The organism is Pseudomonas sp. LAMO17WK12:I1 (genome assembly GCF_900177315.1).
Classification (GTDB): Bacteria; Pseudomonadota; Gammaproteobacteria; order Pseudomonadales; family Pseudomonadaceae; genus Aquipseudomonas; species Aquipseudomonas marginalis.
This window is the reverse complement of the sequence record NZ_FWZV01000003.1, coordinates 1-55,918: the sequence shown is the minus strand read 5'-3', so window position 1 is coordinate 55,918 and position 55,918 is coordinate 1. Positions and strand designations below refer to the sequence as shown.

The window sequence follows — 55,918 nt, the reverse complement described above, 5'->3', positions numbered from 1 at the left end:
CAGCGCCCGGGTGATTGCCGTCAGCGAACACGGCATCGCCCTGGAACACACCCTGTTCTACCCCACCGGTGGTGGCCAACCCGGCGATACCGGCCACCTGACCCTGGCGGACGGTACCCGGGTCGACGTGACCGGCACGGTGCGCGACCCGGTGCTGCGTTCGATCATCTGGCATCAAGTGGAACACTGCCCCGAGCAACTGATCGCCGGGGTACTGGTGGACGCCGGCCTGGATTGGGAACGGCGCTACCAGCACATGAAAATGCACACCTGCCTGCACCTGCTGTGCTCGCTCATCGACGCACCGGTGACCGGTTGCAGCATCAGTGCAGACAAAGGCCGCCTGGATTTCGACCTGCCGGAAATGACCCTCGACAAGGACAGCATCACCCGTGACCTCAATGCGCTGATCGAACAGGCCCACGAGGTGAAGACCCTGTCGATGCCGGCTTCGGAGTACGCCACCCTGCTGCAGATCACCCGCACCCAGGCGGTTGCGCCGCCGGTGATCCAGGGTTCGGTACGGGTGATTGAAATCGGCGGGATCGATATCCAGCCATGCGGCGGTACCCATGTGCTCAACACCGAGGAAATCGGCCGGGTGTTCTGCGAGAAGATCGAGAAGAAGAGCAAGCACAACCGCCGGGTGATCCTGCGGTTTGAGTGAACGCAACAACTGTGGGAGGGGCTTGCCTCTCCCATATTTTTAGTTTTGCGGCGCCTGCTAGATGACGAACAGGTCCACGAAACGATTGACCGGCGTGGCCTCGAGCTTCGCCTGGTCCGTGCACAACGCAAAGATCTCGGCACTGCGCTGGGCGGTAAAGCGCGTGGCCAGGTTGGCTTTGAACTTGTCTTCCAGCAACGCAATGCCCTCCACTCGACGACGGCGATGGCCGATCGGGTATTCCACCGCCACTGGCTCGGTGCTGGAGCCATCCTTGAAGAACACCTGCACGGCATTGGCGATGGAACGCTTGTCGGCTTCCAGGTATTCACGGCTGTAGCGTGGGTCTTCGACGATGACCATCTTGTCGCGCAACTGATCAATGATCGGGTGAGCGGCGTGGAATGCATCCTCGTAGTGCTCGGCCACCAGGTTGCCGAATGCCAGGGGCACGGCGGTCATGTATTGCAGGCAATGGTCACGGTCGGCCGCATTGGACAGTGGCCCGGCCTTGGAGATGATGCGAATCGCCGACTCATGGGTGGTGATCACGATGCGCTCGATGTCGTGCAGGCGATCCTTGACCAACGGATGCAAGGTCACCGCGGCTTCACAGGCGGTCTGCGCGTGGAACTCGGCGGGGAAGCTGATCTTGAACAACACGTTTTCCATCACGTAGGTGCCATACGGCTGGGACAGGCTGAACGCACGCTTGTCCTCGGGCTTGAGCGCCAGGTCGTTGTTGGTGTGGCTGAACAGCACGTCGTAGAAGCCCCATTGCGGCGCGCTCAGCACACCAGGGATGCCCATTTCGCCGCGCAGGGCTATATCCGCCAGGCGCACGCCGCGACTCGACGCATCCCCCGCCGCCCAGGATTTGCGCGAGCCGGCATTCGGCGCATGGCGATAAGTGCGCAGGGCCTGGCCATCGACGAAGGCGTGAGACAGCGCCGACAGCAACTGTTCGCGGTTGGCGCCCATCAGCTTGGCGGTAACCGCCGTGGAGGCGACTTTCACCAACAGCACATGGTCGAGGCCAACGCGGTTGAACGAGTTTTCCAGGGCAATCACACCCTGGATTTCGTGGGCCATGATCATCGCATCCAGCACCGCGCGCACGGTCAGCGGCGCGTCGCCATTGGCCACGCGCTGTTGCGACAGGTGATCCGCCACGGCAAGGATGCCGCCGAGGTTATCCGAGGGATGCCCCCACTCCGCGGCGAGCCAGGTGTCGTTGTAGTCGAGCCAGCGCACGATGCAGCCAATGTCCCAGGCCGCCTTGACCGGGTCCAGGCGAAACGAGGTGCCCGGCACCCGCGCGCCAAACGGCACCACCGTGCCTTCAACCATCGGCCCCAGGTGCTTGGTGCACTCGGGAAAACGCAGGGCCAGCAGGCCGCAACCGAGGGTGTCCATCAGGCAGTTGCGGGCGGTGTCCAAGGCGGCCTGGGACTCGATCCGGTAGTTGAGGACATAGTCGGCGATGTCCTGCAAAACCTGGTCGTAGTCGGGGCGGTTGTTCTGGTCGACGTTGGTGCTCATGGCAGATCTCCAAAGTGAGTTAGGGTTGTTGCATCCTCAGGGTCAGGGTTGATCGTTTCGCAGGTCTGAATGCCTGCTTATGACTGTGGGAGGGGGGCTTGCCCCTCCCACAGGGGATTGGTGTTGGACTTTAGAAAGAGTCGCCGGGTACGCGGACGAAACCTTCCATCAACACCCGCGCACTGCGGCTCATGATGGCTTTCTTCACCACCCACTCACCGTCCACCTGGGTGGCTTCAGCCCCCACGCGCAAGGTGCCGGAGGGATGCCCGAAGCGCACGGCATTGCGTTCAATACCGCCCGCAGCGAGGTTGACCAAGGTCCCCGAAATCGCCGCCGCCGTGCCGATCGCCACCGCCGCCGTGCCCATCATCGCGTGGTGCAGCTTGCCCATGGACAGGGCGCGCACCAGCAAATCCACATCGCCGGCCTTGATCGCCTTGCCACTGGACGCCACGTAGTCGGCAGGCTTGGCCACGAACGCCACCTTCGGCGTGTGCTGGCGCTGGGCCGCTTCGTCGAGGTGCTTGATCAGCCCCATGCGCAACGCGCCATAGGCCCGTACGGTCTCGAACATCGCCAAGGCCTTGGGGTCGCCGTTGATCGCGCCTTGCAGCTCGGTGCCGGTGTAACCGAGGTCTTCGGCGTTGATGAAAATCGTCGGGATGCCGGCGTTGATCAGCGTGGCCTTGAAGGTTCCGACACCCGGCACTTCCAGGTCGTCAACCAGGTTGCCAGTGGGGAACATCGAACCGCCGCCGCCCTCTTCTTCCGCCGCCGGGTCCATGAATTCCAGCTGCACTTCGGCCGCCGGGAAGGTCACGCCGTCCAGCTCGAAGTCGCCGGTTTCCTGCACCGCCCCGTCGGTGATCGGCACGTGGGCGATGATGGTCTTGCCGATATTGGCCTGCCAGACCCGCACCACGGCCACGCCGTTATGGGGCACGCGGGCCGCATCGACCAGCCCGGCGCTGATGGCGAACGAACCCACCGCCGCCGACAGGTTGCCGCAGTTGCCACTCCAGTCGACAAAGGGCTTGTCGATGGAGACCTGGCCAAACAGATAGTCCACGTCATGATCGGCGCGGGTGCTTTTGGCGAGGATCACGGTTTTGCTGGTGCTCGATGTGGCGCCGCCCATGCCGTCGATTTGCTTGTCGTAGGGATCGGGGCTGCCGATCACCCGTAGCAGCAAGGCATCCCGCGCCGCTCCCGGCACCTGCGCCGACTCGGGCAGGTCCTGGAGGCGGAAAAATACGCCCTTGCTGGTGCCGCCACGCATATAGGTGGCGGGGATCTTGATTTGCGCTGCGTGTGCCATGGTCATCCTCTTCAGGCGGTGGTCGCCGATTCCAGGAAATCCTGGGCAAAACGTTGCAACACGCCGCCCGCCTCGTAGATCGACACTTCTTCGGCGGTGTCCAGGCGGCACGTCACCGGCACCTCGACACGTTCGCCATCCTTGCGATTGATCACCAGCGTCAGCTGCGCACGCGGGGTGCGTTGGCCGATCACGTCGTAGGTTTCGCTGCCATCAATCTGCAAGGTGTGACGGTCGGTGCCCGGCAGGAACTCCAGGGGCAACACGCCCATGCCCACCAGGTTGGTGCGGTGGATGCGCTCGAAACCTTCGGCGGCAATCGCTTCCACACCCGCCAGGCGCACGCCCTTGGCCGCCCAGTCGCGGGACGAGCCCTGGCCGTAGTCGGCGCCGGCAATGATGATCAGCGGCTGCTTGCGCTCCATGTAGGTCTCGATGGCTTCCCACATGCGCGTGACCTGGCCTTCCGGTTCGATCCGCGCCAGGGAGCCCTGCTTGACCTTGCCGTTCTCCCGCACCATTTCGTTGAACAGTTTCGGGTTGGCGAACGTCGCGCGTTGTGCGGTCAGGTGGTCGCCACGGTGAGTGGCGTAGGAGTTGAAGTCGACTTCCGGCAGGCCCATTTTCGCCAGGTATTCGCCGGCGGCACTGTCGAGCATGATCGCGTTGGACGGCGACAGGTGATCGGTAGTGATGTTGTCCGGCAGCACCGCCAGCGGGCGCATGCCCTTGAGCGGCCGCGCACCGGCCAGCGCGCCTTCCCAGTACGGTGGGCGGCGGATATAGGTGCTCTGCGGGCGCCATTCGTACAACGGCGCGACTTTCGGGCCGGTGTCTTCGTGGATCGCGAACATCGGGATATACACCGCGCGGAACTGCTCCGGCTTGACCGAGGCCTTGACCACCGCGTCGATCTCTTCGTCGCTCGGCCAGATGTCCTGCAGGCGGATTTCCTTGCCGTCGGCGTCGAGGCCGAGCACGTCCTTCTCGATGTCGAAACGGATGGTGCCGGCAATCGCATAGGCCACCACCAGCGGCGGCGAAGCCAGGAACGCCTGCTTGGCGTACGGGTGGATACGCCCGTCGAAGTTACGGTTACCCGAGAGCACGGCGGTGGCGTACAGGTCGCGGTCGATGATCTCTTGCTGGATCACCGGGTCGAGCGCGCCGGACATGCCGTTGCAGGTGGTGCAGGCAAACGCCACCACGCCAAAGCCGAGCTTTTCCAGCTCATGGCCCAGGCCGGCTTCTTCCAGGTACATGGCCACGGTTTTCGAACCCGGTGCCAGGGACGACTTGACCCAAGGTTTGCGCGTCAGCCCAAGCCTGTTGGCGTTGCGCGCCAGCAGCCCGGCGGCGATCACGTTGCGCGGGTTACTGGTGTTGGTGCAACTGGTGATGGCGGCAATGATCACCGCGCCGTCGGGCATTTGCCCCGGCACTTCATCCCACTGGCCGGAGATGCCCTTGGCGGCCAGGTCGCGGGTGGCGACTCGGGCGTGCGGGTTGCTCGGGCCTGCCATGTTGCGCACCACACTGGACAGGTCGAAGGTGAGGCCACGCTCGTATTGCGCGCCTTTGAGATCGTCTGCCCACAGGCCGGTGTGGCGGGCGTATTGCTCGACCAGGGCGACTTGCTCGTCTTCGCGGCCGGTGAGTTTCAGGTAGGCGATGGTCTGCTGGTCGATATAAAACATGGCCGCCGTGGCGCCGTATTCCGGGGCCATGTTGGAGATGGTCGCGCGGTCGCCGAGGGTCAGTTTGGACGCGCCTTCACCGAAGAATTCCAGCCAGGCGCCGACCACTTTCTGTTGGCGCAGGAACTCGGTCAGGGCCAGCACCATATCGGTGGCGGTGATGCCCGGCAGCAACTGGCCGGTCAATTCGACACCGACGCTTTCCGGCAGGCGCATCCACGACGCGCGGCCGAGCATGACGCTTTCGGCTTCAAGGCCGCCGACGCCAATGGCGATCACGCCCAACGCATCGACGTGGGGGGTATGGCTGTCGGTGCCGACGCAGGTATCCGGGAAGGCCACACCCTCACGCACCTGGACCACCGGGGACATTTTCTCCAGGTTGATCTGGTGCATGATGCCGTTGCCCGGCGGGATCACGTCGACGTTCTTGAAGGCCTTTTTGGTCCACTCGATAAAGTGGAAGCGGTCTTCGTTGCGACGGTCTTCGATGGCGCGGTTTTTCTCGAACGCGTCCGGGTCGAAACCACCGGCTTCGACAGCCAGGGAGTGATCGACGATCAACTGGGTGGGGACCACCGGGTTGACCTGGGCCGGGTCGCCGCCTTGCAGGGCGATGGCATCACGCAGGCCGGCGAGGTCGACCAGGGCGGTCTGGCCGAGAATGTCGTGGCACACGACGCGGGCCGGGAACCAGGGGAAGTCGAGGTCGCGTTTGCGTTCGATCAACTGGCTCAGGGATGCGTTGAGGGTGGCCGGGTCGCAGCGGCGCACCAGGTTCTCGGCGAGCACACGAGAGGTGTAGGGCAACGTGGCATAGGCGCCGGGGCTGATTGCATCGACCGCCGCGCGGGCGTCGAAGTAATCCAGGCGGCTGCCGGGGAGTGGTTTGCGAAATTCAGTGTTCATCGTCAGGACTCGGTCACGGTGATTGCAAAAGGAAGACCTGGGCCGATCCGGAATTGAAATTCGATTCAAATGTGGGAGGGGCGGTGCGACGATTCGACTTGCCCCCGATAGCGGTGTGTCATTCAACACCTATGGCAACTGATAAACCGCCATCGGGGGCAAGCCCCCTCCCACACTGGGTCCGGTTTCCACTTCGGGATCGTCGGTGTTCCCATTCAGCGACGTTCGATTGGCACGAACTTGCGCTGTTCGACGCCGGTGTACTCGGCGCTTGGACGGATGATGCGGTTGTTGGCGCGCTGCTCAAATACGTGGGCCGCCCATCCTGTAAGCCGCGAGCAGACGAAGATCGGCGTGAACAGCTTGGTCGGGATGCCCATGAAGTGGTACGCCGAGGCATGGTAGAAATCGGCGTTGGGGAACAGTTTCTTCTGCTCCCACATGGTCTTGTCGATGGCTTCGGAGACCGGGAACAGCACGGTGTCGCCCACTTCGTCAGCGAGTTTTTTCGACCAGCCCTTGATCACTTCATTGCGCGGGTCGTTGTCTTTGTAGATCGCGTGGCCGAAGCCCATGATCTTGTCCTTGCGCGCCAGCATGCCGAGGGTGCCTTCGACCGCTTCGTCTGCCGAACCGAAACGCTCGATCATTTCCATCGCCGCTTCGTTGGCACCGCCGTGCAGCGGGCCGCGCAGGGAGCCGATGGCGGCGGTGACGCAGGAATACAGGTCGGACAATGTCGAGGCACACACCCGCGCGGTAAACGTCGAGGCGTTGAACTCGTGCTCGGCGTAGAGGATCAACGACACGTTCATGACTTTTTCATGCAGTTCGCTCGGCTTCTTGCCATGCAGCAGGTGCAGGAAGTGGCCGCCGATGCTCGGCTCGTCGGTCACGCAGTCGATGCGCTTGCCGTCGTGGCTGAAGCGGTACCAGTAGCACATGATCGCCGGGAACGCGGCGAGCAGGCGGTCGGTCACGTCGCGTTGCACGCTGAAGTCTTTTTCCGGCTCGATATTGCCAAGGAAGGAGCAACCGGTGCGCATCACGTCCATCGGGTGGGCGTCGGCGGGGATGCGTTCGAGCACTTCTTTCAGCGCTTGCGGCAGGTCACGCAGCGTGCTCAGCCTGGCGCTGTAGGCGGCCAGTTCGGCCTGGGTCGGCAGTTCGCCGTACAGCAGCAGATAAGCGACCTCTTCAAACTGTGCATCGGCAGCCAGTTCGCGCACGTCGTAGCCACGATAAGTCAAGCCGGCTCCGGCCTGGCCCACGGTGGACAGTGCGGTCTGCCCGGCGACCTGGCCACGCAGGCCGGCGCCACTCAGTACTTTTGCTTCAGCCATGGTTTTTCTCCAATCTTGTCGTTATTCAGGGAGGCGTGTTCGTCACTTTTTCGCGGCGAACAGCGCGTCAAGCTTCTGCTCGAAGGTGTGGTAGTCGATGCGATCGTAAAGCTCCATGCGGGTTTGCATGGTGTCGATCACGTTCTGTTGAGTGCCGTCGCGACGGATCGCGGTGTAGACGTTCTCGGCAGCCTTGTTCATGGCACGGAAGGCGGACAGCGGGTACAGCACGATGGAAACATCGGCAGATTTCAACTGTTCAGTGGTGTACAGCGGCGTGGCGCCGAACTCGGTGATGTTGGCCAGGATCGGCGCCTTCACACGGGCGGCGAACAGTTTGTACATCTCAAGCTCGGTAATGGCTTCCGGGAACACCATGTCGGCGCCGGCTTCGATGCAGGCGGCGGCACGCTCCAGGGCGGACTCCAGGCCTTCCACGGCCAGGGCATCGGTGCGCGCCATGATCACGAAGCTGTCATCGGTGCGCGCGTCCACGGCGGCCTTGATGCGGTCGACCATTTCCTGCTGGGACACGATCTCTTTGTTCGGACGATGGCCGCAGCGCTTGGCGCCGACCTGGTCCTCGATATGAATCGCGGCCGCGCCGAACTTGATCATCGATTTGACCGTGCGCGCGACGTTGAACGCCGAGGAGCCGAAGCCGGTGTCCACGTCCACCAGCAGCGGCAGGTCGCAGACGTCGGTGATACGGCGCACGTCGGTGAGTACGTCATCCAGGCCGGTGATGCCCAGGTCCGGCACGCCGAGGGAACCGGCCGCCACGCCGCCGCCCGACAGGTAGATCGCCTTGAAGCCGGCGCGCTTGGCCAGCAGCGCATGGTTGGCGTTGATCGCACCGACCACCTGCAAGGGATGCTCGCTGGCGACCGCGTCACGGAAACGCTGGCCGGGTGTGCTTTTATTGTTCGAACTCATGACTCACCTCTATCAGGGGCGCCGCCTGGGAAATGACGGGCAATATTGCGTTTGGAAGCACCGATATGCCGGCGCATCAACAACTCGGCCAGTTCACCGTCGCGATCGGCAATCGCATCAAGAATGCGGTGATGCTCGGCAAAGGCCTGGCGTGGACGATTGGGGGTGGCGGAGAACTGGATGCGGTACATGCGCACCAACTGGTACAGCTCGCCGCAGAGCATCTGGGTGAGGGTGCGGTTGCCCGCACCTTGAATGATCCGGTAATGAAAATCGAAGTCGCCTTCCTGCTGGTAATAGCCGACACCCGCCTGGAACGCGGCGTCGCGCTCGTGGGTGTGCAGCACCTGACGCAGCTCTTCGATCTCCGCGTCGGTCATGCGCTCGGCGGCCAGGCGACAGGCCATGCCTTCCAGGGACTCGCGGATTTCATACAGTTCAACCAGCTCGGCGTGGCTCAAGGACACGACCCGGGCGCCCACATGGGGCACGCGCACCAGCAGGCGCTGGCCTTCCAGGCGGTGGATCGCCTCGCGCAGCGGGCCACGGCTGATGCCGTAGGTGCGGGCCAGTTCCGGCTCGGAAATCTTGCTGCCGGGCGCGATCTCACCCTTGACGATGGCGGCCTGGATGCGTCGGAAGACGTTCTCGGACATCGTTTGGGATTCGTCCGACGCCATTATCGGAGCTTCTGATTGACCCAGCATATTGTTGACACCTTTGAAAGCAGTGCGGCAAAAACTAGCCAATAAACCGCGACCAGTCAAAGAATAAATCGATATTGTCGACAATCGTCTAATAATCCCGGCTGTATCCCCTCAGGGCATGGCCGGCTGCCAGCGCTGGCGCCAGAAAAGCATCATGTTAGAATGCCCGCCGCATTTGCCTGACATCACTTGATGAAACGGCGCACGAAGGGAGCTTGCGCAGCAATGCCAGTCGCCTTGAATTGAACATCGCACTGCACCGCCTCAGGATCTATGAGACTCAAGCCCTTCCCCCTGTTGTTTTGCCTATTGTCCATACCGAGCCTTGGCGCTGCCGCCGAGAAGACCGTGTATGGCCTCAATGAATACGCGCAATTGGCCGGCATCGACCTGGAAGTAGCCGCCAAGCTCGACACCGGCGCCAAGACCGCCTCCCTCAGCGCCCGTGACATCAAGCGTTTCAAGCGCAACGGCGAATCCTGGGTGCGCTTCTACCTGGCCATCGACACCGCCCATTCCCATCCCATCGAACGCCCCCTGGCCCGCGTCAGCAAGATCAAGCGTCGCGCCGGCGACTACGACCCCGATGAGGACAAGAACTACACCGCCCGTCCTGTGATTGCCCTGGATATCTGCATGGGCACCGCTTTACGCAGCATCGAAGTGAACTTGACTGACCGCAGCGCTTTCCAATACCCGCTGCTGATCGGCTCCGAAGCGCTCAAACGCTTTGATGCGCTGGTCGACCCCAGTCTTAAATACGCAGCAGGCAAACCTGCCTGCGCCGCCGACGCTCATACCGCCGAGTAAACCGAATGCGCGCTCTAACCCTGCACCTGAGAATCCTGATCGCCATCCTGGTGGTGTTGGGTATTTCGGTCACCGCCTACCAGATCTTCGTGCTGGGCATTCCCGTCACCGAGGACGCCACCGACGACCTGTGGAACATCGACGCCAAGGTCGAGTTCGTCGCCAACCCCAAGGACCCGGTGAAGATCCAGATGTTCGTGCCGCCCTTGAGCCGCGACTTCGTCAGTCTTAATGAGAGCTTTATCTCGAATAACTACGGGGTGAGCGTCAACCGCATCGACGGCAACCGCAAGGTCACCTGGTCGGCACGCCGCGCCAAGGGCAACCAGACCCTGTATTACCGCCTGGTGCTGACCAAGCGCTACAGCGGCGAAAAAACCAAGATCAAGGGCCCGACCTTCCGCGACAGCATTGCCGTGGAAGGCCCGGAAAAAATCGCCGCCGAAGCCCTGCTGGCGCCGATCCGCCAGCATTCGGCCGACGTCGAGACCTTTATCACCGAGGCCATCAAGCGCACCAACAACCTCAACGACGACAACGTGAAGCTGTTGCTGGCCGGCGACCCGTCGACGCCGCACAAGGCCAAGATCGTCGAGCTGCTGCTGTCCATCGCCCACGTGCCGGTGGAAAAGGTCCACACCATCCGCCTGGTGGCCGACCAGCCGCAAACCCCGGAACTGTGGCTGCGCAGCTTCAATGGCAACGACTGGCTGTACTTCAACCCGGAAACCGGCGAACAGGGCCTGCCCGCCGACCGCCTGCTGTGGTGGACCGGCGATGAAAACCTGATCACCGTCGATGGCGGCAAGAAAGCCATGGTCACCTTCAGCCTCAATAACAGCGAAATGAACGCCATTCGCCTGGCCAAGCTGACCGACGAGAACACCGACGCCAACTTCCTCGAATACTCGCTGTACGGCCTGCCGCTGCAAACCCAGCAGACCTTCATGATCATGGTGATGATCCCGATTGGGGTGCTGGTGATCCTGATCCTGCGCAACCTGATCGGCCTGCAGACCCTCGGCACCTTTACCCCGGTACTGATTGCCCTGGCGTTCCGCGAGACGCAGCTGGGCTTCGGGATTGTGCTGTTCACGATTATCACCGCGCTCGGCCTGTCCCTCAGGTCGTACCTGGAACACCTGAAGCTGCAGATGCTGCCCAGGTTGTCGGTGGTGCTGACCTTCGTGGTGGTGCTGATCGCCGCCATCAGCCTGTTCAGCCACAAGCTGGGGCTGGAGCGCGGGCTGTCGGTGGCGCTGTTCCCGATGGTGATCCTGACCATGACCATCGAACGCCTGTCGATCACCTGGGAAGAGCGCGGCGCCAGCCATGCCATGAAAGTCGCGATTGGTACGCTGTTCGCCGCGTCCCTGGCGCACATCATCATGAGCGTGCCGGAGCTGATCTACTTCGTATTCACCTTCCCGGCGATCCTGCTGATCCTGGTGGGCTTCATGCTGGCAATGGGCCGCTATCGTGGCTACCGCCTGACCGAGCTGGTGCGATTCAAGGCCTTCCTCAAGGCTGACTCGTAATGTTCGGCTTCTGGAAGACCTGGAAGGCCCTGGAAGCGCGGGGGATCATGGGCATCAACCGGCGCAATGCCGACTACGTGCTCAAGTACAACAAGCGCAGCCTGTATCCGATCGTGGATGACAAGATCATCACCAAGGAGCGGGCCATCGCCGCCGGCATCCATGTGCCGGAAATGTACGGGGTGATCTCCACCGAGAAGGAAATCGACAAGCTCGACGAGATCATCGGTGGGCGCAGCGACTTCGTGATCAAGCCGGCCCAGGGCGCCGGCGGCGACGGCATCCTGGTGGTGGCGGACCGTTTCGAGGGGCGCTATCGCACGGTGTCGGGCAAGATCATCAGCCATGAAGAGATCGAGCACCAGATTTCCAGCATCCTCACCGGCCTGTACTCCCTGGGGGGCCACCGCGACCGTGCGCTGATCGAGTACCGCGTAGTGCCTGACCAGATCTTCAAGAGCATCAGCTACGAAGGCGTACCGGATATCCGCATCATCGTGCTGATGGGCTACCCGGTGATGGCGATGCTGCGCTTGCCGACCCGCCAGTCGGGCGGCAAGGCCAACCTGCACCAGGGCGCGATCGGCGTGGGCGTCGACCTCGCCACCGGCCTGACCCTGCGCGGTACCTGGCTGAACAACATCATCACCAAGCACCCCGACACCACCAACGCGGTGGATGGCGTGCAACTGCCCAACTGGGACGGGTTCATGAAGCTCGCGGCCGGCTGCTACGAGCTGTGCGGGCTGGGGTATATCGGCGTGGACATGGTGCTCGACCAGGAAAAGGGCCCGCTGATCCTGGAGCTGAATGCGCGGCCGGGGCTGAATATCCAGATCGCCAACGACTGCGGCCTGACCTTGCGCACCCATGCGGTGGAGGCGCGACTGGAAGAACTGAAAGCCGCCGGCGTGACGGAAACTCCGGAAGAGCGGGTGAAGTTCGTGCAGGAGATGTTCGGGCATATTCCCCCCGTGGAAGGCTGATCCGGTCTTCGAACTGTCTATCCCCGACATCCCCCCTAGGAGCAAATCCTACGGGGGACTACAATCCCTCTCCCCCCGCGCCATTGGCTGATCCAACCCCGCATGTCGACCTGCTCCGTACACCCATTGCCCTACCGGGCCAACCCCGCCGAGTATTTTGCGGCGATTCGCCACGCTCCCGGCGCGGTCCTGCTCGACAGCGGCCGCCCGGCGGCCGAGCGTGGGCGTTACGATCTGCTCAGCGCCTGGCCCGACGCAACCTTGACGGTAGCGCCTGACGAAAGCGGCGCCGCTTTCCTGCAACGCTTGCGGGAAAACCTGACGCGACTGGGTGAAGCCACAATTCCTGCCGGTTTGCAGTTGCCGTTCGCCGGTGGCTTGATCGGCTACCTGAGCTACGACTTCGGTCGGCACCTGGAGCCCATGCCGCACCTGGCGGTGGATGACCTGCACCTGCCGGACGCGCGCTTCGGGCTGTACGCCTGGGCACTGATCAGTGACCACCAGGCCCGGAGCAGCCAACTGGTGTTTCACCCCTCGCTGGCAGACAGCGAACGGCAACGGCTGATCGCGTTGTTCAGCCATGGGGCGGTCGACACCTCTGCGACGTTCAAACTCCAGGGCCCGATGGCCCCCGACCTCAGTGCCGAGGCCTACCGCCTGGCCATCGTGCGGATCCAGGATTACATCCAGGCGGGCGACTGCTACCAGGTCAACTTCGCCCAGCGTTTCCGCGCGCCGTGCCTGGGTGATCCCTGGGCCGCCTACTGCGCGTTGCGCGAAGCCTGCCCGACGCCGTTTTCCGGGTTCCAGCGCCTGCCGGACGACGGCGCAGTGCTGAGCCTGTCGCCGGAGCGTTTCGTGCGCATCAGCGAGCGCCACGTCGAGACCCGCCCGATCAAAGGCACCCGCCCCCGCGGCCTTACGCCGGAAGAAGACGCGGCGAATGCCGACGAACTGCTGGCCAGCCCCAAGGACCGCGCCGAGAACCTGATGATCGTCGACCTGCTGCGCAACGACCTCGGCCGCACGTGCCGCACCGGCTCGGTCAATGTGCCGGAATTGTTCAGTCTGGAAAGCTACCCCAATGTGCACCACCTGGTCAGCAGCGTGACCGGCACGTTGGCCGACGACAAAGATGCCCTCGACCTGATCGCCGGCAGCTTCCCCGGCGGCTCGATCACCGGCGCGCCGAAGATTCGCGCGATGCAGATCATCGACGAACTGGAGCCCACACGCCGTGGGCTGTACTGCGGTTCGCTGGTGTACCTGGATGTGCGCGGCGAGATGGACAGCTCCATCGCCATCCGCAGTTTGCTGGTCAAGGATGGCCATGTGTACTGCTGGGGCGGCGGCGGGATTGTCGCGGATTCGCAGTGGGAGGCGGAGTACCAGGAATCGCTGACGAAGGTGCGGGTGTTGTTACAAACGCTGGAAAGCCTGTAGCGCACAGTGCCTTCCTGGCTCTCAGACGCAGCGCCGGGCAGTAGAAAAAACCTGAATCAGAACCGCAGTAGACGTAGTCGAACGTCGGAAAATAGCGTCCGGCTTCAACCGTCCACCCGCCGTCTGTGAAGGATCACATGAAGCGACTGCCTACCCGTCAGGAAATATTTCCGAGATTGCGCCCCCTCTCAACCGCGCCTATCATCTCCCAAATTGGGAGGTTGCAGCGATGCGGATAATCGCCCTATCGACCTTACGAATATTCTGGGAAAGCCAACCCGCCTATATCGATGCAAAGGCACCGCTTATTGAACTGTATCGCCATATGGAAAAGGCCATTTACCCGACGCCACAAGCACTCAAGGCAGCGCTCAGGACCGCGAGCATTCTCAAAGGTGGCAGGGTTGTATTCAACGTGGGCGGCAACAAATATCGAGTGATCATGGCGATCGATTACCAGCGACAGCTTGGGTTCATACGGTTCGTAGGGACTCATGCGCAGTACGACCAGGTCAACGCGGAGACCGTGTAATGAACATCAAACCCATACACTCCCAGGAAGACCTCACTGCGGCACTCGCGCGGGTGCAGCAGCTCTGGGGAGCGGACATCGGCTCGACTGAAGGCGATGAGCTGGAAATTCTTGCAGTACTCATTGAGAAGTACGAAGCCGAACATTACCCAATGCCACCCTCTGATCCGGTGGAAGCCATTAAATTTCGCATGGAGCAACTGGGCATGACTGCCCGCGACCTGGAGCCATTTATCGGCACCAGCGGACGGGTGTCAGAGGTGTTGAACCACAAGCGCAAGCTGAGCCTGTCGATGATCAAGCGGCTGCATGAAGGCTTGAGTATTCCTTATGAGCGGTTGCTTGCAGAGGGCTGACAGGAACATAGGCAGTGGCTTTACCCGCCCCATCAGCCCGGCCGAAAAAATTAAAGGCTCAACGGCCGATTCGAAGCCTTGATGAATTCCTTCTTCAAATCTTCAAACGTATGCACCGCCGGGAATTGCGGGAACTCGCGGATCACGTTCTCCGGCGCATGGAACAGAATCCCACGGTCGGCCTCGCCCAACATGGTGGTGTCGTTGTAGGAGTCGCCCGCGGCGATCACGCGGTAGTAGAGGGTCTTGAACGCCAATACCGACTGGCGCTTGGGGTCTTTCTGGCGCAGTTGGTAGCTGACCACGCGGTCGTTTTCGTCGGTGATGAGACGGTGGCACAACAAGGTCGGGAAGCCCAGCTGGCGCATCAGCGGCTGGGAGAATTCGTAGAAGGTGTCGGACAGGATCACCACTTGGAAGCGCTCGCGCAGCCAGTTGACGAACTCGATGGCACCGTCCAGCGGCTTGAGGGTGGCGATCACTTCCTGGATGTCGGCGAGCTTGAGCCCGTGTTCGTCGAGGATGCGCAGGCGCTGCTTCATCAGCACGTCGTAGTCGGGAATGTCCCGGGTGGTGGCCCGCAGGGATTCAATGCCGGTTTTTTCGGCGAAGGCGATCCAGATTTCCGGCACCAGCACCCCTTCCAGGTCGAGACAGGCAATTTCCACAAGACACTCCCATTAGATGTTGTTAGTTGAGCGAGCAAAAGGACTGCCGAACTCTAGCGATTCAAGCCCGCCGCCGCAACGCAGGGCGGATTTTGATACCATCGCTCCCCTATAGAGCGCTCAGCGCCATTGACCTGTAGGAACCGTCCTGATGAACCAAGCCTTCGACGTCGTTGAACTCGCCACGACTTATGCCAACAAGTCTGCCCAGGACATTCTCAAGCTGGCGTTCAGCCAGTTCGGTGATGACCTGTGGATTTCCTTCAGCGGCGCCGAGGATGTGGTGCTGGTGGACATGGCCTGGAAGCTGAACAAGAACGTCAAGGTGTTCAGCCTCGACACCGGTCGCCTGCACCCGGAGACCTACCGGTTTATCGAACAGGTGCGCGACTTCTACAAGATCGACATTGAACTGATCTCGCCGGACCAGAGCAAGCTGGAACCCTTCGTCAAGGAGAAAGGCCTGTTCAGCTTCTACAAGGACGGCCATGGTGAATGCTGCGGCGTGCGCAAGATCGAGCCGCTGCGCCGCAAGCTTTCCGGCGTCAGCGCCTGGGCCACCGGCCAACGCCGCGACCAGAGCCCAGGTACCCGCAGCCAGGTGGCGGCGCTGGAAATCGACACGGCCTTCTCCACCCCGGAACGTACCCTGTACAAGTTCAACCCGCTGGCGCAGATGACCAGCGAGGAGATATGGGGTTACATCCGCATGCTGGAGCTGCCATACAACAGCCTGCATGAGCGCGGCTTTATCAGCATCGGCTGTGAGCCGTGCACCCGGCCTGTGCTGCCGAACCAGCACGAGCGCGAAGGGCGCTGGTGGTGGGAGGAAGCCACGCAGAAGGAATGCGGGCTGCATGCCGGGAATATCATCAGCAAGGCTTGAAGTTGATGCTGTAAAAAATGTGGGAGGGGGCTTGCCCCCGATAGCGGTGGGTCAGCCAGTTCAATAGTTGCTGACACACTGCAATCGGGGGCAAGCCCCCTCCCACATTTTGTCTTGTGCTGAATGTTAGAGATGTACACATAGATGTAACCATCGGTGCCATTTATGTGTGCAATTTCTCTTCAGCCGCACCATAACGTAACACCTCTCCCCTCCCGTCGATTGACCTGGCGAATCACAGGCTGACAGCGCAAAAATAAATAGCTGTTCAATCGGTCAATTTATATTTCTTCAAATTCAGCCAGTTATTTAACTAACCTATAAAAACGAAATTACCCAGAACTTTCATAGATCCAAAGCTGGCACGCATGTGGCTTAAGGTGAAATACGCTTTGTATACAATAAATACAAAACCTACATACACTTTGCCATCTGCAGCGCCCCGGCAGATGTGCTGGAGCCTGCCGGAATGCGTACAAGCCTCTCGAACAACATCGCACTGGATCTGCCCTCCTCCGCCCTGAACCCGGACGCCGCGAGCCCCGGCCCCCTGGTGCTCAGCCCGCGCCTGCACAACAAGGACCTGGCGCCCACCAAGATCGAAGGCCGACGCTGGGGGCGCTACAGCATCTTCGCGCTGTGGACCAATGACGTGCACAACATCGCCAACTATTCGTTCGCCATCGGTCTCTACGCGCTGGGCCTGGGCGGCTGGCAGATCCTGTTGTCCCTGGGCATCGGCGCGGCGCTGGTGTACTTCTTCATGAACCTGTCGGGGTATATGGGCCAGAAGACCGGCGTGCCGTTTCCGGTGATCAGCCGCATCAGCTTCGGCATTCACGGTGCGCAGATCCCGGCGTTGATCCGCGCCGTGATCGCGATTGCCTGGTTTGGTATACAGACGTACCTGGCGTCGGTGGTGTTCCGCGTACTGCTGACGGCGATTCATCCGGGCTTTGCCGACTATGACCACAACTCGATCCTGGGATTATCGACTCTGGGTTGGGCCTGTTTCGTGGCGATCTGGTTCGTGCAACTGGTGATCCTGGCTTATGGCATGGAGATGGTGCGCCGCTATGAAGGCTTCGCCGGACCGGTGATTCTGCTGACGGTGGCGGCGCTGGCCGGTTGGATGTACTTCCAGGCCGGCGGCAACATTGCCTGGTCGATCCGCGAACCGCTGAGCGGCGGCGAGATGTGGCGCAATATCTTTGCCGGTGGCGCGTTGTGGCTGGCGATCTATGGCACGCTGATCCTCAACTTCTGCGACTTCGCGCGCTCTTCGCCGTGCCGCAAGACCATCCTCGTCGGCAACTTCTGGGGCCTGCCGGTGAATATCCTGGTGTTTGCCGCCATCACTGTGCTGCTGTGCGGCGGGCAATTCCAACTCAATGGCCGAGTGATCGAAAGCCCGACTGAAATCATTGCAGCCATCCCCAATACCTTCTTTCTCGTGCTGGGCTGCCTGGCGTTCCTGATCGTCACCGTGGCGGTGAACATCATGGCCAACTTCGTCGCGCCGGCCTTTGTGCTGAGCAACCTGGCGCCCAAGTACCTGAACTTCCGCCGCGCCGGCTTGATCAGCGCCACCGTGGCCGTACTGATCCTGCCATGGAACCTCTACAACAGCCCGTTGGTGATCGTGTATTTCCTCTCCGGCCTGGGCGCGCTGCTGGGGCCGCTGTACGGGGTGATCATGGTCGATTACTGGCTGATTCGTAAAAGCCAGGTGGACGTGCCGCAGCTGTATAGCGAAAACCCGAATGGCGTTTATTACTACAGCCGTGGGGTGAATATGCGTGCCGTGGCGGCGTTTATTCCTGCAGCCGTGATCGCCATCCTGCTGGCGCTGTTGCCCGGATTTGCCAGCGTCTCACCGTTTTCCTGGTTGTTTGGCGCCGGTATTGCAGGGTTGCTGTACCTGCTGATCGCCAAGCGCCAGCCGTTCTACGCCGATGTCAGCGGCGAAAGCATTGCCGTCGATAACGTCAGTCACTGAGTAAGGACATTCCATGCGTATCCTTGTGGTCAACGTCAACACCACCGAATCCATCACTGAAACCATCGCTCAGCAGGCGCGGTCCGTGGCCTCGCCGGGCACCGAGATTGTCGGGCTCACGCCCTACTTCGGCGCGGAGTCGGTGGAGGGCAACTTTGAAAGCTACCTGGCCGCCATCGCCGTGATGGACCGGGTGATGGCCTACGACCAACCGTTCGATGCGGTGATCCAGGCCGGCTACGGCGAGCACGGCCGGGAAGGCTTGCAGGAATTGCTGAATGTGCCGGTGGTGGACATCACCGAAGCAGCAGCCAGCACCGCAATGTTCCTGGGCCACGCCTACTCCGTGGTGACCACCCTGGACCGCACCGTGCCGCTGATCGAAGACCGCCTGAAACTCGCCGGCCTGTACCAGCGCTGCGCCTCGGTGCGCGCCAGCGGCATGGCAGTGCTGGAACTGGAAGAAGACCCGCTGGCCGCCATGGAAGCCATCGTGCGCCAGGCGGAGCTGGCCATCCGCGAGGACAAGGCCGAAGTGATCTGCCTGGGTTGCGGCGGCATGGCCGGGCTGGATGAGCAGATTCGCCAGCGCACCGGGGTGCCGGTGGTGGATGGGGTGACGGCGGCGGTGACCATTGCCGAATCCCTGGTGCGGCTGGGGTTGTCGACGTCGAAGATCCGCACTTACGCGACGCCACGCCCGAAGCAGGTGATTGGCTGGCCGACTCGGTTCGGCCGCTGACCGGCACCTGCTTTCAGATTGCGCTGAACCTCTGGCCCAGCTTCTTCTCGGCAAACTGCTCGATGATGAAATCCACAAACGCCCGGGTCTTGCCGGGCAGCAGTTTGTGCTCGGCGTAGTAGATGGAAATATTGCCGTCGTCGACACACCAGCCGGGCAACACGCGCACCACCGCGCCACTGTCGAGGAACGGCACGGCCATGGGCATGCTCACCAGCGCAATCCCCAGGCCCTGGGCGCTGGCACAGCAGGCGGCTTCGGAGTCGCTCATGGTCATGCCGGGCTTGAGCACCAGCGGGCGGTGTTCACGTTCGACACTGGTCAACTGCCAGGACCGGATACGCCCGGTTTGCGGCGAGCGGATCAGAATGCCCTTGCAGCGCGACAAGTCTTCGGGCTCGCGCACCGGCGGGCGCTGCGCCAGGTAACCCGGCGAGGCCACCAGCACCCGATGCGCCGGCGCCAGCTTGCGCGCCACCACCCCTTGGGGCAGCTCAAAACCGCCACCTATAGCGGCATCGAAGCCCTGGCCGATCAGGTCCACCTGGCGGTTATCGAAATGCCAGTCCGGGCTGATATCCGGAAAGCGCGCCATGAACGCCCCCAGCAACGGCACCACGTAGCGATTGCCAAACACCGTGCCCATGCTGACCTTGAGCGTGCCCACCGGCCGGCCTTCGGCGCTGGCCAGGTTAGCCACGGCATTCTGGATGGTGGTGAGGCTGCCACTGACTTCGGCCAGGAACAACTTGCCGGCTTCGGTCAGGGCCAGGCGCCGGGTGCTGCGCTGGAACAGCCGCACGCCGAGGCGCGCTTCGAGCTTGGCGACGCTTTTGCCGACCGCCGCCGGGGTCAGGCTCAGGTGCCGGGCGGCCTCGGCAAAGCTGCCACCTTCAGCGCTGCGCACGAAGCATTCGATACTGCCAAAGCTTTCCATAACGCCCCACTCTAAACTTTTGGTTTACACAGACTATAGCAATCACGGTCTACCGGCAGCGGCGAGCGAGGTCGATACTCGGCTCCAACAACAGGGCATTGCGCCTTGAATGACCAGGAGATCGACATGACCACACACAACCTCAGCGGCAAAGTCGCCTTGATCCAAGGCGGTTCCCGCGGCATCGGCGCCGCCATCGTCAAGCGCCTGGCCGCCCAGGGTGCCGCCGTTGCCTTTACCTACGTCAGCTCGGCCGCCAAGGCTGAAGCCCTGCAGCACAGCGTAATCAGCGAAGGCGGCAAAGCCCTGGCGATTCACGCCGACAGCGCCGATGCCACTGCGATCCGCAACGCGGTCAACGCCACCGTGGAAGCCTTCGGCCGCCTGGACATCCTGGTGAATAACGCCGGCGTGCTGGCCATCGCACCGCTGGAAGACTTCAAGCTGGAAGACTTCGACCAGACCCTGGCGATCAACGTACGCAGCGTGTTTATCGCCACCCAGGAAGCCGCCAGGCATATGGGTGAAGGTGGCCGGGTGATCAACATCGGCAGCACCAATGCCGAACGCATGCCGTTTGGCGGTGGTGGCCCGTACGCAATGAGCAAGGCGGCGCTGGTCGGTTTGACCAAGGGCCTGGCGCGGGATCTTGGGCCGCGTGGCATCACGATCAATAACGTGCAGCCTGGACCGGTGGACACCGATATGAACCCGGCAAACAGTGATTTTGCCGAGAGCCTGATCGGGTTGATGGCGGTGGGACGTTACGGGCATGTGGAAGAGATTGCCAGTTTCGTGGCGTATCTGGCCGGGCCGGAAGCGGGGTATATCACCGGTGCCAGCCTGACTATCGATGGTGGCTTCAGCGCTTAAGCCAATGTGGGAGCGGCTTGCCCCCTCCCACAGGTTGACCTTGTTGGTTCAGGAGATGGGCGGCAGGCCATAGGCCGCCAGGTCGAAATCCGCAAGCTTGCGGATGATCTGGTCGGCATGCTGGTACTTGCTGTCGGCCATGGCCTCATCGGGCACGGCGATGGCGGTCATATGGGCGGCCTTCGCCGCCGTCACACCAAACGGCGAGTCTTCGAACACCAGGCAATCCTCGGGCGCAACGCCCAGGCGGCGCGCAGCAGTAAGGAAGATGTCCGGCGCAGGCTTGGCGGCGCCGACTTCCGGGTCGTCAGCGGTGACGATGGTGTCGAACAAACCAAACCACTCGCGGTGCAGGGTAGTCTTGTAGCCAAACGAATTGCGCGACGAACTGGTGCCCACGCCAATCGGTATGTTGTGCGCCTTCAAGTGCCGCACCAGCGCCTCCGCGCCGGGCATGCCCAAGGCCTTGGGAAAGCGCTCGCTCATCAGCGGCTCGCGAATTTCGAGGAATTCAGCCGGGGTAATCGGCAGGTCCAGCGCCTTGACCACATAGTCGGCCAAATCCTGGGCGCCGCGCCCGATGATGTGCTGCTTGATGCCCCAGTCGTAGGTTCGTCCGTAGCGTTCAGCGATGATCTGCGTGACTTCGGTGTAGATGCCTTCCGTATCCAGCAATAACCCGTCCATATCGAAAATCACGGCCTTGATCGGACCGACTGCGGTACGCGGTGCATTCATCACTACAAACCCTGGAGGAAGGACTAAATGGATTCAGCACAATAACGGCCTGGGTTGCCTGCAAGCAACCTTCGCGGCCAGGTATTGAGTCGGCACACGCCTGCAATCTGTGTGCGATCAGTGATTCATACCGCGCAACAGTTTTACCCGCTCGCGTGCCATGCGGCCGTCTAGGGTTTGTAGGAACAGAGCGTTCGGCCGATAGCTCTCCTCTGAAAAATACCCCTTGCAAACCTTATAAAAGACTTATTAACTTCTGATGAACTCAATCCACTGGACCCGAAAAGCCGTCAAGCAATTGCTTCGATTGCATTCGTATCATCAGCAACAAGTGCGTGATGCCGTCTTCGTACTTGAACGCATGCCCGACGCAGTCAACGTCAAGGCGTTGGTCAACCACCCCTGCGGTTACCGATTAAGGGTCGGGAGTTACCGAGTCCTTTTCGACTGGGACGGCAATATCCAGGTAGTCAGCATTCAAGAGGTCAAGAAACGTGACGAGCGAACCTACTGCCATACAGATCATCCACAATACGGAGGGCAAGCCAGCGTTCGTGGTGATCCCTTATGAACACTATCTGGCCCGGCAGAACGATCCAAACCTCATCCCCCACGCGGTCGTCAGCCGCCTGGTAGATGGAGCCACTCCGATCCGAGCCTGGCGCGAACACCTGAACCTGACCCAGGAAGAAGTCGCCCTACGCCTGGGGATTTCCCAATCCGCATTTGCCCAGCAAGAGGCGGTGAACAAACCTCGACGGACGACGCGGGAAAAGATTGCCAAGGCATTTGGCATTAACGCCGCTCAGCTCGAGCTATAAGGTCAACCGGGACAGTCCGCGCCTTCCAGCCACTTAAAAGCGAAACCCTATGCTCTATCGTCTAGCCGCAGACAGCCTCGTGCTGTTCCACCTGTGTTTCATCCTGTTCGTACTGTTTGGTGGGCTGCTGGCCCTGAAATGGCGCCCGGTTATCTGGCTGCACCTGCCCGCCGCTGCGTGGGGCGTGGCGGTCGAAGTGTTCCACCTGCCCTGCCCGCTGACCCGCTGGGAAAACCTGTTTCGCCACCTCGCCGGGCAGGACGGTTATGGCGGTGGGTTTATCGAGCATTACATCCTCACGCTGATCTACCCGGCCGGGCTGACGCCACAGATCCAACTGGGCCTGGGCGGGTTGGTGCTGGCGATCAATATCGCGGTGTATGTGCGCTTGATCAGGCGTTACGTACAGGCTTGAGACAGCTTCTCTGGTGAAGAATCAGACTCCCTCAGTCCCTTCACCGGCGCGCCCCCATGTCCGAAGCCTTCGAAGTCCCCAGCCCCCACGAAAAACACCTCGAACACACCACCGAACATGCCCACGCCCGTGGTGACAGTTTCGCCAGCCGCATCGCCGTCATGACCGCGCTGATGGCCACCCTCGGCGCCATGCTCAGCTACCAGGCCGGCTCCACCGAGAGTGAGGCGGCGATGGACAAGAACAACGCAGCCATCATCAAGACCGACGCCGCCAACCAATGGAACTACTACCAGGCCAAGTCCAGCCGACAGAACCTGGCGGAACTCGCGACCCATATTCCCGGCGTGGATGCCGCCCATTACAAGGATGAGATCGAGCGCTACAAAAGCCAGAAGGAAGAGGTACGCAAGCAAGCGGAAAAACTGGAAGCGACCTCAAAGGAATGGGATGAAAAATCCGAGCAGGCCCTGCACCAGCATCATCGCTGGGCCCAGGCGATGACCGCGATTCAGATCGCGATTTCGCTGGCGGCGATTACATTGTTGACGAGAAGGGAATGGTTGAAGCGCATGTCCTATGCGGCGGCGGGTGTGGCGGTGGTGCTAGGTAGCCTGGCCTGGCTGCATATCTAGCAATTTTACTTGGGCGCGTTGCACTCATCGCTATATAGTAAATAGCATAACGCTACCCAAGGAGAGACCGGTGTCCGCACAACCCAAAGAAGCCGTGGGCGCCGCCTACAGCATTGAATCCATGCGCTATGCCCAGGCCATGACCTGGCAAGCCATCGACCACCTCGCCCAGCGCATCCGCCCCGGCATGCTGGAATCCGAAGCGCGCGAATTGGGCAAGCACGTGCTTGCCGAGCTCGACATGCAACGCATCTGGCACCCGCTGCTGGTGCGCTTCGGCGCCAACACCCTCAAGACCTTCAAGCAGCGCTCCGATGGCGACCCGGTGCTGGGCGACAACGACATCTTCTTCATCGACATGGGCGCCGTGTGGCAAGGCCACGAAGGCGATGCCGGCGCGACCTTCGCCACCGGCAACGACGCGGACATGATTGCCTGCGCCCACGCCGCCAAAACGCTGTTCGACCGCGTGCAAGCGCGCTGGAAAAACGACCAGGTCGTCGGCCTGGAGCTTTACCGCTACGCCGAACAACAAGCCCAGGCCATGGGCTGGCAACTGAACCTGGACATCAAGGGCCATCGCGTCAGCGACTTCCCCCACGCCATCCATCGTGGCGGCGACCTGGGTGACTTCGAGCACTACCCGAATGCAGGGCTGTGGATCCTGGAAATCCAGATCGCCCACCCGACCAAGCCCTACGGCGCCTTCTATGAAGACTTACTCGCCTGACCGTTAAAGGAACAGAAATGGAACGCTCCACTGAACACTCTGTGCTGTTGTTTTCCTACGGCACATTGCAGGACAAAACCGTGCAACTGGCCAACTTCGGGCGGGAACTGGCAGGCCGACACGATGCAATGCTGGGCTACGCACAAAGCTGGGTAGAAATCACCGACCCGCAGGTACTGGCCAGCAGTGGCAAGACCCATCACCCGATTGTGCAACCTACCACCGAGGCGGGGGCGCGTATTGAGGGGATGGTGTTTCAGATTTCCGAGCAGGAACTGGCGGCGGCGGATGCGTATGAAGTGGCGGACTACAAGCGCATGGCTGTGACGTTGGCGTCCGGGCTGACGGCGTGGGTGTATGTGCAAGCCTGAAGATGACGTTGCCCAAATCGCCCAAGCTTTAACCTGAGCCCGCGACGTATCATGGGCCAACCTTTCGAGAATGGCCCATGAACCTCAGTATCTTCTACGCACTCGCCGCCGCCGCCCTGTTCGGCGCCAGCACCCCGCTCGCCAAACACCTCGGCCTGGGCCTCTCGCCCGTGCTGCTCGCCGGCCTGCTCTATCTTGGCAGTGGCGTCGGCCTCGCTGGTGTGCGCGTGATTCGTGATCGCGGCTGGAAACCCTCCGGGCTAACCCCTTCGGAATGGCCCTGGCTGCTCGGCGCCATCGCATTCGGCGGCATCCTCGGGCCAGTCGCGTTGATGTTCGGCCTGACCCGCACCGCCGGCGCCACCGCCTCCCTGATGCTCAACCTGGAATCGGTACTGACCGCCGTTATCGCCTGGGTCGTGTTCAGGGAAAACGCCGACCGTCGCATCGTCCTGGGGATGATCGCCATCGTGCTGGGCGGCGTGGTGTTGTCAGGGGCCGACGGCGGTGGCACCAGCCATGACTGGACGGGGCCGCTGGCGGTTGCCGTGGCGTGCCTGTGCTGGGGGATCGATAACAACCTGACGCGCAAAGTGTCTGCGTCGGACGCGCTGTTTATCGCCGGGGCCAAGGGGTTGATCGCGGGGCTGGTGAATGGCGGGTTGGCGCTTTATCTCGGGGCGCGGATCCCGGGCATGGCGCAGCTGGCGCCTATCTTGCTGGTGGGTTTTCTGGGCTATGGCATCAGCCTGGTGATGTTCGTGCTGGCGTTGCGCGGACTGGGCAGTGCACGCACGGGGGCGTATTTTTCGACTGCGCCGTTCCTGGGGGCCGCGATTGCGCTGCTGTTGTTGGGTGAGTCAGTGACGCTGGCGTTCTGGATTGCCTCAGCGCTGATGGCCGTGGGGGTTTGGCTGCACCTGACGGAGCGGCATGCCCATGAACATCAGCATGACGCGACGGAACACGGGCATCGGCATGTGCATGATGAACACCATCAGCATGAGCACGGGTTTGCGTGGGATCCGGCGGAACCCCATAGCCATGTGCATGTGCACAGTCCGCTGAGGCACAGCCATGCGCATTTTCCGGATGTGCATCATCGGCATCGGCATTGAGGGAGCCCCCACTACCCGACGTAGCGCTGTCGCGCAGCAAACGGGGACCTTTGTGGCGAGCGGGCTTGTCGAAGCGTCGCACCGCCCGCGTTGGGGTGCGAAGCGCCCCTGATGAAGACGAATGAGGTCTATCAGGCACTCCTCTGCGCCTGGTTTTGGGGCTGCTGCGCAGCCCAACGCGGGGCAAGCCCGCTCGCCACAGGAATGCGGTCGCCTGAAATTGCTTATGCAAGGCTCAAGACTTTAGGATGAAATATTAAATCTTAAAAATCAGTAAGCTATTTTAAGTTTGGTAAGCGATGTATTGCACAGCAGCAATAGATTTGAGCAACTTCCTACAAAGCCCTCAGAAGCGCCACTCCTGCTCTTTTTGTCGACACCACCGCGCCTCTGCAGATACTGCTCGATGCCGCGACATATCGACTTCACGCCGTCACCCAAGTCCTGGAGAACCTCGTACTACACAGTGAAATCAGCTGCGATGCCGTTGTTCTGAGCGATTTTGCATTGCTCTGCTCAATCCCTCTACGAGACGGATGCGATTTGCTGGATGTCATAGGGCGACGGATGGATGTGGCGGGCGCGTGATTTAATCCTCACAGACTTTTTCAGAATCCGAAAATTACAAAACCCTGGTTTCTTTCGAAATCAGGGGTTTTGTTTAAAAATCAAATAAATCTTTCCGCTTTTCCTTGTAAAACCAGAGTGCCGGTAGGCCACTCTAGGGGGGATTGGTTTCCGGAGCCCGAAAAAAGGCCCCCGCACCAGGTCAAAGTGTGGGGACCCTTTTTACATAAGCGGCGTTATTCGTAATGCGTCCAGATGAATTTTTGAAAGCCAGCTATCGACCCATAGCAGTCATCTGAACCGCATTGATCGACAGAAATGTCCACCGCCAATCCTAAAATCGTGAAGGTAGCTCATTTCCGGTCTTGATATTCGAAAAGACCTCATCTGGATCTGCCTGACACCAATATCTGAACAGAAGGCGAGGTTCGGTATTTCCGAAATACTGATCAACGGTGCTGTCGGGCGGCACGGTCAATTTAGGTGCTGGCCATTGCTGCGCTAAAACACCTATTGGTTTGTCAGACGACCAAATAATCCAAGTAGCCTTGCCTCCATTGATACCCGGTAAGTAGCCGGCATCTTGTATCACTTCGATTAAGGCGCGCAGCGTTGCTGATGGATCGAGTGTGATCGACGTCGCATGGCTTCCCAGATCATCTCCTGCATGAACGCTATCTCGATCAATGGCAACTTCCAACGTGACTACTCCTTTTTTACCGCTGTGCTGTCACTAGATCGTCCAGCGTAGAGACATCAACAGCTACCTGTCCACAGCCTGCTTTTGGCCGCAAGCTGACGTTGATCATACCGTGCAAAAGCAGGAAAAAGTGGACGTTAGGCACGAGCCTGTTGAAACTGACGTCGAATTGACCCAGAGGCCTATGCCACACTGCCCCATCCCGTCAGTAAATATCTAGTGCTGGTAATAGTTCACAGGGTAGGATCCTGGATCAGTAAAGTTTCTGTAACAGGGCCAATCCAGCACTGGCGATAATAATCTCAGGCGATATACACGTTTTACCAGAGGTGAAGTAATGCCGTTAGATAAAGATTGGCAGCCAAGTTTTGGGACTATCTTCACGTGGTTCGCCATGGATCGACATGGGCGTATAGCTGTAATGGTGAATAACTGTTTCGGCCCTATCCCTTCGAGCTTGTTGGCTATTCCAGAGCTAGAGAAAAAACTCGACAGTATAAATGAGTTTATGTGGGAAGAGTCGCGTGAGTTTCAAAGTTATCCAAAAAACAAGGAAGGTCAAACTCTTTTAGATATATATAGGTTTCGCAGGGAGCTCAAACCCTCGTCGCGCGGCGAAATGGAACGCATAGTCTTAGAGAGTTCGAACTTTTATCAAGAGCTCACGGAGTATTCAATTCCATCAATAAAAGGCTTCTATGTTTATCACGCGCTAGAAGATTACGTGTCCAGCGAAGACAATCCGATTGGTTATGAGGGCGACGCGGGAATTGGAGACTACTTTCGATATTTGATTCCAACGGCATGCGCTAGCATCGAAGACTTCCCTGAAGAATTAAGGTCACTAATCGCCGTATCCGACACATTAGATTTCACAGTTGACCGAGCCATATTTAGTATGTCAATCAATCAGAGTTTTAAGCGATCTTTTAATCAACAGACGTGAAAAATTAGCAGTTTTTAAAAAGTATTCGTTTCATCGGCTACGCAGTGAAGCGCTCTGGATTTGTAGACAAACGGAGTGTCAGTTATTGGCCGATTGCTGCCTGCGAGGTGATATTCCCTAGGCCTACCGCAGGCATATTATCGCGTCGGTAATCGCTTTTGCATTTGTGTCCAGAGTTGCCGTGGCCATGATTGCGTTATCTGCAGCACTCACTACGCCATTCTCTGGAAGCCACTTAGTGGTCTCTTCAATCGCCGCACCCAAGGCATGCTGAATGTGCAGGAGCAACGTCAAAGCGTCTGCTGCAGCGATATTGCAACCTGAGTTATCTGGCAGTCGTCCTTGATGAGAGTTGCGGAAATCCTAATTCACGCGGGCTAGAACAGTTTTCTGGTCCAAGTGTTGGCTTTTGAGCCCATCATACTTCTTCCGCTAATTTTCACACCAGAACAGGGCGCCAGTCCCATGGCGGTCCCATGAGGGCATTTTTCGGACGCAAAAAACCACAAACCCCCGACTTTCTCTAGGAAAATCAGGGGTTCGCGTTTTCAAAATGTGGCGGTGAAGGAGAGATTCGAACTCTCGATACAATTTCTTGTATACACACTTTCCAGGCGTGCTCCTTAAGCCACTCGGACACTTCACCGTATCTCGTCAAACCAGTTCAGTCTGTCGAGGCGCGCTAATGTAGTCGAAAGCCTTTCTGATGGCAAAGGTTTTTTTCAGAATTTTCATGCGGTTAGATGGGTATGCCGGGATGTGCCCGGCTAGGGGTGGTGATTCTGCCATTCTTGGGCATGGGCGTCCTGTGTCTGGGGCCAGTGTTGCGCCCTGCTCCAGGCCTTCCGGCGTTCTCCCTGCGGGGAAAGTCTGACTGGGCAGTCAGTCACGGCGCTTTACCGGGGCGGGCGTGGTGGGTAACGTCTGCGCATGCGCCTTTATAAACAGCCTCTCTATAACAAATCCTACAAGGAACCGCGTCATGAGTGAGTTGATTGCTTACCACCTCGAAGACGGTATCGCGACCCTGACCCTGAGCAACGGCAAGGTGAATGCCATTTCTCCGGATGTGGTCAGTGCGTTCAATGCAGCGCTGGACCAGGCCGAGAAAGATCGGGCGGTGGTGATCATCACCGGCACGCCGGGGATCCTGTCGGGTGGGTATGACTTGAAGGTGATGACAGCCGGCCCCAAAGAAGCCATCGGCCTGGTGACGTCGGGCTCGACATTGGCACGTCGCCTTTTGTCCCACCCGTTTCCGGTGATTGTGGCGTGCCCTGGGCATGCGGTGGCCAAGGGTGCTTTCCTGTTGTTGTCGGCAGATTATCGGATCGGGGTGGAAGGCCCGTTCAGCATTGGCCTGAATGAGGTTGCGATCGGCATGACCATGCACCACGCCGGTATCGAGCTGGCGCGGGACCGTCTGCGTAAGTCGGCGTTTCATCGCTCGGTGATCAATGCCGAGATGTTTGACCCGCAAGGCGCGTTGCAGGCCGGCTTCCTCGACAAGGTGGTGGCACCTGAAGAGCTGCAGGCGGCGGCGCTGGAAGCGGCACGTCAGTTGAAGAAGCTGAATATGAATGCCCATAAGCACACCAAGCTGAAGGTGCGTAAGGCGCTGCTGGAGGCGTTGGATGAGGCAATCATCCAGGATCAGGGCCATATCCTGAGTTAAGCCCTACAACCGAAACATCAGAGCCCGACCTTGCGTCGGGCTTTTTCGTACAAATGAATCCGAAACATCTTTAGCCGCTCTAGCCTGCCTATATCGGCACATGTTGAAACATGTGCTTAAACATCGCCCATCTCCTACCTCTTTACGGGTAATTGCCGAATTCAGTGCACATCCGTACACTGCGCCACCTTTTATCCCGATGGGCCGTGTCGATGCTTTTTCTGTTACGCATGTTATTGATGGGCCTGCACTTTATGGTGGCCGGTGTACTGGGCGTGCTGCTCGGGGCCTGCCGGCCATTCAACCCGGACAACAGTCGCTTGTGTGCGCGCCTGTATGCGCTGCCGGCAATGTGGATCCTGCGCCTGAAGGTGAAGACCGATGTCGACTCCCTGCGCAACAAGCCTGGTACGTGTGTGATCATCGCCAACCACCAGTCCAACTATGACCTGTTTGTGCTGGGCACCGTGGTGCCCCATCGCACCGTGTGTATCGCCAAAAAGAGCCTGAAATGGGTACCGCTGTTCGGCCAGTTGTTCTGGCTGGCGGGCAATGTGCTGATCGACCGCGGCAATGCGCACAAGGCACGTCGCGCGATGCTCACCACCACTCATACGTTGCAGCATCAGGACACCTCGATCTGGGTGTTTCCGGAGGGCACGCGCAATCTGGGCAAAGGCTTGTTGCCGTTCAAGAAAGGCGCGTTTCATATGGCCATCGCCGCTGGCGTGCCCATCGTGCCGGTGTGTGTCAGCAATTACGTCACCCATATGAAGCTCAATCGCTGGAACAGCGGTGATGTGCTCATACGCTCGTTGCCGCCGATTCCTACTGTGGGCCTGACTTCGGATGACATCCCGCAGTTGATGCAGACCTGTCAGGCGCAGATGGATGAGTGCATTGCAGCGATGGATCGCGAAGTGCAACCTGCCTGAACACCTTCCGGGGGGCCCGGCCCCCCCACGCAAACAAGCTTGCTCGTCACAAAAAGCGAGCACCTGCAGACGCCGCAACGGAACGTCATTCAAGCTAAGCTGCCCAACACCTGTCCTCCTAATAAGAAGTGATCAGCACCATGGGTAGAGTTGTTGCGGCCGCCGTGTACAGCGCCGGAAAGAAAGTCACGGATATCACCCTCGACGAAGGCGCGGCCTGGGCCGCCAAACCCGGGCATTTTGTGTGGATCGGCCTGGAAGAGCCCAACGCCCAGGAGTTGGCCAACCTGCAACGCCAGTTCAACCTGCATGAACTGGCCATCGAAGATGCCCTGGAAAAACACAGCCGCCCCAAGCTGGAAACCTTCGGCGACGCACTGTTTATCGTCACCTATTCACCGGTGCGCGAGAACGGCAAGCTGGAGTTTATCGAGACCCATATCTTCGCCGGCAACGGCTACATCATCACCGCGCGTAACGGCCATTCGGCGTCCTACGGCTTTGTTCGGCAACGCTGTGAGGCGCGGCCGTTATTGCTGGAGCATGGGGAAGATTTCGTACTCTACGCCCTGCTGGATTTTGTCACCGAGAACTACCAGCCGGTCAGCGAGGCGATCCACGCCGAGATCGATGAACTGGAGCACAACGTGCTGTGCAGCTCGCTGAGCGAGCGCGATATCCAGAAGATCCATGGCCTGCGCCGCGACGTGCTGCGACTCAAGCGCTATGTGGCGCCGATGGTAGAGATCAGCCAGGAACTGCAGAAGCTGAGCTTCCCGTTTATCGACAAGAACATGCGCCCGTATTTCCGTGACGTGCAGATCCACGTCACGCGGCAGATGGAAGACCTCACCACCCTGCGCGATATCGCCAGCCAGACCATCGAGATCGGTGTGTTGCTTGAGGCCTCGCGTCAGAGCGTGGTGCAGCGCAAGTTTGCCGCGTGGGCGGCGATCCTGGCGTTCCCCACCGCGGTGGCGGGGATTTATGGGATGAACTTCCAGAACATGCCCGAGCTGCAATGGCACTACGGCTATTTTGCTGTGCTCGGGTTTATTGCGTTCGGTTGCACGGGCTTGTGGGCCAGTTTCAAGCGCTCGGGCTGGCTTTAAACCCGGGCCTCAGGCTTGTGCGCCACGAAGCGCATCATCCATTCCGCCACGGTCACGCCGTGGTGGTCGCGCGCCAGGCTGGCCACGCCGTTTGTGTAGACTTTTTCACCCAGGGTCGTCTGAAGAATCTCCAGCAACTCGCGGGAATAATCATGGATAAATTCCGGGTGCCCCTGGAAGCACAGCACCTGGTCGCCGATGTGATAGGCGGCGAACGGGCAAAACTCGCTGGAGGCGATGACCGTGGCATTGTCCGGCAAGGTGGTGACCTGGTCCTGGTGGCTGATCAATAGCGTCAACTCTGGCACTTCAGGGCTCATCCACGGCGCCTTGGTATCCAGTTTGTAATCGTGAATGCCCATGCCCCAGCCCTGCCCCGCGCGCTCGGCCTTGCCGCCCAGCAGCAGCGCGAGCAATTGATGGCCGAAGCAGATGCCCAGCAACTTGTCGCCGCGCTCATAGCGTTCGAGCAGGTAGGTCTTGAGGGTCTGGATCCAGGGGTCGGTGCCGAAGGAATCGGCCTTGCTGCCGGTCACCAGGTAGGCGTCGAACACTTCGTCGTCCGACGGGTATTCGCCCTGCACCACGTTGTACACAACGAATTCGGCGGCAATCGGCTGCTTGGAGAACAGGCGCTTGAACATCTGCCCGTAGCCTTGGTATTGATCGATCAAGCCTGGACGCAGGATATCGGTTTCCAGGATACAGACGCGTAGCGACATAAAAAATACCTGACACGGTGATGGGAATAATGCACACCCCAGAGCCTGCCTTGAAATACCCTGACAAGGCAAGCCCTGTGCATGCCCAAAACCGTCAGAAGGTCGTGTTCTGCGCAGCTTTGTCGAGCAACAACGCCGGCGGCGAGAACCGCTCCCCATACTGTTCCTCCAGGTAGCGGGCACGGGCGATAAAGTCATTGAGGCCGTACTGGTTGATAAACTGCAACGCGCCACCACTCCAGGCGGCAAAACCGATCCCGAAGATCGACCCCACGTTGGCATCCGCGGTGGACATCAACACGCCCTCCTCTACGCAGCGCACGGTCTCGATGGCCTGGATAAACAGCAAACGGTCGCGCACATCCTGTGCTGAAATGCGCTGGTCGGCTCGCTCAAAGCGCGCTTTCAATTCAGGCCACAAATGCTTCTGCCCGCCCGCCGGGTACTCGTAGAAACCGCCTCCCGCCGCCTTGCCCGCGCGTTTGTACTCGTTCACCAACAGATCAATTACCACCGTCGCCGGATGGCGTGGGACTGTTTTACCTTCCGCCTGCAGATCCTTGGCAGCCTGCTGTCGGATATGACTCATCAGGCTGAGGGACACTTCATCGGACACCGCCAGCGGCCCCACCGGCATACCCGCCTTGCGCGCCTCGGTCTCGATCATCGGCGCAGCCACGCCTTCGCCGAGCATGGCGATGCCTTCATGGGTGAAGGTGCCGAACACCCGCGAGGTGAAGAACCCGCGACTGTCGTTGACCACGATCGGAGTTTTCTTGATTTGCAGGACGAAATCGAACCCTCGGGCCAGGGTTTCGTCCGAAGTGCGGGCGCCCTTGATGATTTCCACCAGGGGCATCTTGTCCACCGGGCTGAAGAAATGCAGGCCGATGAACTTGCCTTGATCCGGCACCGCCGTGGCCAGGCCGCTGATGGGCAAGGTAGACGTGTTGGAGGCGATCACCGCGTCGGCGCCGACCACATTGTGTGCGGCAGCCGAGACCTTGGCCTTGAGTTCACGGTCTTCGAACACGGCCTCGATGATCAGGTCACAGCCGGCCAGATCAGCATCCGAAGCCGTAGGATGAATCCGCGCGAGGGTGGTTTCGCGCTGCTCGGCGGTCAATTGCCCACGACTGACCTTCTTGTCCAACAGCGCCGTCGAATGCGCCTTGCCCTTCTCGGCGGCCGCCTGGTTGATGTCCTTGAGCACCACATCGATACCGGCGCAGGCGCTGACATAGGCGATGCCTGCGCCCATCATCCCGGCACCGAGTACCCCGACCTTACGCGTCACGTAAGGCGCAAAGCCCTGAGGCCGCGAGCTGCCGGCGTTGATTTCATTGAGTTGGAACCAGAAGGTGCCCATCATGTTTTTCGCCACCTGCCCGGTGACCAATTCGGTGAAGTAGCGGGTTTCAATCACATGTGCGGTATCGAAATCCACCTGCGCGCCTTCCACGGCGGCGCAGAGGATTTTCTCCGGGGCCGGGAAGCAGCCGTTGGTTTTGCTGCGCAAAATCGATGGTGCGATGGCGAGCATTTGCGCCACTTTCGGGTGAGACGGCGTACCACCGGGAATCTGATAGGCCTTGTTGTCCCACGGCTGACTGGCCTGCGGATTGGCGAGAATCCATGCGCGGGATTTGGCCAGCAGCTCAGTGCGATCCGCCGCCAGCTCATCGACCCACCCGGCTTGCAGCGCTTGCTGGGGCCGGACTTTCTTGCCTTCGAGCAAATACGGCAAGGCCTTTTCCAGCCCCAGCATGCGCACCATCCTCACCACGCCACCGCCGCCTGGCAGCAGGCCAAGGGTGACCTCCGGCAAACCGAGTTGCACCGACTTGTCATCCAGCACGACGCGGTAGTGACACGCCAGGCAGATCTCCCAACCGCCGCCGAGGGCTGCGCCATTGATGGCGGCCACCACCGGCCTGCCGAGGGTTTCCAGGCTGCGCAGTTGCGCCTTCAACACCAGGACGCTGGCGTAGAAATCCTTGGCGTGGGCCTTGTCGACCTTGATCAGTTCATTGAGGTCGCCGCCGGCGAAAAAGGTCTTCTTCGCCGAGGTGATAACCACACCGGCAATGTCGTCCTTTTCCGCTTGCAGGCGTGCGACGGTGGCCGCCATTGCCTCACGGTACGCGGCGTTCATGGTGTTGGCGCTCTGGCCGGGCATGTCGAGGGTCAGCACCACGATCTGGTCCTGGCCTTTTTCGTAACGAATGGCAGCGGTCATGACAAATTCCTTGGGCTCAGAGGCGTTCGATAATAGTGGCGATGCCCATGCCGCCGCCGACACACAGGGTGGCCAGGCCGTAGCGCTGCTGGCGCACCTCCAGTTCGTCGAGCAGGGTGCCGAGGATCGCGCAACCCGTGGCGCCCAGCGGGTGGCCCATGGCGATGGAGCCGCCGTTGACGTTGACGCGCGCGGCGTCGATGCCCATATCCTTGATGAACTTGAGCACCACCGAGGCAAAGGCCTCGTTGACCTCGAACAGGTCGATGTCTTCTACGCGCAAACCGGCCTTGGCCAGCGCTTTACGGGTGGCCGGCGCCGGGCCTGTGAGCATGATGGTCGGGTCGGTGCTAGTGACGGCCGTGGCGACGATGCGTGCCCGCGGTTGCAGACCCAGCTCGCGGCTCTTCGCTTCGGAGCCGATCAACATCAATGCGGCGCCGTCGACGATGCCCGAGCTATTGCCCGGTGTGTGTACATGGTGGATGCGTTCTACATGGCTATAGACCCGCAACGCGGTGGCGTCGAAGCCCATCTGCCCCATCATTTCGAAGCTGGGCTTGAGCTTGCCCAGGCCTTCGAGGGTGGAATCGGCGCGAATGAATTCATCATGGTCCAGCAGCACAATGCCGTTCTGGTCCTGCACCGCGATCAACGACTTGTTGAAGGAACCGTCTGCACGCGCCCTGGCGGCTTTCTGCTGGGACTGCAGGGCAAAGGTATCGACATCCTCGCGGGTGAAACCTTCCAGGGTGGCGATCAGGTCGGCGCCAATGCCCTGGGGCGTGAAGTGGCTGTGCATGTTGGTCTGCGGGTCGAGCACCCAGGCCCCGCCATCGCTGCCCATGGGCACGCGGGACATGGACTCCACGCCGCCGACCACCACCAGGTCCTCAAAGCCGGAACGCACTTTCATCGCGCCGAGGTTAACCGCCTCCAGGCCCGAGGCGCAGAAGCGGTTGATCTGTACACCGGCGACGCTGACGGCCCAGTCCGCCACCAGGGCGGCGGTCTTGGCGATGTCGGCGCCCTGGTCGCCCACCGGGGTAACGCAGCCGAGCACGAAGTCATCCACCTGCTGGGTGTCGAGGTCGTTGCGTTGTGCCAGCGCGGTGAGCAGGCCGGCCACCAGGTTTACCGGCTTGACGCTGTGCAGGGCGCCGTCGGCCTTGCCTTTGCCGCGGGGCGTGCGTATCGCATCAAAGATCAAAGCTTGGGTCATGACGTCCTCGAACCATTGCGCAGTAATGCCCTTACCTTAGGCCCGATTGACACGGTTTCAATGACGGATGCGCTCATTGCTTTTGACCGCCACGCTCGGACGAACGGTAGGCACCTAAGGTAATTGCTGGATTAATCGTTTTAGCTGTCTAGCCAAGGCATTGGCGCCAAGATGGCGTTATGCCTCATGCCTTTTTAAGCTGAAATGCTGATCAGGTGATATGAAATGGGTCTAAGCCGCGCAGAACGAGGGCTCTAAGGTTCAATCAGTAAGAAGTTGCTGCCGGGTTTTGCTGGAGCAGCTGTAAGAAAAGCGACACGTCACATTGCGATACTCATATTCAACGGCACGCATTTGACGCTCAGGAATAACAACAAAAGGCAGTCAGCCATGTTCAAACATTCGAAAGTACGTCAGGCGGGACTTATTCTGTTCGCCACCACATTGATTCTGATCTTGCCCAACTTGACCAAGGTCATTGGGTGACCTCTTCTTGAGCCTGTTCTTTCCTCAGGATTACCGCTTTTGGCAGCACCTGCCGGGACTTCGTGCATAGCGATCCTGTTGCAGGGGCTGCCTTTTTACCTGCACTTTTCCGCTATCGTGGGCCCTATCGCCACTTAACACGGGGCCGCCGTCTTGAAACCGATCTTCGCATTCCTTGCCTTGTTGCTCGCCCTGCCCGCTTCGGCGGCGCAATTGACCGTCGAGCTGGATCACAGCCGCAAGACCTGGCAGACCGCCGACCTGCTCAAGCATCCGGACGCGCAGACAGTGCAGGTCGTCGATGACGTTTCCTACAAGCGCAACATGACCTATCGCGCAGTACCGCTGGCAGTGCTCCTGCCGGGCCTACAGCCCGATAATCATCTGCAAGCCGTTGCCCTGGATGGCTTCGCCGCCGAACTGACGGCTGCACCGTTGCTGCAAAAAAACGGCGCCCGCGCCTGGCTGGCCGTGGAAGACCCGGTCCACCCATGGCCCCCGTTGGCAGACGGCAAGCCGAGTGCCGGGCCGTTCTACCTGGTGTGGACCGATCCGCAGGCCGGGCATATCAGCCCGGAGCAGTGGCCGTTCCAGATCTCCGCGATCAAGCAGTTGAAGACGGTGGCCGAACGTTTTCCGGCGCTGCTGCCCGACCCGACGCTGGCTGCGAATGATCCGGTCAACCAGGGCTTTGCGCTGTTCCAGAAGAACTGCCTGGCCTGTCACCGCCTCAATGGCGCCGGCGATGCACAGGTGGGGCCGGACCTGAATGTTCCCTACAACCCTACGGAATATTTCAGCGACGACTTCCTCAAGCGCTATATCCGCGACCCGCAGAGCCTGAGGCACTGGCCGCAGGCGAAGATGCCAGCGTTCACCGCCAGCGTGTTGCCTGACAGCGAGCTGGAATTGCTGGTGGGGTACTTGAAGCATATGGCGGGGCGTAAACAACACCCCTGAGCCCAGCCTGATCTCGGTGGCGAGCGGGTTATTGCTGCTGGACCAGGACCACCGGCGTCGGCGCCACGAATACCTTGGCATGCATCTGCTCATGCCCACCGCCACGGCGCATGCCGCGCACCGGGCAAGCGTCGAGGTAGTCCAGGCCCACGGCCAGTTTCAAATGCCGCTCCGGCCGGGCCAGTTGGTTGGTCACGTCAAAGCTGTACCAGGCGTCATCCAGCCAGGCTTCGGCCCAGGCGTGGCTGGCCAGGTGAGTACTGTCTTCCGTGTACAAATACCCCGACACATACCGCGCAGGAATGCCCAGGCTGCGCGCGCAGGCCAGGAACGCATGGGTATGGTCCTGGCACACCCCCGCCCGCCCTGCGAAGGCCTGGGCGGCGCAGGTGTCGACTTCGGTGGCGCCGGGCGTGTAGACCATCGACTGGTTGAGGGCGTGCATCAGGTCGATCAACGCGGTGCGATCACGACGCTGGTGGCAATGCTGCTGCGCAAAAGCGCGCAGGGCGTCGTCGGGCTCGGTCAGGCGGGTGCAGCGCAGGAACGGAAAGGCTGACTGGCTCTCGTGTTCAGCCTCACGCAGCTCATCAATATCCACCTGGCCACGGGCGCCAATGATGATGGCGTCGTGGGGTTCGTCCAGGGTCAGCACGTGCAGGATGTTGCCGAACGGGTCGATCTGCGCGCGCACCGGGCGAGGCAGGTCCAGTTGCCAACTGAGCACGTGCTGGCGCTCGCTGTCGTGGGGTGTGAGACGCAGGTACTGGATGCTGGCGCGTACCTGGTCTTCGTAGTGGTAGGTGGTTTCGTGGCTGATGGAGAGTCTCATGCGGCCTCCAGGTAGGAACTGTAGATGGCGTCGCCCAACTGGCGGACCAAGGGGATAAAGTCGGTCAGCCAGGCGTGCAGGCCTTCCTCGAGGATTTCATCGATCGCGGTAAACCGCAGCCGCGCATCCATCTCGGCCGCCAGGCGCTGGGCCGGACGGCCGTTGATGCCGGGCAGGCTGGCGAGGATCTGGTCGATCTCTTCGCTGCAGGCCCGCAGGGAGCGCGGTACATCGGCGCGCAACAGCAACAGCTCCGCGACTTGCCGGGCACCTGGGGCGTCGCGGTAGATCTCGGTGTAGGCCTCGAACGACGATAACGCGCGCAGCAAGGCGCTCCATTGATAGTAGGCGTGGGCAGTGCCATCGGTGACCGCTTCGGCCTGGTCGCCGGCCATTTCATAGCGCGCATCCAGCAGGCGCAGGGTGTTGTCGGCGCGCTCGATAAACGTACCCAGCCGAATAAAACGGAAGGCGTCATTGCGCATGATGGTGCCGTAGGTCGCCCCCCGGAACAGATGGGAACGCTCCTTGACCCACTCGCAGAAGCGGCTCATGCCGTAGCGGCTGAGGCCCTGCTGTGAGATTTCGCGAATCTCCAGCCAGGTGGCGTTGATGTTTTCCCACATGTCGGCAGTAATTCGCCCACGCACAGCATGGGCGCTGGCCCGCGCGGCACCGAGACAACTGTAGATGCTGGCCGGGTTGGCCGCATCCAGTGCGAAGAAATGCAGCAGGCGTTCGGCGTGCAATTCGCCGTGGCGCTCGCGGTAATCATCCAGCGTGCCGGTGATCAACAGCGGCATGGCCAGTTCATGCAGGCCATCACCGCGCCCATCCTGGGGCATCAGCGACAGCGAATAACTGACATCGAGCATGCGCGCGAGGTTTTCCGCGCGTTCCAGGTAGCGCGACATCCAGTACAAATCCGAGGCAGTTCTACTCAACATGGCATCAGTCCTCGACCACCCAGGTGTCTTTGGTGCCGCCGCCCTGGGACGAATTGACCACCAGCGACCCTTCACGCAGCGCGACACGGGTCAAACCGCCGGGTACCACACGGGTTTCCTTGCCGGACAACACGAACGGGCGCAGGTCGATATGGCGCGGCGCAATGCCGTTTTCGACAAAGGTCGGGCAGGTGGATAAACACAGGGTTGGCTGTGCGATATAGGCGTGGGGCTTGGCCTTGATACGCGCGCGGAAGGCTTCGATTTCCGCGGCCGTGGACGCTGGGCCCACCAGCATGCCGTAGCCGCCGGAGCCCTGGGTTTCCTTCACCACCAGGTCCGGCAGGTTGGCCAGCACGTGGGACAATTCGTCGGGCTTACGGCACTGGAAGGTGGGAACGTTCTGCAGGATCGGTTCTTCGTCCAGGTAAAAACGGATCATCTCGGTGACGAAGGGGTACACCGACTTGTCATCCGCCACCCCGGTGCCGATGGCATTGGCCAGCACCACATTGCCCGAGCGATACGCCGCCAGCAGGCCGGGCACGCCGAGCATGGAGTCGGGGTTGAAGGCCAGCGGGTCGAGGAATGCGTCGTCGAGGCGACGGTAGATCACGTCCACGGCTTTGGGGCCGTCGGTGGTGCGCATGAACACACGGTCATCGCGCACGAACAGGTCGGCGCCTTCCACCAACTCCACACCCATTTCCCGGGCTAAAAATGCATGCTCGAAAAACGCGCTGTTGAAGCGCCCCGGGGTCAGCACCACGACGCTGGGATTATCCAGGGGGCTGGCGCTTTTCAGGGTATCGAGCAGCAGGTTGGGGTAATGATCGATCGGCGCGATGCGCTGGGCCGCGAACAGCTCGGGGAACAGGCGCATCATCATCTTGCGGTCTTCGAGCATGTAGCTCACGCCGCTGGGTGTACGCAGGTTGTCTTCCAGCACGTAGTAGGTGCCGTCGCCGTCGCGTACGAGGTCGACTCCGGAGATGTGGGAATACAGGTCGCGGTGCAGGTTCAGCCCCTGCATTGCCAACTGGTATTGCTCGTTGGCCAGTACCTGTTCGGCGGGAATGATCCCGGCCTTGATGATGCGTTGTTCGTGATAGAGGTCGGCGAGAAACATGTTCAGCGCCTTGACCCGCTGGATGCAGCCACGCTCGACCATCCGCCATTCGCTGGCGGGAATGCTGCGGGGGATGGTGTCGAACGGAATCAGGCGCTCGGTGCCCTGCTCGTCGCCGTAAAGCGTGAAGGTGATCCCGGCGCGGTGAAACAGCAAATCGGCTTCGCGCCGGCGCTGGGCCAGCAGTTCAGCGGGGGTGTCGGCCAACCAGCGGGCGAACTCGCGGTAGTGAGGGCGAACCTGCCCTGCCCCATCGTACATTTCGTCGTAATAAGTGCGGATCATGCCGTACTCCTTGTCACCCGGACGCAAGAACCATCGCAAGGCCCGTGCCAGCGGCATAAACACTTAAAAATCAGTGAGTTGAATATAAGCAAAGACCTGATCGCACCGTCCTGGTGCGCGGAATCCCCACTGCACTGCCGCACGCTTCATGGCAATGCAGGCTTTGGCTATCAACAGCATAGTCAGAGTTGATTTCACTGCCCGTGCCAGCCTGCGGATAATTCTCCCCATCCGCTGAACAGGACACGTCCTACAGCCTTACCCATCCCGCACTCGGTACCTTGAAGCTCGTGTACTGACCGGCTCCTTCGGTCTTCCCTTTCAGCCACCCTTTTCGGGTGGCTTTTTTTTGTGCGGGAAAGGGCAACGGTAGTTCCGGAAATTTTCACACAGCACATACAAAATCGGCCGACCCCAGGGTCAGCCGATACGCTGTGTTGCTCATACAATGGCGCTACATGGGTAACCCACGCACCTCCTGCTTGACGCCCCAACCTTCGATGATTCCGCCCAGCGGCTCGACCACCGCTTCAAAGTCCTGCTCGAAGTCTCCTATGCCATCGTAGGTTGCAAACATGATCTTGCTCAGTTCCAGGTACCAGGCGCCATCGTCGCGCGCACTGACCTGGGCATTCAGGGACTCACCACGAAATTCACCCGCAGCCCTGCGCGCCCGTTCCTCATCCGGGAAAATGGCGTAGAACTCAATGGGGTGGAACCGTGAAAAGTCGAAACCGCCTTCTTTCATGCGGCGCAGAACGTTGGTGCTGATGTCTTCTTGATAGGCTGTGCTCATGAAACGTCCTCCTCAAACCGATGGATAGACTTTCCGTGCTTCCCAAAGCCCGCGCGCTGACGGCGCGGGTACCACGGCAACAACATCACCACGGGAAAACAAGCATGTAGCTGACAAGACCAGACCTTAGCGATTCATTCGCTGATCTCACTTGCAGAGTAGCGCGAAGCTATCACCTCCACCAGAGGTGCTTGAATGGCATACAGGAAATGTTCAGGCGGCGGGAGAGATGTCGAGGATTTGAATACTGTTCTGGTCTTTGAGGATCTTGACCGTTGGCTCGGGCTTGCGGCCCTCAAGGTCGTTGAGGTCCAGTTCGGCGGCCACGGGCACCAGCTTGTTGCGGATCATGTGTGCCGCATCTTCGAGGCTGGGCTTGTGCTCGCAGGTGAACTGCTCCACGGACTGTACGCCGTGATCATCAACGAAGGTAATCTGCCACTTTTGCATCGGTGCCTCCTCGATAAAACCCATGTGTGGGCTTACATCTATCTGGACCTTGAGGGCTCGGCAAACGTTCCACTCAAGTCAGGAAGCACCGGATCAAGCACAGTTATTTTTCAGCGTGTTCCTTCAAGGCTTTCAGGGTGTTGAACGGCGCTTCCACCACGAACTTGTTGGCCAGCCACGACGGCACGCTGCCGCCTGGCTCGGTGTGTACCTGGTAGGTGACTTCGGTCTCATTGGCGCCTTTAGGGACCAGTTTCCAGAAGCCCTCGACCTGAGCGACTCGCACGTAGCCTTTTTCTTCGGGCTTGTAGGTCGGCACGCCCTGCAGCTTGCGGGTTACGCTGCCGTCGGCGTCCTTGGTGGTGGTGACATGGATATATGAATCACGATCGGTCACCGGGAAAGGCGCCTTGAACTGGGTGTAGGTCCAGGCCTCATCGCCTTTCTTGTCCACCAGCTTCTGGGATTTGCACTCATGAATCCACGAGCAGGCACCGGCCACATCTTCCTGCAGGGCCTGGATCCTGGCGACAGGCGCCTTGATCACGGTCACACCGCGATACGCCTTGTATTTGGAGCCGGCGACTTCGCTCAGGGACACCTTGATACCGTCTTCATCCTTGGCAACCTGCCAATCCTCAGCCTGGGCAGTGGCAGCAAATACCAGGGTAAAACCGCACAGCACAGCCATTCGTTTCAGCGAACCCATTGTTGTATTCCTTATTGTTGAAGTTCCGATAGTAAAGCCCCTCAAGCCGCCGTCATCTGCTCCCACCAGCCGATCAACCGGATCGCATCGGCCTGGTCGGTGCCGCAGACATCGATATCCGCCTTGAAATCACTGCACACCGCCGGGCGCTCCGGCTGGCCGAACAGTTGGCACAGCTGTTCGACCGACAGGTGCAGGCAGCGTTCGCCCGCCGGTTTGCCATTGGGCATCCCGGGTAACGGCGAACTGATGGAGGGGGCGATGCAGCAGGCGCCACAGCCTTCACGGCAATTCATGACCAGCAGGTCCTCGACGACTCAATAGGGACGGCCGGGCTAGGGTACGCCCTTAAACAGTCGTTTTAAAATGGGTTAACAGGGGTTTTTCGCACAAAACAAAAGTGACCGACCAGTCTGCGACAAATGGTCGACGGCCTGCGTCACTTTGTAGGAAAAAGTTTACTGTTTGAACTCGAATTCCAACGCGGCACCTTCCACTTCACGGCGCTCTTCGTTGCGCAGTTGCAGCTTCATCTCATTGCTGAGCAAACGGCCGTTGATCTGGAACGCACTGTTGTCGGTGGGCTTTTCACCGAACATCGGCGGCAACAACGGCACGCTCTTGGGCTTGGGCACGGTACCCAGGGGCTGCAGATGCCTGACCATGTCCGAAGGCAGGGACAAATCCAACTGTGCCGGTGGCAGTTTGGTCTGTGCCACTTCCTGGGCTGACTTGGATTTTTTCGCCGTCGACGCACGTTTTTTCGCCGTGGCGGTTGGTTTTTTCGCGACGGGGGCTTGCTTGGCGGGGGAAGGTTTTTTTGCCGGGGCATCCTGCCGGGTATTGGCAGCGGGCTTGTTTTCAGCCACGGGTGCCGCCGCCAGCGCTGTGCCGACGTTACACAGGCTTAACAGGCCAATCACCAAAGCAGCGCGAACAATCGAAGTCATATTGCCTACAGCATTAACGGCAGAGGGCCATATGCTCGCTTGTTGTGCGCGGCATGACAAGCGCGGTGATCAGCCAGCTATCGGCGCTGCGCCTTTTCGGCGCCTCAAAAGCCGGCTGCGGTTTCCTGGCATAGCTGGCTGGCCAGCATCCCCAGGGTCATCAGCGCACGCTCTGCTTCGCGGTTCCACGGTGTGCCGCAGTTAAGGCGAATACAGTGGTTGAACTGCTCGGTATTGCTGAAGATCAAGCCCGGCGCAATGCTGATGCCCTGTTGCAGGGCGCGCACGTGCAGTTCCTGGGTATTGACCCGCCCTGGCAAACTGACCCACAAGATAAAGCCGCCCGTCGGACGAGTCATCTGGGTGCCTTCCGGGAAATACTGCTGCACCGCCAGTTGGAAGGCGCTGAGATTCTTGCGGTATTCCTGGCGGATGTAACGCAGGTGCCGGTCGTAGCCGCCGTTCTCCAGATACGCTGCCACGCCCATCTGGGTGACGCTGCAGGCCGAGTGGGTGCTGAACATTTGCAGGCGCTGGATTTCCTGCTGGTACTTGCCGGCGATCATCCAGCCGATGCGCACACCCGGCGACAAGGTCTTGGAAAAGCTCGAGCAATAAATGACCCGGTCCAGGCGATCATAGGCCTTGAGGGCCTTGGTGCGGCCGAGTTCGAACATCAGTTCGCCGTAAATATCGTCTTCGACAATCTGGATGTCGAAATCCGAGGCCAGGCGCAGCAACTGTTTCTGCCGTTCCTCGGGCATGGTGCCGCCCAGGGGGTTGCTCAGGCGCGTGGTCAACACCAGGGCCTTGATCGACCATTGGTTGGCGGCCAGTTGCAGGGCTTCCAGGCTCATGCCGGTGGACGGGTCGCTGGGGATCTCGATGACCTTGAGGCCCAACAGGTCGGCCAGTTGCAGCAAGCCGTAATAGGTCGGCGATTCAGCCGCGATCAAGTCGCCGGGGCGTGTCAGCACCCGTAGCGACATCTGCAAGGCGTCAACACAGCCGTGGGTGATCACCACTTCGGAGGGGTCCACCACCACGCCGGCGTCACGCATGCGAATCGCCACCTGGCGACGCAGCGGCTCGAAACCGGGGCTGAACATGTAGCTGAAGGCGCGTGGGCTCTGGAAGCGCGTGACCTTGGCCAATTGCTGGTGCAGCGCCCGTACCGGCAGATAGTCGACGCTCGGCACGGCGGCGCCCAGGGGAAATACACCTTCGCGGCGCGACTCGCCCAATACCTGCTGGATAATGCTGCTGCGGGTGACCAACCCCGGGCGCTCGACCCGCGCGATGTCCGGCGTGGGCGCCGTGAGTGCTGGCGTCTGGTGCACGTAGTAACCGGACTGCGGCCGTGCCCGGATCAGCCCCTGGTCTTCCAGGTTGGCGTAGGCCTGCAATACCGTAGCGTGGCTGACATTGAGCTGGGAGCTCATCTTGCGCACCGAGGGCACGCGCTCGCCAGGTTGATAGACACCGCGACGGATGTCCTCAGCCAGTTGCTGGGCGATACGTTGGTAAAGCAACAGATTGGTCATGACGCAGCACTCGATTTCACGGGTATTTTATTTTTGTGTGAAACATACCAGCACAGTTTAGAAGTGTACGGGGACAGTTGCCACAATAGTCGAGCGCGCGCGGGAGTGACAGTAAAAACTGTAAGGTGAGTGGAGAGAATACTCAGATGTATACAGAACAATGTGGGAGGGGGCTTGCTCCCGATGACGGAGTGTCAGTCGCCGAAAATAGTGACTGGTCCACCGCTATCGGGGGCAAGCCCCCTCCCACCCTTTTGATTTGCGCAAGGCTTCAGCGAGCGGCGCCCAACTGGCCCTTCTCGTCGGAGAACACTATTTCCACGCGACGGTTCTGCGCGCGGCCACGCTCGGAGGCGTTGGCTTCCACCGGGTACTGGTCGCCGTAGCCTTCAACCTGGATGCGCTTCTCATCGATCCCCAGGTCCACCAGCACATCGGCCACCGACTGCGCACGATCACGGGACAGTTTGAGGTTTTCCTGCTGACCACCGGTATTGTCGGCGTACCCCTCGATGCGCACCACACGCTTGGGGTTCAGTTGCAGGAACTGCACGATTTTCAACACCGTGCGGTTGGCCGAATTTTTCAACTCCGCTTCGCCGGTATCGAACAGCACGTCGCCCAGGGTCATCACCAGGCCGCGATCGGTCTGGGTGGTGGTCAGGCTGGCGATCTGTTCTTCGAGCCATTTACCCTGCTGCTGCACGCTGATCAGCTTGCTTTCGCGCAGGGCCAATTGCAGGCGCTGGCGTTCCAGTTCGAGCTTGGCGGCACGCTCTTCGTTAAGTGTCTGCTCGGTGTGTTCGCGGGCGATGGCACTGTAGCGCTGGCTCAGGTAGGCGTAATGCACCACGTCGGCACCGCTGCCCCAGTAGCTGGACAAACGGTCGGCCCGCGCCAGGGATTCGCCGGCGCGGATCACGTCCTTGGGTGCGATACGCAGCACGTTGGCGTCTTCCTTGACCTTCTGGAAGTCGCTGCCCGCCTGTTGCAAGGCCTGTTCGCCATTGGGGTGGCTGGCACAACCGCCCAGTGCCGCACTGCCCAGCAGCACCGCACAGCCCAGACCACGGATCATCGGGTTCATTGGGCTTCTCCCAGCTGCAATTGCTTGCGCAGGCGCGTGATGCGGGTGTTGAGCACGTTCAGTTGTTCCTGGCTCTTGCGGGTCAGTACCTGGGCTTCGGCCAGGCGCGCGTCCAGCTCGGCCTGTTCGGCCTGCATGCGCGCGTCCTTGTAGGATTGCTCGGCCATGTCGGCCTTGGCCTGGGCGAATTTGTCCTCGGCCAGTTTCAGTTCGGGTGATTCATCGGCGCTGGCGCCCACGGCGTTGGCTTGTTCCAGGGCTTGCTGGGTGAGGCGAATTTGTTCATTCGGCGCAGGATCGGCCGCACATCCCGCCAGAGCGACAACGGCGAGGGCCGCGAAAAAAGGTCGAAGAGTCACTGAAAATCCCTACTTTGTTGGGGTGCCGACGGGTTGTTGCAATTGCGCTTTCCAACGCTCCAGATTGCGCTGCAGCGCGGCTTCCGTCACACCAGACCCGGGCAATTCTGTCATCTTTTTGGCCAGCTGTCCGCGCAGCCACGGATCATTGCAGGCCGAGTTGTGGGAAATCGCCAGGTACAGGCCGGGCTGATCGACGGGCACGTCGCGGGCGACCAGGTCATTGCTCATCCCTAACGTCTGGGCCATGGCCATGCCGGAGTAACGCCCGGCCAGCACGTAGTCCACTTCCCCCAGCAGCAGTTTCTGGAAGGCCGGGGTCAACGTGGGCAGGCGTTGCAGGGTCAGTTGCTGGCCGGCGAAGGTTTCAAAGTCGCGGCTCAAGCGTGCTCGCTCCGACACTGCACCCTTGTGGCCATGCAGGTCGGCCGCCGTGGTATAGGCCAGCGCCGAATCCTTGCGGGTCCAGACCAGATAATCGAGCTGTACCAGCGCCGGGTGGATGTAGTCGAGGGTTTCCAGCTCGCCAAGGTTCAGCGGTGCATCGGCGAGGATGTCCATGCGCCCGCTGCGCACTTCGTCCAGGGCCAGGGAACGCTTGCCGCCGTAGAGCAGGTCGATTTTCAACCCAAGCTCCTTGGCTACCTGTTGCAAGACATCGGCGGTGGCGCCGATCAGGTGCGTCGGGTCTTGGGGATCGCGCCACAGCAGCGGCGGTGCGTCCGGGCTGCCGGTGATCACCAGGCGGTCACATTTGCCGGCTGCCTGGGTCAGGCTCGGCAGCAGCGTAAGTCCCAGCAGTACGGCCCAGGGGCGCAGTTCCATAGCGGTTTCTCCGGCGTTCAAAAAAGCCCGGGCCAAAAAAAGCCCGGTCACTAGACCGGGCTCTTTATAAGTGAAGCGGCTGGATTAGACCAGCTTCTCCAACTCAGGTACGGCTTCGAACAAGTCCGCCACCAGGCCGTAATCGGCCACCTGGAAGATCGGTGCTTCTTCGTCCTTGTTGATCGCGACGATCACCTTGGAGTCTTTCATGCCGGCCAAGTGCTGGATCGCGCCGGAGATACCGACGGCGATGTACAGCTGTGGCGCAACGATCTTGCCGGTCTGGCCGACCTGCATGTCGTTGGGTACGAAGCCTGCGTCGACGGCCGCGCGGGAGGCGCCGACCGCAGCGCCGAGCTTGTCGGCCAGGGCGTACAGGTGCTTGAAGTTGTCACCGTTCTGCATGCCGCGGCCGCCGGAAACGACGATCTTGGCAGCGGTCAGCTCAGGACGGTCCGACTTGGCCAGCTCTTCGCCGACAAAGCTGGAGGTGCCAGCGTCGTGGGCCGCGGAAACAGCTTCAACGGCAGCCGAGCCACCTTCAGCGGCAACCGGGTCGAAACCGGTGGCACGCACGGTGATGACTTTGACGGCAGCGGTCGATTGCACGGTGGCAATCGCGTTACCGGCGTAGATCGGGCGCTTGAAGGTGTCGGCGCTTTCTACCGAGATGATCTCGGAGATCTGGTCAACGTCCAGCTGCGCGGCAACGCGTGGCAGGATGTTTTTGCCGTTGGAAGTGGCGGCAGCCAGGATGTGGCTGTAGCCAGCGCCCAGCTCTGCTACCAGAGGGGCGACGTTTTCCGGCAGTTGGTGAGCGTAAGCGGCATTGTCGGCCAGCAGTACTTTGCTCACGCCAGCCACTTTGGCTGCAGCCTCAGCCACGGCGCCAGCGCCTTGACCGGCGACCAGTACGTGGATGTCGCCACCGATTTTAGCGGCAGCAGCAACAGTGTTCAGGGTGGCCGGGGCCAGCACCTTGTTGTCGTGTTCAGCGATTACCAAGATAGTCATTTTTAGATTACCTTCGCTTCGTTTTTCAGTTTCTCGACCAGTTCAGCCACCGACTTGACCTTGATGCCCGCGCTGCGTGCAGCCGGCGCTTCGACTTTGACGGTCTTGTTGGTGGAGGCGGTGGAAACGCCCAAAGCATCCGGAGTCAGCACTTCGAGAGGCTTCTTCTTGGCTTTCATGATGTTTGGCAGGGACGCGTAGCGCGGCTCGTTCAAACGCAGGTCGGTGGTGACGATGGCCGGCAGTTTCAGGGAAACCGTCTGCGCGCCGCCGTCGATTTCACGGGTCACGGCAACGTTGTCGCCGCTCACTTCGACTTTGGAAGCGAAGGTGCCCTGGCCGTAACGGGTGAGTGCAGCCAGCATCTGGCCAGTCTGGTTGTTGTCGCTGTCGATCGCCTGTTTGCCGAGGATCACCAGTTGAGGCTGTTCCTTGTCGACAACGGCCTTGAGCAACTTGGCCACGGCCAGGGAGGTCAGCTCTTCAGCGGACTCGACCAGGATAGCGCGGTCGGCACCCAGTGCCAGGGCGGTACGCAACTGCTCTTGAGCAGTGGTCGGGCCGATGGAAACCACAACGATTTCAGTCGCCACGCCTTTCTCTTTCAGGCGTACGGCTTCTTCCACGGCGATTTCACAGAAAGGGTTCATCGACATCTTGACGTTAGCAAGGTCGACGCCGGAATTGTCCGCCTTGACGCGAACTTTCACGTTGTAATCGACAACGCGTTTGACAGCTACAAGAACCTTCATGGATTCCTCGTTACTCTCCGGTGAAAAGAAAGTCGCCTAGGCGAACCTGGCGGTTGATGCTCATCGGCACACAAGGGCACCTCCAAAAACGGCGGCGAATGACCTTGCTCACGGGAAGTGATGACCGTTCGTCAGTGGTGACTGGGAGGTCATTCTTTATCGCGGCGTGTAAACTGCGCGCCATCAATTAAACGCGCGTCACCTGTTTTGCCTTTGCCGTGCTTTTGGACGTGCTCTTGAAACCTACAGTCTGCCTACGGTCTGTGCAAAACCGACCGTATATTGACCGGAACGCCTATTCTGGTCAATACGGCAAAATGGCCAGTCATAAGCCGCGTTGCTTTGATTTACCTAGCCTGCGGGCAATTCAAACAAACGTTTGTATTGGACGCTGACAGTGGTCTATATATAATGCGCCACCTAGAGAGACAGGTGGGTCATCCCCTGCCGTTGCGCACGGCGATGACGGACACGACACCGAACCTCCACCCATTAGAAAAAAAGCCTGTTGAGCCTTGAGTAGGAGATAGCCTGTGGAACGCGAATACATGGAATTCGACGTGGTCATCGTCGGCGCTGGCCCGGCGGGCCTGTCTGCCGCCTGCCGACTGAAGCAGAAGGCCGCCGAAGCCGGTAAGGAAATCAGCGTCTGCGTGGTCGAGAAAGGCTCCGAAGTGGGCGCACACATCCTCTCCGGTGCCGTGTTCGAGCCCCGCGCCCTGAACGAACTGTTCCCGGACTGGAAGGAACTCGGCGCCCCGCTCAACACCCCCGTGGTGCGCGATGACATCTATGTGCTGCGCAGCGCCGACACCTCCACCAAGGTGCCTGACTTCTTCGTGCCCAAGACCATGCACAACGAAGGCAACTACATCATCTCCCTGGGCAACCTGTGCCGCTGGCTGGCCCAGCAGGCCGAGAACCTGGGCGTGGAAGTCTACCCAGGCTTCGCCGCCCAGGAAGCACTGTTCGATGAAAACGGCGTGGTGCGCGGGATCATCACCGGCGACCTGGGCGTCGACCGTGAAGGCCAGCCAAAGGAAGGCGTCTATACCCCCGGCATGGAACTGCGCGGCAAGTACACGCTGTTCGCCGAAGGCTGCCGTGGGCATATCGGCAAGCAGTTGATCCAGCGTTTCAACCTGGACAGCGACGCCGACGCCCAGCACTACGGCATCGGCCTCAAGGAAATCTGGGAAATCGACCCGGCCAAGCACCAGCCAGGCCTGGTGGTGCACACCGCCGGTTGGCCGCTGGACATCATGAGCAACGAGAACACCGGTGGCTCGTTCCTCTATCACCTGGAAAACAACCAGGTGGTGGTTGGCCTGATCGTCGACCTGTCCTACAGCAACACCTTCCTGTCGCCCTTCGATGAGTTCCAGCGCCTCAAGCACCACCCGGTGCTGGCCCAGTACCTGGAAGGCGGCAAGCGCATCAGCTACGGCGCACGCGCCCTGGCCAAGGGCGGTATCAACTCGTTGCCGAAGATGGTCTTCAAGGGCGGCGCGCTCATCGGCTGCGACCTGGGCACCATGAACGTGGCCAAGATCAAGGGCAGCCACACTGCGATGAAGTCCGGCATGCTCGCTGCCGATGCCGTGGCCGAACGCCTGCTGGCCGAATCCGAAGGCGGCGATGAGCTGACCAACTATGTCGACAGCTTCAAGGCAAGCTGGCTCTACGAAGAACTGTTCGCCAGCCGCAACTTCGGCCCGGCGATGCACAAGTTCGGCCCGATCATCGGCGCCGGCTTCAACTGGTTCGACCAGAACATCCTCGGCGGCAAGATGCCGTTCACCCTGCACGACACCAAGCCGGACTACGCCTGCCTGAAGCTGGCCAAGGACAGCAAGAAGATCGACTACCCGAAACCCGACGGCAAGTTGAGCTTCGACAAGTTGAGCTCGGTGTTCATCTCCGGTACCAACCACGAAGAAGAGCAGCCGTGCCACTTGAAGTTGAAAGACCCAAGCATCCCGATCGGCACCAACCTGCCGCTCTACGATGAACCGGCGCAGCGTTACTGCCCGGCCGGCGTGTATGAAGTGATCACCCAGGAAGACGGCGAGAAGCGCTTCCAGATCAACGCCCAGAACTGCGTGCACTGCAAGACCTGTGACATCAAGGACCCTTCGCAGAACATCACGTGGGTCACACCGGAAGGTGCGGGCGGGCCGACTTACCCGAATATGTAAGCCAAGCGAGGCTCCCGAATGGGAGCCTTTTTTATGCAGTCAAACTCGGACAACTGTGGGAGGGGGCTTGCCTGAAATGACTAGGCAGCCCGCTCTTCGCCAGGGTTGCGCTCGAAGTAGCGCTTGTACTCGCGACTGAACTGCGACGTACTCTGGTACCCCACGCTATGCGCCGCCTGCGCCACGCCCATGCCCTCCACCAGCAGCAACTGCTGAGCCTTGAGCAAGCGCAAACGCTTCAAGTACTGCACCGGCGACAGCAGCGTGCAACGCTTGAAATGCTCGTGAAACGTCGACGCACTCATATGCGCGTACCCCGCCAACGTCTCGATATTCAGCGGCTCGGCGTAATGGGCATGCAGGTGATTCAACGACGTGGCGATCCGCGAAAACTGCCCCTGCTGTTCCACCAAGGCGCGCAGCACATCGGCCTGGGGGCCGCGCAAGGCGGTGAACAATAATTCCCGCACCCGCGCCGGGCCCATGATCCGGCTTTCCAGTGGATCGTGCAGGCACTGCAGCAGCCGCTCCACGCAGCCGCGCATGGCGTCATCCAGGACCACCGAACTCATCGACTCCAGGGTTTGCGCGGTCGGCGGCGGACCGGCCTGCATGCCCATGGCCATCACCAACTCACCCAGCACCACGCGGTCGATGCCCACGGTCACCCCCAGCAGCGGCGCACCGGGCGCCATGGCGAATGTCTCGCACTCGAACGGCACCGGCATCGCCTGGATCAAGTAGTGCCCGGCGCCATACTCCAGCGTACGCGGGCCCAGGTAGGCGACCTTGCTGCCTTGGGCGACGAACATCAGGCTCGGCTCGTAGATCTGCGGACCGCGTGCCACGTCGCAACTGGCGCGCAGTACTTGCACACCCGGCAGGTGGGTCGGGGAGAAACCGTCGCGGGACGTCAGCCCCTCGATCAGGGCAACCAGCGTGGCGTTGGCATCAACATGGCGGGTCAACAGCATGGCAAAAAACTTCGCGAATAAGGGATGAGAGCATCATCGCAGGTCTGGCCGCAGATGAATCCAAACAGGGGGCACTCCCGGACGAATAGGCATGAGACTCGGAGCAATCGCCATGGCCGCATCAGGGGGTGACGCGGAAAATGGCCCGCCTCATCTGTCCCTGCTTTTGCGAGGTTTTCGCCATGTATACCGCCATCGGTTACGCCGCCCAGTCGGCCACCACTCCCCTCGCCCCCATGTCGTTTGAACGCCGCAGCCCGCGCGCCGATGACGTGGCCATCGAGATTCTCTACTGCGGCGTGTGCCATTCCGACATCCACCAGGCGCGCAACGAATGGGGCATCGCCGTGTACCCGCTGATGCCGGGCCACGAGATCGTCGGCAAGGTCACCGCCGTCGGCGCCCGCGTGACCGCGCATAAAGTCGGTGACCTGGTCGGTGTCGGCTGCATGGTCGATTCGTGCCGCCACTGCGAAGCGTGCAAATCGGACCTGGAGCAATATTGCCTCGAAGGCCCGACCATGACCTACGCCACACCGGACCGCGTCGACGGCAGCAACACCATGGGCGGTTACTCCGACAGCATCGTGGTCAGCGAGCACTTCGTGGTGAAGATCCCGGCCAAGCTCGACCTGGCCAGCGCCGCGCCGATCCTGTGCGCGGGCATCACCACCTATTCGCCGCTCAAGCACTACGGCGTCAAGGCTGGCGACAAGGTCGGGGTTCTCGGCATGGGTGGCCTGGGCCATATGGGCATCAAGTTCGCCAAGGCCATGGGCGCGGAAGTGACACTGTTCACCCGCTCGGCGAGCAAGGCTGAAGAAGGCCGCCGCCAGGGTGCCGACCATGTGATCGTGTCCACCGATGCCGAACAGATGCAAGCCGCCGCCGGCAGCTTTGACTTCCTGCTCGACACCATCCCGGTGCAGCACGACCTGAACCCCTACCTCGACGTATTACGCTTTGATGGCGTGCACATCCTGGTTGGCCTGATCGAGCCCGTGGACCCACCGGTCAACGCCGCCAAACTGGTATTGGGGCGTAAAGTGCTGGCCGGTTCGCTGATCGGTGGCATTGCCGAAACCCAGGAAGTCCTGGATTTCTGCGCCGAGCATGGCATCACCTGCGACATCGAAATGCTCGACATCCGCCAGATCAATGAGGCCTATACCCGCATGATCGCCGGTGATGTGAAGTACCGCTTTGTCATCGACATGGCAACCTTGAAGGTCTGATCAGGCCTTCGCACCCAACTCCGCCGACAGCCGCGCTGCGACCTGTTTGATCACAGGGATCAGCTCGGCCATTTTCTCCAGCGGCATGTAGGGCACGGTACTGGCGATGCTGATGCCGGCGACGATTCGCCGGCTGGCATCGCGCACCGGTGCCGCTACGCAACGGATCGACGGTTCGTTGTCTTCCAGGTCGAACGCATACCCGCCCACCACATACTCACGCATGCGCTGCTCGAACTGCGCCCAGGACTGTTCTGGATGCTGCGGCCATTGCAGGTTTTTCCCACCCGCCGGCAGGCTGGTCTCGTACAAGCGCTGCCACTCTTGCACCGAGTCATCCAGCAGCATCGCCTTGCCCACGCCCGTGCGCGCCAACGGCATGCGATGGCCGACCCGCGAGCGCATTTCCGGACCGTTGCGGCCAGGGTTCTTGTGCAGGTAAAGCACATCGTCGTATTCGCGAATGGCCAGGTGGATGGTGTCGCCGGTCAATGCCGACAGCTCATCCAGGTACGGCACCGCCAGGGTCACCAGCGGCAGCTCTTCGCGGGCCTGAAACCCCAGCTCGATCAACTTCGGCCCCAACAGGTAGCCGACTTGCGGCACCACGCGCAGGTAACGCTCTTCCACCAGGCAACTGGCCAGGCGGTGGGTGGTGCTGCGGGTGGTGCCGATGCGCCTGGCGATCTCTTTCAGATCCCGCGCACCGGCCGCCACCGCCTGCACGACGCCCAGGCCACGCAGCAGGGTCTGGGTGCCGGTGGGGGCTGCGTCTTTGACGGGGGTGTGGGCGTTTTCCTGCATATCGGGCCTATAGGTATGAAAGCGGGGGCATTATGGCAAATACCGTCCCTCAATACAGTGGCGATCCAAAGGTGGGAGGTGTTCGGTCTAGCGCTGCTTCATGCGGTCGATGATGACCGCCAGCAACAGGATCGAACCACGAATCACGTACTGGTAGAAGGTGTCGATATTCTTCAGGTTCATCGCGTTCTCGATGATCGCCAGGATCAGCACCCCGGCAATCACATGGCGGATCATGCCGATGCCGCCGCTCAACGACACCCCGCCCAGCACGCAGGCGGAAATCACCGTCAGCTCGAACCCCTGGCCGATCATCGGCTGGCCCGAGGTCATGCGCGAGGCGAGGATCACCCCGGCCAAGGCGCCGATCAGGCCGTGCACAGCAAAGATGATGATCTTGGTGCGGTCAACGTTCACCCCGGCGAGCAACGCGGCTTCCTGGTTCCCCCCGATCGCCATGGTGTTGCGCCCATAGGTGGTGTAGTTCAACAGCCAGCCAAAAAACACAAAGCACAGCACGGTGATGATGATCGGCACCGGCACGCCCAACAGTTGGCCGTTGCCGAACACAAAGAAATCCTCGTTCATCACCCCCACCGCCTTGCCGTTGGAGAAGATATAGGCCAGGCCGCGCACGATCTGCATGGTCGCCAACGTCGCGATCAACGCATTGATACGCAGCTTGGCGATGACAATGCCGTTGATCAGCCCCACCACCAGGCCCATGGCCAATGCAGCGAACACACCGAGCGTCACGCTGTCGGTGTCGCGAATCACGATCCCCGCCACCACACCGGCGCAGGCGATCACCGAGCCCACCGACAGGTCGAAGTGCCCCGACGCCAGGCAGAACAGCATGGTGCAGGCGGCAATGCCCACGGTGGAAATCGCCAGGCCCAGGCCACGCATGTTCAGCGGCGAGAGGAAGTTGTCGATAAACAGCGCGCTGAGCACAAAGATGCCCAATGCCGCCAGCAGCATCACCCAGTCATCGAGAAACTTGCGCTGGTTGAAACCCGGCCAGAAGCCCTTTGCAGTTTTTACCTGAGACATGCCTACACCCTCTTATTCTTCAAGCCCGCGAACGCGGGAGTGCCAATTGCAGCAGGCGTGCTTCATCCGCTTGATCGCGGCTCAGCTCGCCGGTCAGCGCGCCTTCGCTCATCACCAGGATGCGATCGGAGATGCCCATCACTTCCATCAGGTCGCTGGACACCACAATCACCGCAATACCGCTGGCGGCCAGGTTATGAATGATCTGGTAGATCTCCGACTTGGCGCCGATGTCGATGCCGCGAGTCGGCTCGTCCAGCAGCAGCACCTTCATCGGCATCGACAGCCAGCGGCCAAGAATGGCTTTCTGCTGGTTGCCGCCGGACAGGTACATGATCTTTTGCGCGGCGGTCGGGGTTTTAACCTTCATCGCCCTGATCTGCTGGTCGGCATTGCCCTTCTCCCAGCCATCGCGCAGCAACCAGCCGAACGAAGAGTGGGCGCCACGGGCGCTGATATTGATGTTCTCGGCGACGCTGGACAGCGGAATGATGCCTTCCTTCTTGCGGTCTTCCGGGCACAGCAGTACACCGGCGGCGATGGCATCACGCGGTGAGCGCAGTGTCAGTGCTTCACCGCAGAGCTCCAGGCTGCCGGCGCTGGCGCGCTCCAAGCCGCTGAGCAAACGGAACAGCTCCGTGCGCCCTGCCCCGACCAAGCCGAACAGGCCGAGAATCTCGCCCTTGCG

The 55,918-nt window shown here is 60.6% G+C and carries 57 protein-coding genes, 1 tRNA gene and 1 pseudogene (1 of these 59 cut by a window edge); 26 read left to right on the top strand and 33 right to left on the bottom strand.

Annotated elements, in window-relative coordinates:
* Nucleotides 1-667: the 3' portion of an alanyl-tRNA editing protein gene (locus B9N88_RS05385; RefSeq protein WP_027603675.1), read on the top strand. The gene continues 62 nt to the left of window position 1, outside the view; the window shows 667 of its 729 coding nt (coding positions 63-729); the start codon falls outside the window, past its left edge; it ends in the stop codon at nt 665-667.
* Between the two features lie 57 nt (nt 668-724).
* Here the strand turns inward: B9N88_RS05385 and prpD are convergent, their stop codons facing one another.
* From prpD to B9N88_RS05355, 6 genes are all read right to left on the bottom strand, one after another.
* Nucleotides 725-2,209 carry a 2-methylcitrate dehydratase gene (gene prpD, locus B9N88_RS05380; RefSeq protein WP_027603674.1) on the bottom strand — a complete coding sequence of 495 codons (1,485 nt, stop codon included), beginning with the start codon at nt 2,207-2,209 and terminating at the stop codon, nt 725-727.
* A 130-nt stretch (nt 2,210-2,339) separates the two neighbouring features.
* Entirely contained in the window at nt 2,340-3,530 is a 1,191-nt protein-coding gene (gene prpF / locus B9N88_RS05375) for a 2-methylaconitate cis-trans isomerase PrpF (RefSeq protein WP_027603673.1), read from the bottom strand.
* A gap of 11 nt (nt 3,531-3,541) precedes the next feature.
* Complete coding sequence (gene acnD / locus B9N88_RS05370; RefSeq protein ID WP_027603672.1) at nt 3,542-6,136, bottom strand: Fe/S-dependent 2-methylisocitrate dehydratase AcnD; 2,595 nt, start codon at nt 6,134-6,136, stop codon at nt 3,542-3,544.
* A 215-nt stretch (nt 6,137-6,351) separates the two neighbouring features.
* A complete protein-coding gene (gene prpC, locus B9N88_RS05365) occupies nt 6,352-7,479 on the bottom strand; it encodes a bifunctional 2-methylcitrate synthase/citrate synthase (RefSeq protein ID WP_027603671.1) in 1,128 nt (375 codons plus the stop codon).
* Nucleotides 7,480-7,521: 42 nt separating this feature from the next.
* The gene (prpB, locus tag B9N88_RS05360) at nt 7,522-8,415 is read right to left on the bottom strand and encodes a methylisocitrate lyase (protein WP_027603670.1); all 894 of its coding nucleotides are present in this window, start codon (nt 8,413-8,415) and stop codon (nt 7,522-7,524) included.
* Complete coding sequence (locus B9N88_RS05355) at nt 8,412-9,122, bottom strand: GntR family transcriptional regulator (protein WP_027603669.1); 711 nt, start codon at nt 9,120-9,122, stop codon at nt 8,412-8,414. Before B9N88_RS05355 ends, prpB begins: the two co-directional genes overlap by 4 nt.
* A 273-nt stretch (nt 9,123-9,395) precedes the next feature.
* Between B9N88_RS05355 and B9N88_RS05350 the strand changes: the two genes are divergently transcribed.
* The 6 genes from B9N88_RS05350 (at nt 9,396) to B9N88_RS05325 (ending at nt 14,790) form a co-directional block, all read left to right on the top strand.
* Nucleotides 9,396-9,932, top strand: a complete 537-nt coding sequence (locus tag B9N88_RS05350; protein ID WP_027603668.1) for a retropepsin-like aspartic peptidase RloA — start codon at nt 9,396-9,398, stop codon at nt 9,930-9,932.
* Nucleotides 9,933-9,937: 5 nt separating this feature from the next.
* The gene (locus B9N88_RS05345; protein WP_027603667.1) at nt 9,938-11,470 is read left to right on the top strand and encodes an osmotic stress tolerance membrane protein RloB; all 1,533 of its coding nucleotides are present in this window, start codon (nt 9,938-9,940) and stop codon (nt 11,468-11,470) included.
* Entirely contained in the window at nt 11,470-12,456 is a 987-nt protein-coding gene (locus B9N88_RS05340) for an alpha-L-glutamate ligase-like protein (protein ID WP_027603666.1), read from the top strand. Before B9N88_RS05345 ends, B9N88_RS05340 begins: the two co-directional genes overlap by 1 nt.
* A gap of 102 nt (nt 12,457-12,558) precedes the next feature.
* Complete coding sequence (pabB, locus tag B9N88_RS05335) at nt 12,559-13,902, top strand: aminodeoxychorismate synthase component I (protein WP_027603665.1); 1,344 nt, start codon at nt 12,559-12,561, stop codon at nt 13,900-13,902.
* Nucleotides 13,903-14,131: 229 nt separating this feature from the next.
* Nucleotides 14,132-14,434 (top strand): type II toxin-antitoxin system HigB family toxin, encoded by a 303-nt coding sequence (locus B9N88_RS05330; protein ID WP_027603664.1) that lies wholly within the window; start codon nt 14,132-14,134, stop codon nt 14,432-14,434.
* A complete protein-coding gene (locus B9N88_RS05325) occupies nt 14,434-14,790 on the top strand; it encodes a helix-turn-helix domain-containing protein (protein WP_027603663.1) in 357 nt (118 codons plus the stop codon). Before B9N88_RS05330 ends, B9N88_RS05325 begins: the two co-directional genes overlap by 1 nt.
* Nucleotides 14,791-14,840: 50 nt before the next feature.
* Here the strand turns inward: B9N88_RS05325 and thrH are convergent, their stop codons facing one another.
* Nucleotides 14,841-15,458, bottom strand: coding sequence for a bifunctional phosphoserine phosphatase/homoserine phosphotransferase ThrH (gene thrH, locus B9N88_RS05320; protein WP_027603662.1), 618 nt, complete (start codon nt 15,456-15,458; stop codon nt 14,841-14,843).
* A 151-nt stretch (nt 15,459-15,609) separates the two neighbouring features.
* Between thrH and B9N88_RS05315 the strand changes: the two genes are divergently transcribed.
* The 3 genes from B9N88_RS05315 (at nt 15,610) to B9N88_RS05305 (ending at nt 19,085) form a co-directional block, all read left to right on the top strand.
* The gene (locus tag B9N88_RS05315; RefSeq protein ID WP_027603661.1) at nt 15,610-16,344 is read left to right on the top strand and encodes a phosphoadenylyl-sulfate reductase; all 735 of its coding nucleotides are present in this window, start codon (nt 15,610-15,612) and stop codon (nt 16,342-16,344) included.
* 469 nt (nt 16,345-16,813) lie between these two features.
* Complete coding sequence (locus tag B9N88_RS05310) at nt 16,814-18,343, top strand: NCS1 family nucleobase:cation symporter-1 (RefSeq protein WP_027603660.1); 1,530 nt, start codon at nt 16,814-16,816, stop codon at nt 18,341-18,343.
* A gap of 13 nt (nt 18,344-18,356) precedes the next feature.
* Nucleotides 18,357-19,085 (top strand): aspartate/glutamate racemase family protein, encoded by a 729-nt coding sequence (locus B9N88_RS05305; protein WP_027603659.1) that lies wholly within the window; start codon nt 18,357-18,359, stop codon nt 19,083-19,085.
* A 13-nt stretch (nt 19,086-19,098) separates the two neighbouring features.
* Here B9N88_RS05305 and B9N88_RS05300 read toward each other — a convergent pair whose 3' ends face one another.
* A complete protein-coding gene (locus tag B9N88_RS05300) occupies nt 19,099-20,022 on the bottom strand; it encodes a LysR family transcriptional regulator (protein ID WP_027603658.1) in 924 nt (307 codons plus the stop codon).
* Between the two features lie 126 nt (nt 20,023-20,148).
* Here B9N88_RS05300 and B9N88_RS05295 point away from each other — a divergent pair, with 126 nt between their 5' ends.
* Nucleotides 20,149-20,895, top strand: a complete 747-nt coding sequence (locus B9N88_RS05295) for a 3-oxoacyl-ACP reductase family protein (RefSeq protein WP_027603657.1) — start codon at nt 20,149-20,151, stop codon at nt 20,893-20,895.
* 48 nt (nt 20,896-20,943) lie between these two features.
* On the opposite strand, the gene B9N88_RS05290 is transcribed toward B9N88_RS05295, so the two are convergent.
* Complete coding sequence (locus tag B9N88_RS05290) at nt 20,944-21,633, bottom strand: HAD-IA family hydrolase (protein WP_027603656.1); 690 nt, start codon at nt 21,631-21,633, stop codon at nt 20,944-20,946.
* 259 nt (nt 21,634-21,892) lie between these two features.
* Between B9N88_RS05290 and B9N88_RS05285 the strand changes: the two are divergent.
* The 8 genes and pseudogenes from B9N88_RS05285 to B9N88_RS32855 form a co-directional block, all read left to right on the top strand.
* A pseudogene (locus B9N88_RS05285) lies at nt 21,893-22,144 on the top strand (type II toxin-antitoxin system RelE/ParE family toxin); the annotation flags it as partial.
* Entirely contained in the window at nt 22,128-22,454 is a 327-nt protein-coding gene (locus B9N88_RS05280) for a helix-turn-helix domain-containing protein (protein ID WP_027603655.1), read from the top strand. The pseudogene B9N88_RS05285 and the gene B9N88_RS05280, both read left to right, overlap by 17 nt.
* A gap of 49 nt (nt 22,455-22,503) precedes the next feature.
* A complete protein-coding gene (locus tag B9N88_RS05275; protein WP_027603654.1) occupies nt 22,504-22,869 on the top strand; it encodes a DUF2784 domain-containing protein in 366 nt (121 codons plus the stop codon).
* Nucleotides 22,870-22,925: 56 nt separating this feature from the next.
* Nucleotides 22,926-23,504 carry a DUF4337 domain-containing protein gene (locus B9N88_RS05270; RefSeq protein WP_027603653.1) on the top strand — a complete coding sequence of 193 codons (579 nt, stop codon included), beginning with the start codon at nt 22,926-22,928 and terminating at the stop codon, nt 23,502-23,504.
* A 70-nt stretch (nt 23,505-23,574) separates the two neighbouring features.
* A complete protein-coding gene (locus tag B9N88_RS05265) occupies nt 23,575-24,234 on the top strand; it encodes a M24 family metallopeptidase (RefSeq protein WP_027603652.1) in 660 nt (219 codons plus the stop codon).
* A gap of 17 nt (nt 24,235-24,251) precedes the next feature.
* Nucleotides 24,252-24,605 carry a gamma-glutamylcyclotransferase family protein gene (locus tag B9N88_RS05260; RefSeq protein ID WP_027603651.1) on the top strand — a complete coding sequence of 118 codons (354 nt, stop codon included), beginning with the start codon at nt 24,252-24,254 and terminating at the stop codon, nt 24,603-24,605.
* Between the two features lie 77 nt (nt 24,606-24,682).
* Nucleotides 24,683-25,723, top strand: coding sequence for a DMT family transporter (locus B9N88_RS05255; RefSeq protein WP_027603650.1), 1,041 nt, complete (start codon nt 24,683-24,685; stop codon nt 25,721-25,723).
* A 390-nt stretch (nt 25,724-26,113) separates the two neighbouring features.
* Nucleotides 26,114-26,311 carry a short-chain dehydrogenase gene (locus B9N88_RS32855; RefSeq protein WP_081744370.1) on the top strand — a complete coding sequence of 66 codons (198 nt, stop codon included), beginning with the start codon at nt 26,114-26,116 and terminating at the stop codon, nt 26,309-26,311.
* 313 nt (nt 26,312-26,624) lie between these two features.
* Here the strand turns inward: B9N88_RS32855 and B9N88_RS05245 are convergent, their stop codons facing one another.
* Nucleotides 26,625-26,990 carry a hypothetical protein gene (locus B9N88_RS05245; RefSeq protein ID WP_081744369.1) on the bottom strand — a complete coding sequence of 122 codons (366 nt, stop codon included), beginning with the start codon at nt 26,988-26,990 and terminating at the stop codon, nt 26,625-26,627.
* 337 nt (nt 26,991-27,327) lie between these two features.
* Between B9N88_RS05245 and B9N88_RS05240 the strand changes: the two genes are divergently transcribed.
* The gene (locus tag B9N88_RS05240; RefSeq protein ID WP_027603649.1) at nt 27,328-27,936 is read left to right on the top strand and encodes a hypothetical protein; all 609 of its coding nucleotides are present in this window, start codon (nt 27,328-27,330) and stop codon (nt 27,934-27,936) included.
* Nucleotides 27,937-28,059: 123 nt separating this feature from the next.
* Here B9N88_RS05240 and B9N88_RS32850 read toward each other — a convergent pair whose 3' ends face one another.
* Nucleotides 28,060-28,272, bottom strand: coding sequence for a hypothetical protein (locus B9N88_RS32850; RefSeq protein ID WP_081744368.1), 213 nt, complete (start codon nt 28,270-28,272; stop codon nt 28,060-28,062).
* Nucleotides 28,273-28,492: 220 nt separating this feature from the next.
* Nucleotides 28,493-28,582 (bottom strand) — tRNA-Ser (locus B9N88_RS05230).
* 336 nt (nt 28,583-28,918) lie between these two features.
* Here B9N88_RS05230 and B9N88_RS05225 point away from each other — a divergent pair.
* The 3 genes from B9N88_RS05225 to B9N88_RS05215 all read left to right on the top strand — a co-directional run bounded on the left by B9N88_RS05225 (nt 28,919) and on the right by B9N88_RS05215 (nt 31,658).
* Nucleotides 28,919-29,611, top strand: a complete 693-nt coding sequence (locus B9N88_RS05225; RefSeq protein ID WP_027603648.1) for a crotonase/enoyl-CoA hydratase family protein — start codon at nt 28,919-28,921, stop codon at nt 29,609-29,611.
* Nucleotides 29,612-29,823: 212 nt separating this feature from the next.
* Nucleotides 29,824-30,546, top strand: a complete 723-nt coding sequence (locus B9N88_RS05220; protein WP_027603647.1) for a lysophospholipid acyltransferase family protein — start codon at nt 29,824-29,826, stop codon at nt 30,544-30,546.
* Between the two features lie 140 nt (nt 30,547-30,686).
* Complete coding sequence (locus B9N88_RS05215) at nt 30,687-31,658, top strand: magnesium and cobalt transport protein CorA (protein ID WP_027603646.1); 972 nt, start codon at nt 30,687-30,689, stop codon at nt 31,656-31,658.
* Here B9N88_RS05215 and B9N88_RS05210 read toward each other — a convergent pair.
* The 3 genes from B9N88_RS05210 to B9N88_RS05200 all read right to left on the bottom strand — a co-directional run bounded on the left by B9N88_RS05210 (nt 31,655) and on the right by B9N88_RS05200 (nt 35,841).
* A complete protein-coding gene (locus B9N88_RS05210; RefSeq protein WP_027603645.1) occupies nt 31,655-32,380 on the bottom strand; it encodes an amidotransferase in 726 nt (241 codons plus the stop codon). The two genes, B9N88_RS05215 and B9N88_RS05210, sit on opposite strands and share 4 nt — an antisense overlap.
* A 94-nt stretch (nt 32,381-32,474) precedes the next feature.
* A complete protein-coding gene (locus B9N88_RS05205; RefSeq protein WP_027603644.1) occupies nt 32,475-34,619 on the bottom strand; it encodes a 3-hydroxyacyl-CoA dehydrogenase NAD-binding domain-containing protein in 2,145 nt (714 codons plus the stop codon).
* A 16-nt stretch (nt 34,620-34,635) separates the two neighbouring features.
* The gene (locus tag B9N88_RS05200) at nt 34,636-35,841 is read right to left on the bottom strand and encodes an acetyl-CoA C-acetyltransferase (RefSeq protein ID WP_027603643.1); all 1,206 of its coding nucleotides are present in this window, start codon (nt 35,839-35,841) and stop codon (nt 34,636-34,638) included.
* 639 nt (nt 35,842-36,480) lie between these two features.
* Between B9N88_RS05200 and B9N88_RS05195 the strand changes: the two genes are divergently transcribed.
* The gene (locus B9N88_RS05195) at nt 36,481-37,287 is read left to right on the top strand and encodes a c-type cytochrome (protein ID WP_027603642.1); all 807 of its coding nucleotides are present in this window, start codon (nt 36,481-36,483) and stop codon (nt 37,285-37,287) included.
* A gap of 28 nt (nt 37,288-37,315) precedes the next feature.
* On the opposite strand, the gene B9N88_RS05190 is transcribed toward B9N88_RS05195, so the two are convergent.
* The 14 genes from B9N88_RS05190 to B9N88_RS05125 all read right to left on the bottom strand — a co-directional run bounded on the left by B9N88_RS05190 (nt 37,316) and on the right by B9N88_RS05125 (nt 48,966).
* Entirely contained in the window at nt 37,316-38,119 is an 804-nt protein-coding gene (locus B9N88_RS05190; RefSeq protein ID WP_027603641.1) for a transglutaminase family protein, read from the bottom strand.
* Nucleotides 38,116-39,066 carry an alpha-E domain-containing protein gene (locus tag B9N88_RS05185; RefSeq protein WP_027603640.1) on the bottom strand — a complete coding sequence of 317 codons (951 nt, stop codon included), beginning with the start codon at nt 39,064-39,066 and terminating at the stop codon, nt 38,116-38,118. Before B9N88_RS05185 ends, B9N88_RS05190 begins: the two co-directional genes overlap by 4 nt.
* A gap of 4 nt (nt 39,067-39,070) precedes the next feature.
* Nucleotides 39,071-40,480 (bottom strand): circularly permuted type 2 ATP-grasp protein, encoded by a 1,410-nt coding sequence (locus B9N88_RS05180; protein ID WP_027603639.1) that lies wholly within the window; start codon nt 40,478-40,480, stop codon nt 39,071-39,073.
* Nucleotides 40,481-40,934: 454 nt separating this feature from the next.
* Nucleotides 40,935-41,276: a ribonuclease E inhibitor RraB gene (locus B9N88_RS05175; protein ID WP_015885395.1), complete on the bottom strand. Its 342-nt coding sequence runs from the start codon at nt 41,274-41,276 to the stop codon at nt 40,935-40,937.
* 213 nt (nt 41,277-41,489) lie between these two features.
* Nucleotides 41,490-41,726, bottom strand: a complete 237-nt coding sequence (locus B9N88_RS05170) for a hypothetical protein (RefSeq protein WP_027603638.1) — start codon at nt 41,724-41,726, stop codon at nt 41,490-41,492.
* Between the two features lie 103 nt (nt 41,727-41,829).
* Nucleotides 41,830-42,435 (bottom strand): START domain-containing protein, encoded by a 606-nt coding sequence (locus tag B9N88_RS05165; protein ID WP_027603637.1) that lies wholly within the window; start codon nt 42,433-42,435, stop codon nt 41,830-41,832.
* Between the two features lie 41 nt (nt 42,436-42,476).
* Nucleotides 42,477-42,731, bottom strand: coding sequence for a YkgJ family cysteine cluster protein (locus B9N88_RS05160; RefSeq protein ID WP_017527406.1), 255 nt, complete (start codon nt 42,729-42,731; stop codon nt 42,477-42,479).
* 162 nt (nt 42,732-42,893) lie between these two features.
* On the bottom strand, nt 42,894-43,385 hold the full coding sequence (locus tag B9N88_RS05155; protein WP_027603636.1) for a hypothetical protein: 492 nt from the start codon (nt 43,383-43,385) through the stop codon (nt 42,894-42,896).
* Nucleotides 43,386-43,489: 104 nt separating this feature from the next.
* Nucleotides 43,490-44,929: an aminotransferase-like domain-containing protein gene (locus B9N88_RS05150; protein ID WP_017527404.1), complete on the bottom strand. Its 1,440-nt coding sequence runs from the start codon at nt 44,927-44,929 to the stop codon at nt 43,490-43,492.
* Between the two features lie 271 nt (nt 44,930-45,200).
* Nucleotides 45,201-46,016, bottom strand: a complete 816-nt coding sequence (locus tag B9N88_RS05145; RefSeq protein WP_027603635.1) for an OmpA family protein — start codon at nt 46,014-46,016, stop codon at nt 45,201-45,203.
* Complete coding sequence (locus B9N88_RS05140; RefSeq protein ID WP_027603634.1) at nt 46,013-46,375, bottom strand: DUF4398 domain-containing protein; 363 nt, start codon at nt 46,373-46,375, stop codon at nt 46,013-46,015. The genes B9N88_RS05145 and B9N88_RS05140 overlap by 4 nt, the downstream gene beginning before the upstream one ends.
* A gap of 9 nt (nt 46,376-46,384) precedes the next feature.
* Nucleotides 46,385-47,200, bottom strand: a complete 816-nt coding sequence (locus tag B9N88_RS05135; protein ID WP_027603633.1) for a substrate-binding periplasmic protein — start codon at nt 47,198-47,200, stop codon at nt 46,385-46,387.
* 84 nt (nt 47,201-47,284) lie between these two features.
* The gene (locus B9N88_RS05130) at nt 47,285-48,214 is read right to left on the bottom strand and encodes an electron transfer flavoprotein subunit alpha/FixB family protein (RefSeq protein ID WP_027603632.1); all 930 of its coding nucleotides are present in this window, start codon (nt 48,212-48,214) and stop codon (nt 47,285-47,287) included.
* Between the two features lie 2 nt (nt 48,215-48,216).
* Complete coding sequence (locus B9N88_RS05125; RefSeq protein WP_027603631.1) at nt 48,217-48,966, bottom strand: electron transfer flavoprotein subunit beta/FixA family protein; 750 nt, start codon at nt 48,964-48,966, stop codon at nt 48,217-48,219.
* A 533-nt stretch (nt 48,967-49,499) separates the two neighbouring features.
* On the opposite strand from B9N88_RS05125, the gene B9N88_RS05120 reads away from it, so the two are divergent.
* Nucleotides 49,500-51,164 (top strand): electron transfer flavoprotein-ubiquinone oxidoreductase, encoded by a 1,665-nt coding sequence (locus tag B9N88_RS05120; protein ID WP_027603630.1) that lies wholly within the window; start codon nt 49,500-49,502, stop codon nt 51,162-51,164.
* An 80-nt stretch (nt 51,165-51,244) separates the two neighbouring features.
* On the opposite strand, the gene B9N88_RS05115 is transcribed toward B9N88_RS05120, so the two are convergent.
* A complete protein-coding gene (locus B9N88_RS05115; protein WP_027603629.1) occupies nt 51,245-52,138 on the bottom strand; it encodes an AraC family transcriptional regulator in 894 nt (297 codons plus the stop codon).
* Nucleotides 52,139-52,320: 182 nt separating this feature from the next.
* Between B9N88_RS05115 and B9N88_RS05110 the strand changes: the two genes are divergently transcribed.
* Nucleotides 52,321-53,373 carry an NAD(P)-dependent alcohol dehydrogenase gene (locus tag B9N88_RS05110; RefSeq protein WP_027603628.1) on the top strand — a complete coding sequence of 351 codons (1,053 nt, stop codon included), beginning with the start codon at nt 52,321-52,323 and terminating at the stop codon, nt 53,371-53,373.
* On the opposite strand, the gene B9N88_RS05105 is transcribed toward B9N88_RS05110, so the two are convergent.
* The 3 genes from B9N88_RS05105 to B9N88_RS05095 all read right to left on the bottom strand — a co-directional run.
* Nucleotides 53,374-54,177, bottom strand: coding sequence for an IclR family transcriptional regulator (locus B9N88_RS05105; protein WP_027603627.1), 804 nt, complete (start codon nt 54,175-54,177; stop codon nt 53,374-53,376). It lies immediately after the preceding gene.
* 87 nt (nt 54,178-54,264) lie between these two features.
* The gene (gene araH, locus B9N88_RS05100; protein WP_027603626.1) at nt 54,265-55,230 is read right to left on the bottom strand and encodes an L-arabinose ABC transporter permease AraH; all 966 of its coding nucleotides are present in this window, start codon (nt 55,228-55,230) and stop codon (nt 54,265-54,267) included.
* A 19-nt stretch (nt 55,231-55,249) separates the two neighbouring features.
* Nucleotides 55,250-55,918 (bottom strand): ATP-binding cassette domain-containing protein (locus tag B9N88_RS05095; protein WP_143491242.1); only part of this gene is annotated, 669 nt, incomplete at its 5' end.

Excerpts from the sequence above, each read along its gene's own strand:
- B9N88_RS05260 (WP_027603651.1), top strand. The coding sequence starts at position 24,252 with ATGGAACGCTCCACTGAACACTCTGTGCTGTTGTTTTCCTACGGCACA.
- B9N88_RS05240 (WP_027603649.1), top strand. The coding sequence starts at position 27,328 with ATGCCGTTAGATAAAGATTGGCAGCCAAGTTTTGGGACTATCTTCACG.
- B9N88_RS05295 (WP_027603657.1), top strand. The coding sequence starts at position 20,149 with ATGACCACACACAACCTCAGCGGCAAAGTCGCCTTGATCCAAGGCGGT.
- B9N88_RS05305 (WP_027603659.1), top strand. The coding sequence starts at position 18,357 with ATGCGTATCCTTGTGGTCAACGTCAACACCACCGAATCCATCACTGAA.
- B9N88_RS05205 (WP_027603644.1), bottom strand. The coding sequence starts at position 34,619 with ATGACCGCTGCCATTCGTTACGAAAAAGGCCAGGACCAGATCGTGGTG.
- B9N88_RS05200 (WP_027603643.1), bottom strand. The coding sequence starts at position 35,841 with ATGACCCAAGCTTTGATCTTTGATGCGATACGCACGCCCCGCGGCAAA.
- araH (WP_027603626.1), bottom strand. The coding sequence starts at position 55,230 with ATGTCTCAGGTAAAAACTGCAAAGGGCTTCTGGCCGGGTTTCAACCAG.
- B9N88_RS05165 (WP_027603637.1), bottom strand. The coding sequence starts at position 42,435 with ATGGGTTCGCTGAAACGAATGGCTGTGCTGTGCGGTTTTACCCTGGTA.
- B9N88_RS05190 (WP_027603641.1), bottom strand. The coding sequence starts at position 38,119 with ATGAGACTCTCCATCAGCCACGAAACCACCTACCACTACGAAGACCAG.
- B9N88_RS05220 (WP_027603647.1), top strand. The coding sequence starts at position 29,824 with ATGCTTTTTCTGTTACGCATGTTATTGATGGGCCTGCACTTTATGGTG.
- B9N88_RS05175 (WP_015885395.1), bottom strand. The coding sequence starts at position 41,276 with ATGAGCACAGCCTATCAAGAAGACATCAGCACCAACGTTCTGCGCCGC.
- B9N88_RS05130 (WP_027603632.1), bottom strand. The coding sequence starts at position 48,214 with ATGACTATCTTGGTAATCGCTGAACACGACAACAAGGTGCTGGCCCCG.
- B9N88_RS05180 (WP_027603639.1), bottom strand. The coding sequence starts at position 40,480 with ATGATCCGCACTTATTACGACGAAATGTACGATGGGGCAGGGCAGGTT.
- B9N88_RS05210 (WP_027603645.1), bottom strand. The coding sequence starts at position 32,380 with ATGTCGCTACGCGTCTGTATCCTGGAAACCGATATCCTGCGTCCAGGC.
- B9N88_RS05125 (WP_027603631.1), bottom strand. The coding sequence starts at position 48,966 with ATGAAGGTTCTTGTAGCTGTCAAACGCGTTGTCGATTACAACGTGAAA.
- B9N88_RS05225 (WP_027603648.1), top strand. The coding sequence starts at position 28,919 with ATGAGTGAGTTGATTGCTTACCACCTCGAAGACGGTATCGCGACCCTG.
- B9N88_RS05255 (WP_027603650.1), top strand. The coding sequence starts at position 24,683 with ATGAACCTCAGTATCTTCTACGCACTCGCCGCCGCCGCCCTGTTCGGC.
- B9N88_RS05110 (WP_027603628.1), top strand. The coding sequence starts at position 52,321 with ATGTATACCGCCATCGGTTACGCCGCCCAGTCGGCCACCACTCCCCTC.
- B9N88_RS05315 (WP_027603661.1), top strand. The coding sequence starts at position 15,610 with ATGAACCAAGCCTTCGACGTCGTTGAACTCGCCACGACTTATGCCAAC.
- pabB (WP_027603665.1), top strand. The coding sequence starts at position 12,559 with ATGTCGACCTGCTCCGTACACCCATTGCCCTACCGGGCCAACCCCGCC.
- B9N88_RS05290 (WP_027603656.1), bottom strand. The coding sequence starts at position 21,633 with ATGAATGCACCGCGTACCGCAGTCGGTCCGATCAAGGCCGTGATTTTC.
- B9N88_RS05355 (WP_027603669.1), bottom strand. The coding sequence starts at position 9,122 with ATGCTGGGTCAATCAGAAGCTCCGATAATGGCGTCGGACGAATCCCAA.
- B9N88_RS05150 (WP_017527404.1), bottom strand. The coding sequence starts at position 44,929 with ATGACCAATCTGTTGCTTTACCAACGTATCGCCCAGCAACTGGCTGAG.
- B9N88_RS05160 (WP_017527406.1), bottom strand. The coding sequence starts at position 42,731 with ATGAATTGCCGTGAAGGCTGTGGCGCCTGCTGCATCGCCCCCTCCATC.
- B9N88_RS05135 (WP_027603633.1), bottom strand. The coding sequence starts at position 47,200 with ATGGAACTGCGCCCCTGGGCCGTACTGCTGGGACTTACGCTGCTGCCG.
- B9N88_RS05145 (WP_027603635.1), bottom strand. The coding sequence starts at position 46,016 with ATGAACCCGATGATCCGTGGTCTGGGCTGTGCGGTGCTGCTGGGCAGT.
- prpB (WP_027603670.1), bottom strand. The coding sequence starts at position 8,415 with ATGAGTTCGAACAATAAAAGCACACCCGGCCAGCGTTTCCGTGACGCG.
- B9N88_RS05115 (WP_027603629.1), bottom strand. The coding sequence starts at position 52,138 with ATGCTGTTGACCCGCCATGTTGATGCCAACGCCACGCTGGTTGCCCTG.
- B9N88_RS05275 (WP_027603654.1), top strand. The coding sequence starts at position 22,504 with ATGCTCTATCGTCTAGCCGCAGACAGCCTCGTGCTGTTCCACCTGTGT.
- B9N88_RS05300 (WP_027603658.1), bottom strand. The coding sequence starts at position 20,022 with ATGGAAAGCTTTGGCAGTATCGAATGCTTCGTGCGCAGCGCTGAAGGT.
- prpF (WP_027603673.1), bottom strand. The coding sequence starts at position 3,530 with ATGGCACACGCAGCGCAAATCAAGATCCCCGCCACCTATATGCGTGGC.
- B9N88_RS05105 (WP_027603627.1), bottom strand. The coding sequence starts at position 54,177 with ATGCAGGAAAACGCCCACACCCCCGTCAAAGACGCAGCCCCCACCGGC.
- prpD (WP_027603674.1), bottom strand. The coding sequence starts at position 2,209 with ATGAGCACCAACGTCGACCAGAACAACCGCCCCGACTACGACCAGGTT.
- prpC (WP_027603671.1), bottom strand. The coding sequence starts at position 7,479 with ATGGCTGAAGCAAAAGTACTGAGTGGCGCCGGCCTGCGTGGCCAGGTC.
- B9N88_RS05310 (WP_027603660.1), top strand. The coding sequence starts at position 16,814 with ATGCGTACAAGCCTCTCGAACAACATCGCACTGGATCTGCCCTCCTCC.
- B9N88_RS05340 (WP_027603666.1), top strand. The coding sequence starts at position 11,470 with ATGTTCGGCTTCTGGAAGACCTGGAAGGCCCTGGAAGCGCGGGGGATC.
- B9N88_RS05170 (WP_027603638.1), bottom strand. The coding sequence starts at position 41,726 with ATGCAAAAGTGGCAGATTACCTTCGTTGATGATCACGGCGTACAGTCC.
- B9N88_RS05330 (WP_027603664.1), top strand. The coding sequence starts at position 14,132 with ATGCGGATAATCGCCCTATCGACCTTACGAATATTCTGGGAAAGCCAA.
- B9N88_RS05350 (WP_027603668.1), top strand. The coding sequence starts at position 9,396 with ATGAGACTCAAGCCCTTCCCCCTGTTGTTTTGCCTATTGTCCATACCG.
- B9N88_RS05325 (WP_027603663.1), top strand. The coding sequence starts at position 14,434 with ATGAACATCAAACCCATACACTCCCAGGAAGACCTCACTGCGGCACTC.
- acnD (WP_027603672.1), bottom strand. The coding sequence starts at position 6,136 with ATGAACACTGAATTTCGCAAACCACTCCCCGGCAGCCGCCTGGATTAC.
- B9N88_RS05270 (WP_027603653.1), top strand. The coding sequence starts at position 22,926 with ATGTCCGAAGCCTTCGAAGTCCCCAGCCCCCACGAAAAACACCTCGAA.
- B9N88_RS05155 (WP_027603636.1), bottom strand. The coding sequence starts at position 43,385 with ATGACTTCGATTGTTCGCGCTGCTTTGGTGATTGGCCTGTTAAGCCTG.
- B9N88_RS05345 (WP_027603667.1), top strand. The coding sequence starts at position 9,938 with ATGCGCGCTCTAACCCTGCACCTGAGAATCCTGATCGCCATCCTGGTG.
- B9N88_RS05215 (WP_027603646.1), top strand. The coding sequence starts at position 30,687 with ATGGGTAGAGTTGTTGCGGCCGCCGTGTACAGCGCCGGAAAGAAAGTC.
- B9N88_RS05185 (WP_027603640.1), bottom strand. The coding sequence starts at position 39,066 with ATGTTGAGTAGAACTGCCTCGGATTTGTACTGGATGTCGCGCTACCTG.